Annotated in this window: 25 protein-coding genes and 1 pseudogene (1 of these 26 only partly in view); 18 read left to right on the top strand and 8 right to left on the bottom strand. The window is 71.2% G+C overall.

Translation table 11 applies throughout. The features are described 5' to 3' along the window. Positions 1–4 precede the first annotated feature (4 nt). Genes F4553_RS05975 through F4553_RS05960 form a run of 4 tightly spaced genes read left to right on the top strand, consistent with a single transcriptional unit; the run spans position 5 to position 7,186 of the window. A complete protein-coding gene (locus tag F4553_RS05975; RefSeq protein WP_376776191.1) occupies positions 5–178 on the top strand; it encodes an MbtH family protein in 174 nt (57 codons plus the stop codon). Further along, positions 175–1,449, top strand: coding sequence for an MFS transporter (locus F4553_RS05970; protein WP_184833050.1), 1,275 nt, complete (start codon positions 175–177; stop codon positions 1,447–1,449). Before F4553_RS05975 ends, F4553_RS05970 begins: the two co-directional genes overlap by 4 nt. Beyond that, entirely contained in the window at positions 1,446–6,419 is a 4,974-nt protein-coding gene (locus tag F4553_RS05965) for a non-ribosomal peptide synthetase (RefSeq protein WP_184833048.1), read from the top strand. Before F4553_RS05970 ends, F4553_RS05965 begins: the two co-directional genes overlap by 4 nt. Beyond that, a complete protein-coding gene (locus F4553_RS05960; protein WP_184833046.1) occupies positions 6,416–7,186 on the top strand; it encodes a thioesterase II family protein in 771 nt (256 codons plus the stop codon). The genes F4553_RS05965 and F4553_RS05960 overlap by 4 nt, the downstream gene beginning before the upstream one ends. Here F4553_RS05960 and F4553_RS05955 read toward each other — a convergent pair. The 4 genes and pseudogenes from F4553_RS05955 to F4553_RS05945 form a co-directional block, all read right to left on the bottom strand. Next, a complete protein-coding gene (locus F4553_RS05955; RefSeq protein WP_184833044.1) occupies positions 7,134–8,834 on the bottom strand; it encodes a condensation domain-containing protein in 1,701 nt (566 codons plus the stop codon). The genes F4553_RS05960 and F4553_RS05955 overlap by 53 nt on opposite strands. 18 nt (positions 8,835–8,852) lie before the next feature. Next, positions 8,853–10,433, bottom strand: a complete 1,581-nt coding sequence (locus tag F4553_RS05950; RefSeq protein ID WP_312875104.1) for a BTAD domain-containing putative transcriptional regulator — start codon at positions 10,431–10,433, stop codon at positions 8,853–8,855. A gap of 21 nt (positions 10,434–10,454) precedes the next feature. Next, positions 10,455–10,715: pseudogene (locus F4553_RS42870) on the bottom strand (AfsR/SARP family transcriptional regulator); the annotation flags it as partial. Between the two features lie 218 nt (positions 10,716–10,933). After that, on the bottom strand, positions 10,934–13,906 hold the full coding sequence (locus F4553_RS05945) for an alpha-L-rhamnosidase-related protein (RefSeq protein WP_221469706.1): 2,973 nt from the start codon (positions 13,904–13,906) through the stop codon (positions 10,934–10,936). 242 nt (positions 13,907–14,148) lie between these two features. Between F4553_RS05945 and F4553_RS05940 the strand changes: the two genes are divergently transcribed. From F4553_RS05940 to F4553_RS05925, 4 genes are all read left to right on the top strand, one after another. Further along, positions 14,149–16,503 carry a family 43 glycosylhydrolase gene (locus F4553_RS05940; protein ID WP_184833040.1) on the top strand — a complete coding sequence of 785 codons (2,355 nt, stop codon included), beginning with the start codon at positions 14,149–14,151 and terminating at the stop codon, positions 16,501–16,503. Between the two features lie 149 nt (positions 16,504–16,652). Further along, a complete protein-coding gene (locus F4553_RS05935) occupies positions 16,653–17,177 on the top strand; it encodes a PadR family transcriptional regulator (RefSeq protein ID WP_184833038.1) in 525 nt (174 codons plus the stop codon). Next, entirely contained in the window at positions 17,174–17,596 is a 423-nt protein-coding gene (locus F4553_RS05930) for an ATP-binding cassette domain-containing protein (protein WP_312875103.1), read from the top strand. Before F4553_RS05935 ends, F4553_RS05930 begins: the two co-directional genes overlap by 4 nt. Then, positions 17,593–19,839 (top strand): FtsX-like permease family protein, encoded by a 2,247-nt coding sequence (locus F4553_RS05925; protein ID WP_184833036.1) that lies wholly within the window; start codon positions 17,593–17,595, stop codon positions 19,837–19,839. Before F4553_RS05930 ends, F4553_RS05925 begins: the two co-directional genes overlap by 4 nt. Positions 19,840–19,953: 114 nt before the next feature. Here F4553_RS05925 and F4553_RS05920 read toward each other — a convergent pair whose 3' ends face one another. From F4553_RS05920 to F4553_RS05905, 4 genes are read right to left on the bottom strand one after another with little or no spacing between them, the layout of a single operon-like run. Next, positions 19,954–20,580: a LutC/YkgG family protein gene (locus F4553_RS05920; RefSeq protein ID WP_312875102.1), complete on the bottom strand. Its 627-nt coding sequence runs from the start codon at positions 20,578–20,580 to the stop codon at positions 19,954–19,956. Beyond that, entirely contained in the window at positions 20,577–22,052 is a 1,476-nt protein-coding gene (locus F4553_RS05915; RefSeq protein ID WP_184833032.1) for a LutB/LldF family L-lactate oxidation iron-sulfur protein, read from the bottom strand. The genes F4553_RS05920 and F4553_RS05915 overlap by 4 nt, the downstream gene beginning before the upstream one ends. Continuing rightward, a complete protein-coding gene (locus F4553_RS05910; protein WP_184833030.1) occupies positions 22,049–22,804 on the bottom strand; it encodes a (Fe-S)-binding protein in 756 nt (251 codons plus the stop codon). Before F4553_RS05910 ends, F4553_RS05915 begins: the two co-directional genes overlap by 4 nt. Positions 22,805–22,807: 3 nt before the next feature. After that, complete coding sequence (locus tag F4553_RS05905) at positions 22,808–23,857, bottom strand: LacI family DNA-binding transcriptional regulator (RefSeq protein ID WP_184833028.1); 1,050 nt, start codon at positions 23,855–23,857, stop codon at positions 22,808–22,810. Between the two features lie 264 nt (positions 23,858–24,121). Here F4553_RS05905 and F4553_RS05900 point away from each other — a divergent pair, with 264 nt between their 5' ends. The 10 genes from F4553_RS05900 to F4553_RS05855 all read left to right on the top strand — a co-directional run. Beyond that, positions 24,122–25,666, top strand: coding sequence for a sugar ABC transporter ATP-binding protein (locus tag F4553_RS05900; protein WP_184833026.1), 1,545 nt, complete (start codon positions 24,122–24,124; stop codon positions 25,664–25,666). Beyond that, on the top strand, positions 25,663–26,631 hold the full coding sequence (locus F4553_RS05895; protein ID WP_184833024.1) for an ABC transporter permease: 969 nt from the start codon (positions 25,663–25,665) through the stop codon (positions 26,629–26,631). Before F4553_RS05900 ends, F4553_RS05895 begins: the two co-directional genes overlap by 4 nt. Then, complete coding sequence (locus F4553_RS05890) at positions 26,628–27,713, top strand: ABC transporter permease (RefSeq protein WP_184833022.1); 1,086 nt, start codon at positions 26,628–26,630, stop codon at positions 27,711–27,713. Before F4553_RS05895 ends, F4553_RS05890 begins: the two co-directional genes overlap by 4 nt. Positions 27,714–27,814: 101 nt before the next feature. Then, positions 27,815–28,789, top strand: coding sequence for a substrate-binding domain-containing protein (locus F4553_RS05885; protein ID WP_184833020.1), 975 nt, complete (start codon positions 27,815–27,817; stop codon positions 28,787–28,789). Between the two features lie 118 nt (positions 28,790–28,907). Beyond that, positions 28,908–30,074, top strand: coding sequence for an L-rhamnose isomerase (rhaI, locus tag F4553_RS05880; protein ID WP_221469705.1), 1,167 nt, complete (start codon positions 28,908–28,910; stop codon positions 30,072–30,074). 6 nt (positions 30,075–30,080) lie between these two features. Next, positions 30,081–32,147, top strand: coding sequence for a bifunctional aldolase/short-chain dehydrogenase (locus tag F4553_RS05875; RefSeq protein ID WP_184833016.1), 2,067 nt, complete (start codon positions 30,081–30,083; stop codon positions 32,145–32,147). Positions 32,148–32,190: 43 nt separating this feature from the next. Further along, positions 32,191–33,636, top strand: coding sequence for an L-fucose/L-arabinose isomerase family protein (locus F4553_RS05870; protein WP_184833014.1), 1,446 nt, complete (start codon positions 32,191–32,193; stop codon positions 33,634–33,636). After that, a complete protein-coding gene (locus F4553_RS05865) occupies positions 33,633–35,132 on the top strand; it encodes a rhamnulokinase (RefSeq protein WP_184833012.1) in 1,500 nt (499 codons plus the stop codon). The genes F4553_RS05870 and F4553_RS05865 overlap by 4 nt, the downstream gene beginning before the upstream one ends. A gap of 88 nt (positions 35,133–35,220) precedes the next feature. Continuing rightward, complete coding sequence (locus F4553_RS05860) at positions 35,221–38,583, top strand: alpha-L-rhamnosidase-related protein (RefSeq protein WP_184833010.1); 3,363 nt, start codon at positions 35,221–35,223, stop codon at positions 38,581–38,583. A gap of 26 nt (positions 38,584–38,609) precedes the next feature. Then, positions 38,610–40,399, top strand: the 5' portion of a protein-coding gene (locus tag F4553_RS05855) for a family 43 glycosylhydrolase (RefSeq protein ID WP_184833008.1). It continues 214 nt past the right edge of the window; 1,790 of the gene's 2,004 nt are visible here — the first part of the coding sequence; the start codon lies at positions 38,610–38,612; its stop codon lies beyond the right edge, outside the window.

The raw sequence follows: 40,399 nt of genomic DNA, 5'->3' as shown, positions 1-40,399 counted from the left end.
ATATGTGGTGGTGCGCAACCACGAGGACCAGCACTCCATCTGGCCGGAGGACCACCCGGTCCCGCCGGGCTGGCAACCGGTCGGCGCCACCGGCACCAAGGCCGAGTGCCTGGCCCACATCACCGAGGTCTGGGTCGACCTGCGCCCCCGGAGCCTGCGCGAACGGATGGGACGATGACCGTGTCCACACCAGACAGCCTGTGGCGGCACGCCGACTTCCGGCGCCTGTGGGCCGCCGAGAGCGTCAGCCAGCTCGGCACCCAGGTCAGCCTCATCGCGCTGCCCCTGATGGCGATCATCGCGCTGCACGCGACGCCGTTCCAGGTCGGCCTGCTCACCGCGGTGGAGTTCCTGCCGTTCCTGCTCGTCGGCCTGCCGGCCGGGGCATGGGTGGACCGGATGCGCCGACGGCCGGTCCTGATCGCCGCCGACCTCGGCCGGGCCGCCGCGCTGCTGATCCTGCCCGCCGCCTACCTGCTCGACCTCCTGCAGCTGTGGATGCTCTTCCCGGTGGTCTTCCTCGTCGGGGTGCTGACGGTCTTCTTCGATGTCGCCTACGGCTCCTACCTGCCGTCGCTCGTCGACCGCGACCAGCTCGTCGACGGCAACGCCAAGCTGGAGCTGTCGCGGACCGGCGCGCAGATCGTCGGCCCGGGGCTCGGCGCGGGCCTCGTGCAGGTGCTCACCGCCCCGGTCGCGGTCCTGGCCGACGCGCTGAGCTTCCTCGGCTCCGCGCTGTTCCTGATCGCCGTCAAGCGCCGCGAGCAGCCGCCGGTCGTCCCGGAGGGCGGCCACCGGCTGCTCGCCGAGATCGGCGAAGGGCTGCGCTTCGTCATCTCGCACCCGCTGCTGCGGCCGATCGCCCTGACCACCGCGACCCTCAACCTCGCGCTCGGCGCGAACCAGGCGGTCCTACTCGTGTTCGCCGTCCGCGACCTCGGGCTGTCCCCGGTCTGGATCGGCGCGGTGGTCATCGCGGGCAACATCGGCGGGCTGCTGGGCGCGGTGCTCAGCGGCCGGCTGGCTCCGCGCCTCGGCTACGGGCCCACGATCGTGGTGTCGGTGACCGTCTTCGCCACCACCTCGGTGCTGTTCCCGCTCGCCTACGGCAGGGCCGGCGCTTTCCTCGTCGCCGCCGGGCTGTTCGCCGCCGGCGTCTCGGCGGTCGTCTACAACATCGCGCAGATCAGCCTGCGCCAGACCGTCACCCCGGACCGGCTGCTGGGCCGGATGAACTCCTCGATGCGGTTCGTGGTGTGGGGGATCATCCCGCTCGGCGCCGTCGCCGGCGGCGTGGCCGCGAGCCAGGTCGGGTCGCGGGCCGTGCTCTGGGCCGCCTTCGCCGTCGGGCTCGTCGCGATCGCGCCGCCCACCCTGTCGGCGCTGCGGTCGGTCCGGGACGTGTCGGCACCGGACGAGGAACTCGCCACCGTGGGCGGGCAGCCATGACCGGGGACCGCAACGTCACGCTGCCCACCTCCTACGCCCAGCAGCGGCTGTGGTTCCTGGACCAGCTGATGCCCGACTCGGCGGTCTACACCCTGCCCAGCTGCCTGCGGCTGCGCGGCGACCTCGACGTGCCCGCGCTGCGGGCGGCGCTGGACGACCTGGTGGCGCGGCACGAGGTGCTGCGCACCACCTTCCCGGCCGTGGCGGGGGAGCCGATGCAGCGCATCGCCGCGCAGGCCGTGCTGCCGATGGCGGTGGCCGACCTGTCGGCGCAGCCTCGTGAGGCGCTGGCGGAGCTGCTCACCGCCTGCACCGAGGAACCGTTCGACCTGGCCCGCGGGCCGCTGGTGCGGGTCACCCTGGCCCGACTCTCCACATCGGACCATGTCCTGATCCTGGTGCTGCACCACATCATCAGCGACGCCTGGTCCCTGGAGGTCCTGCACCGCGAACTCGCCACCTGCTACGCCGCCCGGCTGCGCTCGGAAGAGCCACCCCTCAACCCCCTTCCCATCCAGTACGCCGACTACGCGGTCTGGCAGCGCGGCCAGCTCACCGGCGCGCTCGGCGACCGGGAGCTGGACTGGTGGCGGGGCCAGCTCGCCGGGGCGCCGGACCGGCTGCCCCTGCCCACCGACCACCCCGCCCCGCCCGTCGCCGACCTCGTCGGCGCCACCCACGCCTTCGCCCTGCCGGATCCGACCTGGCGCCGGGTGCTGGCGCTGGCGCGGACCCGCCGCACCACGCCGTTCGTGGTGCTCCTCGCCGTCTACGCCGTGCTGCTGCAACGCCTCACCGGGCAGTCCGACCTGCTCATCGGTACCACGGTCGCCGGACGGGACCGCGCCGAACTCGAAGGGCTCGTCGGATTCTTCGTCAACACCGTGCCGATCCGGATCACCAACACCGCGACCTGCACCGCCGCGGACTGCCTCGACCAGGTCCGCCGCACCACACTGGAGGCGCTCGCCCGTCCGGAGCTGCCCTTCGACCGGCTGGTCGAGGCGGTCCGGCCCGAGCGGTCGGCGACGACCAGCCCGCTGATCCAGACGGTCTTCTCCGTGGAGTATGTGGCGGCCGACCCGACCGCCTTCCCCGGCCTCGCCGTCGAGGTCGTCGACCCCGTGTCCCGCTACACCAAGTTCGACCTCAGCCTCACCGTCGAGGCCGGCCGGGCCGGGCAACGCGGGCTGCTCACCTATCGCCGGGACCTCTTCGAGCCGGGCACGATCGAGCTGCTGGCGGAGCGCTACCTGCGCCTGCTCGACGCCTTCCTCACCGCACCGGACACGCCGCTGTGGCAGCTGCCGCTGCTCGACCCGGCGGAGCTGCGGCAACTGACGCGGCAATGGGGGGCGCCACCGGCCACCGCCGCCCCGGCGATGCTGCCCGCGCTGCTGGCACAGGCCGCCGCGGACAGCCCGGCCGCGCCCGCCATCGACACCGGCAAGGAGCAGGTCACCTTCGCCGAACTGCACCGCACCGCCGCCCGCCTCGCCCACCACCTGCGCCGCCTCGGGGCGGGGGCGGACGACGTGGTGGGCGTGTGCCTGCCCCGGGGCGTGGGGCTGCTCGGCAGCCTGCTCGCGGTGCTCACGGCCGACGCGGCCTACCTGCCGCTGGACCCGGCGCACCCGCCCGGGCGGCTCGCCACCCTGATCGAGCAGGCCGGTGCCCGGCTGGTCCTCACCACCCGGGAGCTCGCCCGATCACTGCCTCCCGGCGTCGAGCCGGTCCTCGTCGAGGAGCTCGACCTCAGCGGGCTGCCCGACACGCCGCCGGTGTCGCTCGGGCATCCGGACCAGCTCGCCTACGTCCTGAGCACCTCCGGCTCCACCGGGCTGCCGAAGCCGGTCGGGGTGACCCATCGCGCGCTCGCCAACCACGCCGCCGCGATCCGGGCCCGCTACGCGCTCACCGGCACCGACCGGGTCCTCCAGTTCGCCGGCATCGGCTTCGACGTGGCCGCCGAGGAGATCTTCGCGACGTGGCTCGCCACCGGCTGCGTCGTCCCGCTCGCCGACCCGTCGCTCGCCCCGGCCGCGTTCACGCGGCTGCTCGACGATCGCCGGGTGACCGTGGCCAACCTGCCCGCCAGCTACTGGCGCCAGTGGGCCCGGCAGGAGGCCGGACCGGCCGGTCACCTGCCCGACCTGCGCCTGATGGTGGTCGGCAGCGAATCCGTGGACATCGAGACCGTCACCCGGTGGCGGGAGCACACCACGGTCGGGCTGCGCAACGCCTACGGTGTCACCGAGGCGACCATCACCTCCACAGTGGACGATGTCGACGGTGTCGGGCCGACGATCCCCATCGGGCGGCCGATCGCCGGGGTGCAGACGCACGTGCTCGACGCCGAGCTGCAACCCGTACCCGTCGGAACCGTCGGTGAGCTCTACCTCGGCGGCGCGGGACTGGCGCGCGGCTACCTGCGGCAGGCCGGGATGACCGCGGAGCGCTTCGTGCCGCACCCGTTCGCCACCGAACCGGGATCCCGGCTCTACCGCACCGGCGACCGGGCCCGCTGGCGCCCCGACGGGCGGCTGGAGTTCCTCGACCGGGGCGACGAGCAGCTCAACATCCGCGGCCACCGGGTCGAGCCCGCCGAGGTGGAGGCCGCGCTGCGAGCACACCCTGGTGTCGCGGACGCGGTCGCGGCGGTCCGGCCCGCCCCGGACGGCGAACGCCGCCTCGTGGCCTACGTCGTGCCCCGAGGCTCCGCACCGGTCGGCAGTGCGCAGCTGCGGCCGTTCCTCGCCGAGCGGCTGCCCGCCTACCTCGTACCCAGCGCGTTCGTGCCGGTCGACAGCATCCCGCACACCGCCAACCACAAGGTCGACAGGGCGGCGCTCGCCGCGCTGGAACCCGCGTCCCGGCAACGGGCCGCCGAGCCCGCCCCGGCGACCGGCACCGAGCGGCTGCTGATCGGGCTGTGGCAGGAGCTGCTCGGCGTCGGCCGGGTGACGACCACGGACAACTTCTTCGACCTCGGCGGATACTCGCTGCTCATGGCTCGGCTGCGCGCCCGCCTGCAGGAGGAGCTCGGCCGGGAGATCCCGATGATCGCGCTCTACGAGCACCCCACCATCGCGGCGCTCGCCGGTCACCTCTCCATCGTGGAGGAGCGCCCACCGGCCGAACCGCCCCGCCCCGCCGCCCCCGCGCCGTCGCGGCTGCGCCGCCGCCGCGAGCTGGCCGAGAAGCCGAAGGAGAGGCCCGCCACCGTGCTTGAGGCGTGCATCCACACCCTGGTCGAGCGGCAGGCCGCCCAGCGGCCGCACGCCGTCGCGCTCGACGGGGACACCGCCCGGCTGACCTACCGGGAGCTCAACGAGCAGGCCAACCGGCTCGCCCGGCACCTGATCGAGCACGGGGTCGAGCCGGACCGGCCGGTCGCGGTGCTGCTGGAGCGCTCCGCCGAGTTCGTGGTGACCGCCCTGGCGATCCTCAAGGCCGGTGCGGCTTTCGTGCCGCTCGATCCGGCGTACCCCCGGAATCGGACGACGCAGCTGCTCGCCGACAGCGGAGCGGACGTGGTGGTGACCTCCGGCCGGTTCCGCGAGTCGATCGCGGGCCCGGCCACCGTGGTCCTCCTGGACGAGGTGAGCGGTGACCGGCCGACGGGCGACCTGGACCTGCCGGTCGCGCCGGACAACCTCGCCTACGTGATGTACACCTCCGGCTCCACCGGCGTGCCCAAGGGCGTGATGGTGCCGCACCGGGCCGTCGTCCGGCTGGTCCGGGACGCCGACTACGCCCGGCTCGGACCGTCCGAAACGCTCGCCCTGATCTCCTCGATCGCGTTCGACGCGTCCACCCTGGAGATCTGGGGCGCCCTGCTGACCGGCGGGCGGCTCGTCGTCGGCCCGGCCCACGCCCCGTCACCGGCGGAGCTCGGCCATCTGATCCGCGTCCACGGGGTCACGACGATGTGGCTCACCGCAGGCCAGTTCCACCTCATGGTCGACGAGAGCCTCGCCGACCTGCGCGGGCTGCGGCAGCTGCTGGCCGGCGGCGACGTGCTCGATCCGGCGCGGGTCCGGCGGGCGGTCCAGGAGCTGCCGGGCTGCCAGGTCGTCAACGGCTACGGCCCGACCGAGGGAACCACGTTCACCACCTGCCACCGGGTGCCGGACAGCCCGTCGCCGACCGACCCGGTCCCGATCGGCCGCCCGATCAACGGCACCACCGTCCGCATCCTCGACGACCACCTGCAGCTCGTCCCGGTCGGCGTGCCCGGCCAGCTCTACGCCGGGGGAGCGGGCCTGGCCCGCGGCTACCGGGGCGACGCGGCGCTGACCGCGAGCAGGTTCGTCCCCGACCCGTACGCCGACCAGCCCGGCGCCCGCCTCTACGCCACCGGCGACCGGGCCCGGTACCGCCCCGGCGGGGTCGTCGAGTTCCTCGGCCGCCTCGACCAGCAGGTCAAGATCCGCGGACACCGGGTGGAGCCCGGCGAGATCGAGGACGCCCTGCGCCGCCACCCGCTGATCCGGGACGTCGCCGTCGTCGCGCACGGCGCGGGCGCGGGCGAGCGGCGCCTCGTCGCCTATCCGGTGCTCGCGGACTCCTATGCGGACAGTGTCACCGGCCTGCGCGACTGGCTGCGGGAAAGGCTTCCGGCCCACCTCGTCCCCGACCTGTGGGTGCCGCTCGACGAGCTGCCCCTGACCGCCAACGGCAAGGTCGACCGGCGCGCCCTGCCCGAGCCGACCCTCGGGCTCACCACCACCGAGCCGGCCGTCGCCACCCCGCGACAGGCGTCGATCGCCGCAATCTGGACCGAGGTGCTGGAGGTGGCGGCCGTCGGCGTCCACGACGACTTCTTCGAGCTCGGCGGGCACTCCCTGCTCGCCGCGAAGGTCGTCGCCCGGCTCCGGCGCGACCACGGGGTCGAGGTCCCGCTCAGCATCGTCTTCGACCACCCGACCGTGGCTGAGCTCTGCGCGGCGATCTGGTCGGAGTCTTGACGACGGAGGCAGGCCGCTGGCTCCCCTCGGGCCGGCGGCCTGACCCCGACGCCGCAGTCCGGCTGCTCTGCCTCCCCCACGCCGGTGGCGGCGCCTCGTCCTATCGCGCCTGGCGGGCGGCGTTCCCGCCCGGCGTCGACGTGCTGCCGCTGCAGCTCACCGGCAGGGAGACCCGGCGGCGGGAACCGCACTCCATCGACATCGGCGAGATCGCCTCCGCCGTCGCCGCCTACGCCGACCGCCCCTACGCCCTCTTCGGGCTCAGCATGGGCGCCCGCATCGCCTTCGAGACGGCACGGGAGCTGCGGCACCGCCGATTCCCGCCGCCGATCGGGCTCTACGTCGCCGCCGCCCTGCCGCCCGACGCACCCGACCCCCTGGTGGGCCGGCTCGCCGTGCTGCCCGACGACGAGCTGCTGACCGAGCTCATCGGCTGGGGCGGCATGCCGGCGGCGATCCTCGCCGAAACAGAGCTGCTCGCGATGATCCTGCCGGTCCTGCGCGCCGATCTGCGCTGGCTGGCGGCCGCGGTGCACCGCCGGCAGGAGCCGCTGGAGATCCCGATCGTGGCGTTCGCGGGCGAGGACGACCCCAGCGTGCGGCCCGCCCAGCTGATCGGCTGGGCGGACCACACGCTGGGGACCTTCGACCTGCACACCCTGCCGGGCAGCCACTTCGCGGTGCACGAGGACCCCGCCGCGGTGGCCCGGGTGCTTACGCCGCGCCTCGGGCGTACTGGTCGAGCAGCTCCCGCTGGGCCGCGCTGACGATCGGCAGCCGCCACACCGGCGCGGCCGGGTCGGCCACGGCGGCGGTCAGGATCAGCCGGTACTGCTCCACCATCTGCTCGGCGGTCGCCGGGTCGAACAGGTCGGAGTTGTACTCCCAGAAGACCGTCACCTGGTCGGCGTGCTCGTCCCGGCCGCCGAGCAGCCGCTCCGCCCGCGGGATCACCACGATGTTCAGGTCCGTCTTCGCCGAGCCGTTGGCACGCTCCAGAATGGAGACCGGCGAGCCGTCGAAGTCGAGCTGCCGGGCCGGGGTGTCGTGGAAGCTGAACATCACCTGGAACAGCGGGTTGACCGACAGGTCGCGGCCCGGCCGCAGCTCCTGCACCAACCGCACGAAGGGGTACGCCTGATGCTCGCTCGCGCCGAGCACCGCCTGCCGCACCTCCCGCAGAACGTCCAGATAGGACGCCGATCCGGCGACCCGGCAGCGCAGCACCACCGAGTTGACGAACATCCCGATCAGGTCCTCGGTCTCCCGCTGCCGGTTGGCGAACCCGGAACCCACGCACAGGTCGCGTTCCCCGGTGTAGCGGTGCAGCCAGGTGACGAAGCCCGCCAGCATGCCCATGTAGAGAGTCGCGTTGGCGCCGCGGCAGAGGTCGCGCAGCGGGTTGGCGACGGCCGCCGGAAGGTCGAGCCGGATCTCCGCACCCCGGAACCGCTGGTGCTTCGGCCGGGGGCGATCGGCGGGCAGGGCGAGCACCGGGGGAGTCCCGGCCAGGGCCTCGTGCCAGTAGTGCCGGTGGTGCGCCATCTCGCCGGAGTCGAGGGCGGCGCGCTGCCAGCGGGCGAAGTCGGCGTACTGGACGGGTAGTTCCGGTAGGGCCGCCTCCCGCCCGGCGCGCAATGCGCCGTAGAGCTCGGCCAGCTCGCGGGTGTGCACCGTGAACGACCATCCATCGTGGACGAAATGGTGCTCCACGACGAGCAGGTCGTGCTCCTGCGGGGCGAGCTGGATCGCGATCCAGCGGAAGAGCGGCAGCCGGGCCAGGTCGAACGGCCGAGAGGTCTCGTCCCGGACGATCTGCTCGATCCGCTCCGCCTGCGCCGCCGGGGGCAGCCCGGCGAGGTCGTACCGTGCCACCCGCGCCGGGGCCGGATCGTGCACCTGCTGCCAGGCCTGGCCCTCCTCGTCCTCGCCGAAGGTCGTCCGCAGCATCTCGTGCCGCTCGGTCAGGGCCGAAATCGCCCGCTCGAAGACGTCCACCTCGAACGGCCCGGTCACCCGCAGCGACCACTGCGTGTTGTAGGCGACGTTCTCCGGTGCGAGCCGGTGGTGAAACCAGACCTCCTCCTGGATCAGCGATAGCGCGGTCCGGCCGGTCGACGCGGTCCGGGTGATCGCGCTCCGGGCGGCTGCCGGGGACTGGCGTGACTGGATCTCCCGGCTGAGCGCGGCGACGGTCGGATGGGCGAAGAGTACGGAGGCCGGCAGGTCCACCCCGAAGGCGTCCTGCACCCGCCCGGCGATCTTGCCCGCGATCAGCGAGTAGCCGCCGAGGTCGAAGAAGTCGTCGTCCGGTTCGACCCGGTCGAGGGAGAAGACCTCCGCCCAGATGGCGGCGAGCCGTTGCTGGACGGATGGGCACGGTGTACGGGGACACGACGGATCAATCCTTTCCACTGTGGAGGACGGACGGGCTCAGCCGCGGTCGCCCGCGGCGAGCAGCCGCCGGGGTGCGGAATCGATGACGGCCAGCCGCTCGCGGGCGTAGTCGCGCAGCAGGACCGGGAGGGTGAACCAGATCTGCCCGTCCTGGTCGTAACGGGTCACCTCGATGAGGTTCGCCTGCGCCAGCCGGTCCACCAGGCTCTCCGCCGCGGCTGCGTCGAGCTGCATGAACGCCCCGACCAGGGCGGATCCGATGGTGCGCTGGCGAAGGCGGCCGAGGAAACGGAACACCATCTGGCACTGGTGGTCCAGCGCCAGATAGCTGGGGTGGAAGGCGTCGGCGACCGACAGATCGCCGATGACCAGCTCGGCCACGCGCCGCTTGTCGTCGGCCAGCCGCGCCGCCAGCCGCGCCAGCGGCCAGCGGGGACGCGCGGCGAGGCTCGCCCCGGCGATGCGGATCGCCAGCGGCAGGTTGCCGGTCAGCCGCACGATCGTGGCCGCCGCCTCCGGCTCCGCGGCCACCCGGTCCGCCCCCACGATCTTGGTGAGCAGCTCGATCGACTCCTGGACCGACAGCGCGCCGAGATCGAGCCGTCGAGCGGACTCCAGCGCGGGGAGCATGCTCCTGCTCGTGATGATCGTGGCGCTGCCCGGGCCCGCGCACAGCAGGGGCCGGACCTGCGCCTCGTTGCGGGCGTCGTCGAGCACGACGAGGACCCGCCGCCCCGCGACATAGCTGCGGTAGAGCTGCTGCCGCTCGGCCAGATCGACCGGCAGCACCCGGCGGTCCAGCCCGAACGCGACCAGGATCCCGGCGAGCACCTCGCCCGGATCGGCCGGGGACGCCGTCGACCCGCGCAGCTCGGCGAAGATCTGCCCTTCGTAGTAGCGGTGCCGGGCACTCCAGGCCGCCCGGATGGCGAGCGTGGACTTCCCGACGCCCGGCATCCCCGCGATCAGCGCGACCGGTCCGTGGGCCGGATCGCCGTCGCCGTCGTTGCCGCCGTCGCTTTTGAGAAACGATTCCAGCCGGTCGAGCTCGCCCGTCCGCCCGGTGAAGTCGGCCACCACCCGGGGCAGCTGCGACGGGATCGGAGCGATCGCCTTGACGGTGACCTCCTGCCCGGCGGGTGCCAGGCGCAGCGAGGCGTCGTCGTCCAGCATCGCCCGCAGCAGGCCGCGCAGCTCCGGTCCGGGCTCCATGCCCAGCTCGGCCACGAGCACGTCCCGACATCTCTGGTACGCGTGCAGCGCCTCACCCCGTCGCCCGGACCGATACAGCGCGAGCATGAGCTGGCAGTAGAGCCGCTCCCGGAACGGATGGCTGCTGACCAGCCGCTCCAGGTCGCCGATGAGCTCGACATGCTTGCCCAGCGCCAGATCGGCCTCGATCCGGGCCTCGGTGGCGCTGAGCCGGGCCTCCTCCAACCGGGGCAGCTCGACCTCCCGGATCACCTCGGAGGCCACGTTGGACAGCGCCGGTCCCCGCCACAGCTGCAGCGCCTTGCCGAGCAGTTGGGAGGTACGCGCCACGTCCTGTCGCGCGGTCAGCCGGGCCTCGGCGACAAGGCGTTCGAATGCGCGCAGATCGACCACGTCGTCGGGCACCTGCAACAGATATCCCGGCGGTTGAGTGATGAGCATCTGCTCGGCGACGGATCCGCCGGCGGTCCGAATGGAACGGCGAATTTGATGAATATATACGCTTACCAGGTTCCGGGCGGTTATTGGCGGCGATTCGCCCCATAGCGCCCGGACAAGGTATTCGGTCGATTGAATCCGGTTGGCGCCGAGCAGGAGCGCAGCCAGTAAGGATCGTTGTTTCGGTGCTGCCGCCACGACCTGGTCGCCGAACCTGATCTCCAGCGGTCCAAGCAATTGGAACTCCATCCCTCCTCCACTCCTTGACCGCGGTCGGTTAATCCGAAATGCGCAGTCGAGACGTCATTCCGTGTTTTCGGTCTCGGCAGGTGGACGGCGTGGAACACAAACGCGTAGCCATGGGGATCCATGGATAAACCATGCCGGGAGGCAACGGTAGCTGCCGCGCTACGAAGTGTGCTCGATCATTGTTGAGTTTCGGTTAAGTTACAATTGAAGATCATCGATCACGAAAGGGCGGGGTGCCGGCGACTCCGGAGACTCGGAGCACGGCTTGACCGCCCGCGCGGCGGCGGAAGCCGGTCCGTGCTCGTTCCCGTCGCCGGGGTGTGACCCAGGCCGGTGCCTGGATCACACCCCCGGCGATGACGCTCAACCGACCAGGAAGCAGGACTTGGCGACCCCGAACATGGGATCGTTGCCCATCGCGGTGCTGGTGCAGGGCGCGCTACCGGTGAACGAGCGGTAGACGTAGCGGCCGTCGGCGCCGTATGCCACGGTCTGGAACCCGCTGAACGTGCAGGTGCCGTTCTCTGCGGCGCAGACGTTCGCATAGCCGGCGGGGCGGCCCCGACCGGGTGTAGCAGGACTTCACCGTCCCTGACAGCGGATCGCCGAACAGGGTGTTGCCGCAGGTCACCGAGCCGGTCGACGGGGTGTACGCGAACGCGCCGTTCGCTCCGTAGGCGACCGGCTGCCCGATCGCCGCCGCGCAGACGGCGTTCTCGGCGGCGCACGATGTCCAGCCCGTGCCCGGACCACCCGCCGGGGGCAGGTAGCACTGCTTGGCGGCGCCCGGCAGCGGATCGCCGAAGACCGCAGCGGTGCAGGCGGTGCCGCCGGAGCGCAGCGCGTAGGCGAAGGCTCCGTTCGCGCCGAACGCCACCCGGCGGGTGCCGGTGAAGGCGCACGTGCCCCCGTCGGCCGCGCAGGCGGTCCAGCCGCTCGGGCCGCCGACCGGGGCGACGAAGCACGACTTCAGCACCCCGAACACCGGGTCCGCGCCGATAGCCGTGCCCGTGCACGCCGTACCGTTGGTGATGGTCCTGTAGGTGTAGGAGCCCGCGCCGAACGCGACCACCCGCGTGCCGGTGAAGGAGCAGGTGGCGGACTCGACCGCGCAGTGGGTGAAACCCACCGGCAATTCGGCCGGGGAGCCGACCCCGGTCGCGACGAGGTCGTAGGTGCCGCCGCCGACCCCGGTGAGGTAGACGTAGTTGGCGTCCTGGCTGCCGCCGCTGACGCCCGGCCGGGCGGTGAAGGTGCCGTTGTTCCAGACCGTGGCCCCGTTGACGCTCACCACGACGTTGGCGCCGCCGAGTTTGGGCACCCCGATGACGCCGGTGGTGCCGGCCCGGGCTGACCAGGTGCGAGGTGAAGGTACCGGCGGCGATGCTGCGCGACCAGGACGCGTTGAGCGCTCCCTGCGGCAGGGTGATCCGGCCCTCCACACTGGTCAGGTCGCCGGGGTGCGGCACGAACCGGTAGACGCCGACCGTGGGCGCGGGGGACAGGCCCAGCACGTTGAAGGTCAGCGCCGAGGTCGGTCCGGTGGCCCAGCCGTGGGCGAGGCTGAGGTAGGAGCCGCCGTAGTCGAACGTGCCGTCGGCCTTGAAGCCCTCCCAGAAGGTGCTCTTCGTGCCGATCGGGCTGTCGAGCATGTAGCCCCACTCGCGGCGGATCAGGTCCAGGCCCTTCTGGTCGTTGCCCGCGGTGAAGTGCGCGTGCACCTCCATCGAGCCGGGGAAGGTGCCGATGTTGCCGCCCTTCTCCGGGGTCACCGCGCCGAAGGTGTTCCAGCGTGCGGTCAGGTTGCCGGTGATCGCGGTGGCCTTGGCGGGGGTGTCGGTCAGTCCGTACCAGACCGCCAGTGCGTTGCCGTCCTGCGGGTAGAGGGTGCTGCCGGGGTTGTCGCGGTAGAACTCCACGGCCGGGTTCCACAGCAGGGAGTTCACCGCCGCCTTCAGTGTCGCGGCCCTGCTGCTGTAGGTGCCGGCCAGGGCGGTGTCGCCCTCCACGGTGGCGAGTTCGGCACCGCCGAGCAGTGCGGCGTAGAGGATGGCGTTGGCGGCGATGTTGTTGCCGCCCTGGTTGCTGCGGGCCCAGTCGTTGGCGCCGGTGACGTTGAGCAGCCCGTTGCCGCTGATCTTGTTGGTGATGAAGGCCATGCCGAGCTTGTACCTGCCCCAGATGGAGTCCAGCCAGGACTTGTCGGCGGTGTAGGAGTAGTAGAGCGACGTGCCGAGCAGCGACCAGGTGTGATAGGTGTCGGAGCCGTAGAAGTTGACCTGCGGCCCGGCGTAGGGCAGCTCGCCCGATCCGGTCTGCGCGTTGAACATCGTCTGCAGCGAGTTGCGGGTGGAGAGCATGTCGTTGGTGGAGACGTAGGCGGTCGGCACCGAGATGCCCATGTCGCCGGGCCACACGGTCCGGTCGCGCTTGGCTCCGTCGGTGAGGATGCTGGCCCCGACACCGACGGTGGCGCCGTTGTTCCAGCCGGTGGCGGGTGGTCCCCACACCCGGCCCTGGTCGGGGGCGATGGTGTTGGTCTGCACGGTGTAGGCGCCCGCGTACCAGATGCGGTTGAGCAGGGTGTCGTTGGAGAGGAAGTAGTTCGGGTAGGCGCTGGGGTCGGCCATCGTCGGCACCGGGCTGAACTGCAGCGACACCCGGTAGAGGTCGACCCAGCCGGACGTGTTCAGGAAGACCGTCAGGTAGCGGAATCCGCCGCGCAGCTTCGCCGTCGGCATCGTGTAGGACCCGTTGGCCGGTGCAGATCCGACGATCGCGCCGTCGGCGCCACCGCCGCCGTTGCTGGCGTCGCTGCCCTGCCCGACGTAGAGCGAGGATTCGCTGAACGCCAGCCCCACCTGCTGGCTCGCGTCGCTGGTGCCGTGGAAGGAGAGGGTGGCGAGCCCGCCGACCTCCTTGCCGAAGTCGAGCACGATCGCCGAGCCGGTCCCGGACAGCCGGGTGTTCTGCTGGGACAGCACGTTCTGCGGGCTGGTCACGGTGCCTGCGGTGCTGTGCACGGCGACCGGGGCGAGGGTGCGGGAGGTGGGGGCGTAGTTGAGGACGGCCAGCTCCCCGGCGGGCGGGTCGGCGAGCGCGGGGGACTGCTGGCCCACCCCCGTGGTGAGCGCCGCGAGCAGCACGGCCGCCGCCCAGGCGCTCGTCGATCGGTGGATGGGTGTGCGCATCGATGACCTCCGCGATATGAAACGTTTCAATCACGCCGTGTCCGACACGGAACAGCCCGCTTCGGATGTGGCCGAATGTTGCAGGCAGATTTCCTATTTGTCAATGGGACCCCCTCCGCCGTCGGAACGGCCGTTGACAGAGGCGATCCCGTCCCGCAACATCTCTGGCACATCTCACGTCATGGACCGTCGTCCCGGTCCAGTGAATTGAATCGTTTCATAATTGCTAACGAAGGACAAGGATGTCCATACGCTTCCCCGGTCTGCGCAGGTGGGCCAGCCTGGCGCTCGCCGCGCTGCTCGCGACGACCTCAGCCGCCTGGCTTGCCCCGGCACCCGCCGCCGCGGCCGTGACCATCACCATCAGCAACTCCGACAGCGCCGGCCACCAGCTCAGCCGGTTCGATGTGGACGGCAACGCCCTCGACGCCCACGACGGCTCGCTGATCCAGTACGCCGGCACCTACTACCTCTACGGCACCAGCTACGCCTGCGGCTACAAGTACCAGATCAACTCGACGTTCTGCGGGTTCAAGGTCTACAGCTCGCCGGACCTGGTGCACTGGACCGACCGCGGCCACGCCGTCCCGGCCGGGACCTGCGGCTACTGCTTCCGGGCCCAGGTCAAGTACAACGCCGCCACCGGCACCTTCGTGCTGTGGTCCGACGCCGGGATCGGCAACAGCTACGCCGTCTACACCAGCCCCACCCCGACCGGCCCCTTCACCCGGCGCCCCAACCCGACGCTCGCCGTGGGCGGCGCCATCGACATGTCGCTCTTCGTCGACGACGACGGCACCGGCTACCTCATCCACAACACCGTGCAGGTCGCGGCCGGGCTCACCGCCGACATGGTCGTCGAGCAGCTCACCCCCGACTACCTCGGCACCACCGGCGCCAACGTCCGGCTCGGGCTCGGCGATGTCGAGGGCTTCGCCGTCTTCAAGCGCAACGGCGTCTACCACGCGCTGATGTCCGAACCCAGCTGCGCCTACTGCTCCGGCGGCACCGGCGAGATGACCGCCACCTCCATGCTCGGCCCCTGGTCCGGAGCCTGGTACGACCCGAACGGCGTGCACCAGAGCGGCCGGGCCGAACCCCGCTGGCGAGCCCGGCTCGTCAACGCCGACAACTGCGGCGGCCAGCCACTCGCCGTCCTGCCGGTCGCCCAGCAGAACGGCACCACCGGCTACTACTTCGTGTCGGACCGCTGGAACAACCGCGCTCCCAACGAGTCGCTCGCCAACTTCTTCATCGGCCCGATGAGCTTCACCGGCGACATTCTCAACACCATCGACTGCGTGAGCTCCTTCACCGCGTCGCTGGCGACCGGCACCGCGGGCACCTACAACAGCCTGCCGCAGCTCAACCAGGGCAGCGGCTTCGACGGCTTCCGCCACTACTGCGACATCACCTCCGCCGTCGAGCGGCAGCAGTCCTTCACCCCGTCGGCCTCCGGTGTCCTGACCGGCGCGTCGGTGACCACCTTCCAGTCCGGCGACCCCAACGCGCCGCTCTTCCTCGACATCGTCGACGCCGCGAACGGCACGGTGCTCGGCACGCAACCGGTGACGACCACCTGGGCTCCGAGCACGGCGAAAACCACTCCGGGGGTACGCGTCGACGCGGGCCACGCCTACCAGCTGCGCCTGCGGACGGCGGCCACGGTCGGCTGCTACGGGTTCGAGTACAACGACGGTGATCCGTACCCGGGTGGTGCGGAGAGCTACCGGGTCACCAGCGGTTCGACCTTCACCGCCGAACCGGCACGGGACCTCAAGTTCACCGTCGATGTCAGCCCGTTCGCGATCGGCGCCGAACTGCCGGGCGGCTACACCCGGTGCGCCGGCGAAGGGCAGGCGTGCACGTTCACCGGCACGCGGGTCGTCGCCTACGGCGCGGGCGGGTATGCGTACAAGCTGGTCAGCTCGCCGGTGACCTGCGGGGCGGCGGCGTTCGGCGGCGACCCGGCCTACGGGGTGACGAAGTCCTGCTACGTCGCCCCGGCGGGTGGACCCAGCGGCTACACCCTGTGCGCCGCCGAGAACGGGACCTGCAGCACCGGTGACATCCGGATGGTGGCCTACGGCGTGAACGGCGCGTTCGTGTACCGGCTCGCCAACGGGTCTGTCGCCTGCGGCAACGGAGCGTTCGGCGATCCCGCCTACGGTGTGGCCAAGTCCTGCTACAGCGCGCCCGTCGGCGGGCCGGGTAGTGGTTGGACATCGTGCGCGGGCGAGGGCGGCAACTGTTCCGCTGCCGCCGGGCAGGTCGTCGCCTACGGCGCGAACGGTGCGTTCACCGTCGCCACCACGACGGGCGGCAGCACCACCTGCGGTCCGGCCGCGTTCAGCGACCCGATCTACGGCGTCGCCAAGTCGTGCTACCTGCGAACGGGGGCTCCCTCGGGGTATGCGACCTCGTGCGCGGCGGCGGAATCGGGGACGTGTGCGTTCACCGGGGTCCGGACCGTCGCCTATGGTGCTGCGGGCCGGTTCGTGTACCGGTCCTTCACCGGCGGCACGCCGTGCGCGATCACCGTCTTCGGCACCGACCCGATCTACGGCGTCGCGAAGAACTGCTACCTCACGCCGTAAGCAATCGGTGGCGGGCGTGGCTCCCTGACCGTCATGGCGAGCTGGGAGTCACGCCCTGGTCTGAGTCCTCTGCTGGACAGCACTCTCGGCTTCACGGCATTCACCGGGTACATATACGCGGAGTATACTCCTAGTGTAGGTTCGCCGACGTGAGTGTTCCCTTGACTCTTCTCGGCCTGCTTGAGCGCGAGCCCAGCCACGGCTATGACCTCAAACGCGATTACGACGCATTCTTCGGACGCGGTCGGCCGCTCCCATTCGGACAGGTCTACGCCACCCTCGGTCGGCTTGCCCGGGACGGGAAGGTGGTGATGGACGAGGTGTCGCCCGGCGACGCGACGGAGCGCAAGCGGTATGTCATCACCGAAGCCGGCGCCACCGAGGTCGACGCTTGGCTCACCGAGCCGGTGGAGGCCGAGCCGCATCTGCAGACGATCCTGTTCGCCAAGGTCGTCCTCGCGCTGATGCTGGACCGGCCCGCTGAGCAGTATCTGGATGCCCAGCGGGGCAAGCACCTGGACCGGATGCGCGAGCTGACTGAGCTGAAGCGCACCGGCGGACTCGTCGACGGACTGCTCGCCGATCACGGCCTGTTCCATCTGGAGGCCGACCTGCGCTGGATCGACACCACCTCCGCGCGCCTCGACGCTCTGGCCAAGGCGGTGCGACCGTGACCACGGCTCTCGAGGCCCGGGACGTCGTGTCGTCCTTCGGCGAGACACCCGCCCTGCGAGGCGCCAGCATGACGCTTGCCCCTGGCGAGATCGTCGCTGTGATGGGTCCCAGCGGCTCCGGCAAGTCGACTCTGCTGCATTGCCTGGCCGGTATCCTCGTGCCGCAGCCGGGTCAGATCCGCTTCGGTAACCGCCGGGTCAGCCGTCCGAGCGTGTTGTTCGCCGATGAGCCGACCGGTTCGCTCGATCCGCTCACCGGGGAGCAGGTGATGGACCTGATGGTCGACTCGGCCCGCGCGGAAGGCGCGACCGTCGTCGTGGTCACCCACGAGGCCCGAGTCGGGGCGTACGCCGAACGGACCATCATCGTCCGCGACGGTGAGGTCACCTCGCTCGCGACCGGCTCGGTGCTGTCATGATCGGGCTCGGCCTGCGGCTGGTCCTCGCCAGCGGGCGGGAGGCTGCGGTTCGGCTGCTTGTCATCGCAGTCGCCGTCGGCGTCGGCACCGGCCTGCTGCTCGCCGTCCTGGCCTGCATCAACGCGACGCACGCGCAGAACGCCCGCTTCGGCTGGCTGAACACGGCCGTCGCACCGCCCGCCGCCTACGCCACAGCCGATCCGATGTGGTGGTCGCTCAGCCGGGACTATTTCGACGGCCAGACCATCGGCCGGGTCGATGTCGCCGCGATCGGTCCGCACGCCCCGGTGCCACCCGGCATTCCGCGGCTTCCCGGTCCGGGGGAGTATTACGCCTCACCAGCGCTGAGTGCCCTGCTGCATACGACCCCGGCTGCCCAGCTTGCTGACCGTTTCGCCGGCCACGAGATCGGCACGATGGGCGCCGCCGCTCTGCCCTCACCGGACTCGCTACTCGTCATCGTCGGCCGTACTCCCGCCGAGGCTTCCCGCCTGCCCTTCGCCAAGCAGGTCACACGCATCATGACAGCCGACCCGGGCAACTGCGCGGAGTGTTACGTCGGTACCCCGGCAGCCGGCATGGAGTTGGTCCTCGGCGTGGTGGCGGTCGCGCTGCTCTTCCCCGTCCTGATATTCATCGGCACCGCGACCCGGCTCGCCGCCACCCGTCGCGAGCAGCGCTTCGCGGCGATGCGCCTGGTCGGCGCCACTCCCGGACAGATCGCGGTACTGTCGGCGGTCGAGTCCGGACTGGCGGCAGTCGTCGGCACCGGGCTGGGCTTCGCGCTGTTCCTCACCTTCCGAGACCCGCTGGCTGAGATCCCGTTCACCGGAGTCCGGTTCTTCACCGACGACCTGAACCTGAACGTCATCGACGCGCTCGCAGTCGTCGTCGGCATCCCGCTCGGCACGGTGCTCGCCGCCAGGTTGGCCCTGCGCCGGGTGCAGATCTCCCCGCTCGGTGTGACCCGACAGATCACCCGGCGACCGCCTCGGCCCAGGCGGCTGATCCTGTTGGTGGTCGGCGTCGCGGAACTCGTCCTCATCCTCCTCGCCGGGCACCCGCGCACCACGACCGGCCAGCTCACGGCGTACCTGTCCGGTATTTTCCTGATCATGGTGGGACTGGTGGTCGCCGGTCCGTGGCTGACCCTGCTCGGCTCCCGAATGCTGGCCGGGCGGGCCAGCCGGGCGGCGACGCTGATCGCCGGGCGACGCCTCGCGGACAACCCGGCGGTCGCCTTCCGGGCGGTGAGCGGCCTGATGCTCGCGTTATTCGTGACGAGCGTCACCACCGGCGTTATCTCCACGTTCGTCGCCTACCGGGCCTCGTCGCCTGACAACGCGGTGGCCCACACCTCTATGCAGCTGGTCATCTGGCCGCGCGACCTCGCTCCTGGCCAAGCCGCACCGCAGGCCGCCCAGGTTCCGGCCGGGCTCGCCTCGATCCCCGGCGTGCGCAGCGTGAACGTCGTCTACCTCGCTCCGGACTACGGTAAACGGCCCGTGGGCCCCCCGAAGGTGCCCCGGATGCCAGCCCTGACCGCATGTGCCGGGCTGCCTCCGGAGTTCGGCAGCTGCCCGCCCGGGGCACAGGTGGCCGCGGTCCAGCCCAACCTGGTCGCCCCGGGCAGCAAATTCCTGTCCGCCGCCGAGCCCGCGGCCTGGGACGCCGCACCGTTCTCCGTGGATGACCTCCGGAAGCTTCCCCTGGTGTCCGTAGTGGTCGGCACGGACGGCTCGACGGCGGCGCTCGAGCAATCCCGGACCCTGCTGGAGATCGCGTTCCCAGGGACCGCCCGCCCGCCGGCGACCGAAACAGACGTCCAGAGCGACACCACCGGGTCGCTGGACCGGTACCAGCAGCTGGCCAACGTCGTGATCCTGGCCAGCCTGCCGATCGCCGGGTGCAGCCTGGCGGTCAGCGTGATCAGCGGCCTCACCGACCGCAGGCGCCCGTTCAGCTTGCTGCGGCTGGCTGGGATGCGCCTCGCCGAACTGCGCCGCGTGGTGCTGCTGGAGTGCGCAGTACCGCTGCTGACGGTCGCGATGCTCGCGATCGGCATGGGGTTCCTGACAGCCGAGCTGTTCCTGCGTACCCAATTCCGCTACACACTGGTGTCACCGGGCCCGACCTACCTCCTCCTCGTCGCAGCGGGGCTGGCCGGGTCGCTGGGCATCATCGCATCGACCATGCCGCTGCTGCGGCGAATCACCGGCCCGGAAACGGTCCGCAACGAGTGACCCGGTAGGGCGGTCGCGACTCAACCGAGCCGCAGCCGCGTATCCCCGGTTGCATGCAGCAACCGGGTATACGCTGACGGCTGCCTCGATCCGCTCGGCGTTGATACGGGTGAGTCAGTCGCTGACCAGGACCACGATGAGCTTTCGCGGACCGTGAACCCCCTCGACCCGCTGCAGTTCGATGTCGCTGGTCGCCGAGGGCCCGCTGATGAAGGTCAGCGGCCGACGCGGGTCGAGCCGCCCCAGCAGTTCCGGCACCCCGCGCACCACCTGGTCGGCCCGCACCACGCAGATGTGCCGATCCGGGATGAGCGTGACGGCCCGCCGCCCCTGATCGGGCGACCCGTCGAGCACGATCGTCCCGGTCTCGGCGGCCGCGGCGGTGCACGAGGTCAGCACGGTGTCGACCGCGTCCAGCTCGGCCCAGCTCAGCGACCCGTCGTCAACGACGGCAGCCGGCGGCGCCCACCCGTCAGGCAGCCCCGCCGGCACCACCACCCGCCCGGCGCTCTCGAGTACGGAGGCGAGCACGGCGGCGAAGTCAGCAGGAGTGGCGCGATGCACCGTGGCCTTGTAGTCGACGAGCCGGTCGGTCAGCAGCTCCAGCAGCTCGGGCGACCCAACCGGGGAACCGCCTGTCCGGTGGTAGTCCCGTGGGATCTCCACAGTCGAGGTTCGATCTCCCAGCGATGTCCGGATGCGCGCCAGGATCTCGTCGCGGGCAGACGGTGGAGTGCTCACGATTCTCCTCGGGTGCGCAGCCACCACTCGCGGAAGGTCTCCGTCGGCGGCAGCGGAACGTCACGGGTGGCGGTCCAGGCCGACGCGGGTGGCGGCAGCGACCGGATCCGGCCTCGTCGGCGCCCCAGCACCCGCCCGAGCCGCGCCGTGCGAGTGACGAAACCGAACCGGCGAGCGGAGGACATCACCCAGGCCGCCGCCCCCATGGCCAGCGATTCCGCCGACGGCAGCCGGTGCTCGGCGGCGTACTCCTCGACATGCCGCGCCCGCAGATGGACCAGGATGGACGGGATGTCGATCCGGACGGGGCACGCGTCGAAGCAGGCCCCGCAGAGTGTCGACGCGTAGGGCAGCGACGCGTTCTGCTCGACCCCGGTGAGCTGCGGGGTGAGGACCGCGCCGATCGGCCCGGGGTAGACCGAGCCGTAGGCGTGCCCGCCCGCGCGTTCGTAGACCGGGCACACGTTCAAACACGCGCTGCACCGGATGCAGTGCAGTGCCTCGCGGCCCACCTCGTCGGCGAGCACCGCCGTGCGCCCGTTGTCCAGGAGCACCAGGTGGAAGTCCTGCGGGCCGTCACCGGGGCTGACCCCGGTCCACATGGAGGTGTAGGGGTTCATCCGCTCGCCGGTGGAGGAGCGCGGCAGCAGCTGGAGGAAGACCTCCAGGTCGGTCCAGGTCGGCACCAGCTTCTCGATGCCCATGACGGTGATCAGGGTGTCGGGCAGGGTCAGGCACATCCGGCCGTTGCCCTCGGACTCGACGACGACCAGGGTGCCGGTCTCCGCGACGGCGAAGTTGGCGCCGGAGACCGCGACCTTCGCCGACAGGAACTTGCGGCGCAGGTGGCTGCGGGCGGCCATGGCGAGGCGGCGTGGTTCGTCGGTGAGGTCGGGATCGACGCCGGGCATCTCGCGCAGGAAGATCTCGCGGATCTCCGAGCGGTTGCGGTGGATCGCCGGCACCAGGATGTGCGAGGGGGTGTCGTGTCCGAGTTGGACGATCAGCTCGGCGAGGTCGGTCTCCCAGGCGGCGATGCCGGCCTGCTCCAGCGCTTCGTTGAGCCCGATCTCCTGGGTCACCATCGACTTGACCTTGACCACCTCGTCGGCCCCGGTCGCCTGCACGAGTTCGGTGATGATGCGGTTGGCCTCGACGGCGTCGCGGGCCCAGTGCACGGTGCCGCCGCGCGCGGTGACCTCCTGCTCCAGCCGGGCCAGGTGGTCGTCGAGCCGAGCCATGGTGGCGGCCTTGATCGCCTGCCCGGCGAGCCGCAGCTGCTCCCAGTCGTCGAGTTCGGAGACGACGGCGAGCCGTTTGGCCCGGATGGTGCCGGTGGCGTGCCCGAGGTTGCGGCGCAGCTGCGGGTCGGCGAGCGCCGTGCGGGCCGCCTGCGGGAAGGTCTGATCGCCGCGCAGCGCGCCGACACCGGGGGAGGAGTGGGCGGGCATGCCGAGGAAGACCTGGCTCATGACGCTCCTGCGGGTGCGTGCAGCGTCTCGACGGACGCGAGGATCTCGGCGAGGTGCAGGGTGCGTACGCCGGTCTGCAGCCGGGACAGCCCGCCGCCGATGTGCATCAGGCAGGACGAGTCGCCCGCGGTGACCGTCTCGGCCTTCGTGGCGAGCACGTGGCGCATCTTGTCGGCGAGCATGGCGGTGGAGGTGTCGGCGTTCTTCAGCGCGAAGGTGCCGCCGAAGCCGCAGCACTGGTCGGCGTCGGGCAGCTCGACCAGGGTCATCCCGCGGACCGCGCGCAGCAGCCGCAGCGGTTTGTCGTCCACCCGCAGCATGCGCAGCGAGTGGCAGGTCGGATGATAGGTGACCCGGTGCGGGAAGTAGGCCCCGACGTCGGTGGTCCCGAGCACGTCCACGAGGAACTCCGACAGCTCGAAGGTCTTCGCGGCCAGCGCGTGGGAGCGGTCGGCCAGGTCGGCGCGGCCGTGCCGCCGGGCGATGGCGGCGTGCTGGTGGCGCACCGAGCCCACGCACGAGCCGGACGGGGCGACGACGGCGTCGTACCCCTCGAAGGTCTCGGTGAAGTGCTCGACCAGCGGCAGCGCCTGGCGCTGGTAGCCGGTGTTGATGTGCATCTGGCCGCAGCAGGTCTGCGCGGCGGGGAAGTCGACCTGATGGCCCAGGCGTTCCAGCAGAGCGACCATGGCCTGCCCGACCTGGGGGAAGAGCGTGTCGGCCAGGCACGTGACGAACAGGGCGACGCGCACCGGTCAGCCCTTCCGTGGAACGGGTGTGGCCCGCGCCCGCTTGCGGGTGGTCGGGGCGCTCGACTCGCGGACGATCAGCTCCGGGCGGAAGACCACGTGCCGGTGCTCGTGCAGCTGCGGTTCGTTCGCCTCCTCCAGCAGCAGTTGGGTGGCGGCGCGGCCGAGCTGCTCGCGCGGCTGGCGCACCGAGGAGAGCGGCACGGCCGCGGCGGCGGCGAAGTCGATGTCGTCGTAGCCCACGATGGCCACGTCGTGCGGCACCTGCACCCCGCGCATCGTCATCTCCTGCAGCACGCCGAGCGCGAGCAGGTCGTTGGCGCAGAAGACCGCGGTGGGCCGGGTCTCCACGGGCAGGTCGGCGATCTCCTTGCCCGCGCGGCGCCCGGCCGCGACGGTCAAATTCGAGGTGGGTACGACCTGGAGCTCCTCCCCGCCGACGAGCGCCGAGACCAGCCCGGTGTGCCGGTCGGTGACCTGGGGCAGCGAGAACGGACCGCCGATGAAGGCGATCCGCCGGTGCCCCTGCTCGACCAGGTGCGCACCGGCGAGCTGGCCGCCGAGCACGTCGTCGACCGCCACCGAGCAGCGGTTGTGGCGACCGGAGCCCCGGTCGACCAGCACCACCGGGATGCCGCGCTCGATGAGCTGGTCCAGCCGCGCGTCGACGGAGTTGTCGACGGGGGTGATGAGCACGCCCAGCACCCGCTGCTCCTCGAGCACGTCGAGGTGGCGGCGTTCGCGGGCGGCGTCCTCACCGCTGTTGAAGATCATGATGTTGACCCCGCGGTCCTCGCCCGCCGTCTCGGCGCCGCGCAGCACGTCGGTGAAGAAGGGGTTGGCCAGGTCCAGCGCCACCACGGCGATGGTCTTGCTGCGGCCGGCGCGCAGCTGCCGCGCGGAGTCGTTGCGCACGTAGCCCAGCTCCGCGATCGCCGCCAGCACTCGCTGCCGGGTCGTGGCGGCCACCATGGCGGGATGGTTGAGCACGTTGCTCACCGTCCCGATGGAGACGCCGGCCCGCTGGGCGACCTCCTTGATATTGCTGGTGGCCATGGCTCCTCGAAGTGTTCGGTGCTGCGCTCGCCACTGTCCGGAGTGTCCGGACGGGCTGTCGCGCTCATTGTCGCTGGCGGCTTCACCCTACGCAGGAAATGAAACGTGTCAACTGTCGTTCAACGGCGAAGGTCTCAATTTAGCGCTGGCCGGAGCATTCCCGAAACAAGTGATTGACAGTCGCGCAACGGGATCGTAGCGTTCGAGCCCGGCAAGCTAGAAACGATTCAATCAAGGTTTCAGTCCAGCGAGGGGAGGTAGGCAGTGGGCACCGACGACGACCAGACAGCGGTTCTGCTCCAGGTCGACCGGCTGACCGTGGAGTTCCCCGGCGTCCGCGCCCTGGACGACGTGCACTTCGACGTCCGGCCCGGCGAGGTGCACGCCCTGGTGGGCGAGAATGGCGCGGGCAAGTCCACGCTGCTCAAGGTGCTCGGCGGCCTGCACCGGCCCAGCGCCGGTGAGATCCGGCTGAGCGGGAGCACCTACCGGCCGCGCCGGCCCGCCGACGCCCTGCACGCCGGCATCGCGGTGATCTACCAGGAGTTCAACCTCTACCCCGACCTCACCGTCGCGGAGAACGTGTTCTCCGGCCGCGAGCCCTACCACCCGCTCACCCGCGGCATCGACTACGCGCAGATCAACCGCCGGGCCGCCGAGCTCTTCGAGGTGCTGGGCGTGAGCATCGACCCGACCGCCACCGTCGGCACGCTGACCGTTTCCGAGCAGCAGCTCGTCGAGATCGCGAAGGCGCTGTCGGTGGACGGCCGCATCATCGTGATGGACGAGCCCACCGCGGCGCTCTCCGCCGACGAGGTGACCCGCCTGCTCGACGTGGTCCGCCGACTCCGGTCCGAGGGCCGCAGTGTGGTCTACGTCAGCCACCGCCTCGACGAGGTCTTCGCCGTGGCGGACCGGGTCACCGTGCTGCGCGACGGCCGCCACGTGCGCACCGCCGAGATCACCGCGACCGACCAGGAAGAGCTGGTGCGGCTGATGGTCGGCCGCGACATCTCCTCGGTCTTCCACCGCGAGGAGGTCCAGGAGGGCGCGCTGGTGCTGGAGCTCGACGGCGTCAGCGCCGGCCGCCAGCTGCGCGGCATCTCGCTGAAGGTGCGGGCGGGGGAGATCGTCGGCATCGGCGGCGTCGCCGGTGCGGGCCAGCCGGAGCTGTCGCAGGTCATCTTCGGCGCGCTGGCGGTCTCCGCGGGCGCGATGACGATGGACGGCAGGGCGTACAAGCCGAAGAGCCCGGCCGACGCGATGGCCGCCGGTGTCGGTTTCCTGCACGAGGACCGCAAGGCCGCCGGCATCCTGCCCGACCTGTCGGTGCGCGACAACCTGACCATCTCGGTGCTGCACCGGGTGCGCGCCGCCGCCACCCGGCTGCTGTCCCCGGCGGCGCAGACCGCCGTCTTCGCCGACTACCGCAAGCGGCTGGCGATCCGGACCACCGGTCCCGACCAGCTCATCGGCCAGCTCTCCGGCGGCAACCAGCAGAAGGTCCTCTTCGGGCGGGCGCTCGCACCGGGCGGGCGGCTGCTCATCCTCAACGAGCCCACCCGCGGCGTCGACATCGGCGCCAAGGTGGAGATCCACCACCTGATCAACGAGGTCACCGCCGACGGCACCGCCGTACTGATGATCTCCAGCGACCTGCCCGAGCTGCTGGGCGTCAGCGACCGTGTCTACGTGCTCGCCGCCGGCGAGATCGTCGGGCACCTGGAAGGCCAGGACCGCACCGAGGAGAACGTCATCGCCTGCGCCACCACCGGGCGCCGAATCTTCTCGGAGGTGAGCGCGGCATGACCGACGCGCTGCGCAAGGCCCCGCTCGCGCTGCCGCTGCTCGCCGTGGCGCTGGTGCTCGCCGTCACCACCAACAGCTTCCTCACCGTCGGCAACCTGGAGAACGTGCTCGTCGCGGCGGCGATCGTGGCCATCCCCGGACTCGCCATGACGTTCTGCCTGGCGATGGGCGAATTCGACCTCTCCATCGGCTCGACCGTCTCGCTCGCCGGGGTGGTGTGCTGCTCCTCGATCATCGACGGGATGCCGGCGCTGCTCGCCATGGCGCTGGCGCTCGTCGTCGGCGCGGTGATCGGGCTCGCCAACGGACTGGTCGTCACCAAGCTCGGCGTCACACCGTTCATCGCCACGCTCGCCACCCTCGTCATCGTGCGCGGCCTGTCCCTGGCCTACACCGACGGGCACGACCAGATCGTCAGCTCGGCGGCGCTGAAATACCTGGTGGGCGGGCGTCCGCTGGGCGTACCCATGCCGATCCTGCTGGCCGTGCTCTGCACGGCGCTGGCCTGGTGGACGGTGAACCGCACCCGCTTCGGCCGCTGGGTCTGCGCCGTCGGCTCCAACCGCGAGGCGGCCCGGGTTTCCGGCCTGCCGGTGGACCGGATCCGGATCGCGGTCTACATGCTCGTCGGCGTGGCCGGCGGCTTCTGGGGCCTGCTCATCTCCAGCCAGTTGCAGAAGGGCAACGGGCAGCTGGGCATGGGCTTCGAGCTCGACGCGATCACCGTGGTCGTGCTCGGCGGCACCGCGCTGCTGGGCGGCCGAGCCTCGGTGATCGGCACCCTGCTCGGCGCGGTGCTGATCGAGACGATCCGCAACGGGCTGAACCTGCTCAACACCCCGCCGGCCTTCCAGCGCATCAGCGTCGGGCTGCTGCTCATCGCCGCGCTCGCGCTGCTGGGGCTGCGCCGCCGGACCGTCAAGGCCGCACCGGTCCCCGTCACCGTCAGGGAGGCTGCCGCATGAGCACCACGACCGAGACCAGCACGCCGGTGGAGCCGCCCCGACAGCCGGGCCAGGACCGGGCACCCATGGCGCGCCCGTCCCTGGGCCGGCTCTGGGACACCTGGGGCGTCACCGCGATCCTGCTGATCCTGCTCGCGCTGACCCCGCTGTTCGCCCCGGACTTCATGGAGCTCGAGAACCTGCAGTCGGTGCTGCGGGAGAGCGCCTACCTGGGCATCGTCGCGGCGGGGATGACCTTCGCCATCGCCAGCGGCGCGTTCGACCTGTCGGTCGGCGGGCAGCTGGCCCTGGTCAGCGTCGTCACCCTGATGGCCTACTCGGCCGGCGGCACCGCCGCCGCGATCGGTGCGGCGGTCGCGACCGGGCTCGCCTGCGGGCTGGTCAACGCCGGGCTGATCACCAGGCTGCGGGTGCCCCCCTTCGTGGCGACGCTGGGCACGCTCTTCGTCTTCCGCGGGGTGGCCTACATCCTGACCCAGGACGGGCCCAAGACCCTGCCCTACGACCAGATCGACTCGCCGTTCGTGAAGATCGGCGGGCTCAACGTGGCGGGCCTGCCGCTGCCGTTCGTCATCATGCTCGCGGTGTACGGCGCGGCCTGGATCATCCTGCGCCGCACCGCCACCGGCCGCCGGATCCTGTCCTACGGGTCGTCCCCGGCGGCGGCACGGTTCTGTGGCATCTCGGAGAACCGCATCCGAGTCATCGTCTTCGCCCTGGTGGGAGTGAGCGTCGGCATCGCCGCGCTGACATACATCACCCGGGTGTGGACCGCCGACGGTTCGGCCCAGGACGGGTTCGAACTCAAGGTGATCGCCGCGGTCGTCCTCGGAGGCACCAGCCTCAAGGGCGGCAAGGGCACTCTGATCGGCACCTTCTCCGCGGTGCTGCTGGTCAGCGTGCTCAACGATGTCCTCGTCAGTCAAGGGGTGCCGTCGGCATACCAGCGCATCGTGCTGGGCTGCGTGCTGATCGTCGCCCTGACCATCGACGGGTTGCGGACCCGCTTCGCCGTACCGGGCTCCTTCCGGCGCGCGGTGGCGGGCCTGGCCGCGCGACCGTCCGCGTCGGGCGGGGCGTGACAGCACACCGGAGCCGGGTGCCCACCTGCGTTCCAGCTATCGCAATCGCAATTTGAAACGAATCAACCACCTCCCGATCCATACCGAAAGGAACCTCCGCGATGTTGAAGAAGGGTCTTCTCCCGCTCGCCCTCGTCGGCGCGCTGGCCCTCGCAGGCTGCTCGGACTCCAACAAGACGGGCTCTGACGCCCCCAAGGACGACAAGGTCGTGGTGGGCTTCTCGGTCTACGACATGCAGTACGAGTTCTTCCAGAAGATGGAGGCCGGCACCAAGGCCGCCGTGCTCGCCAAGGGCTGGGAGTACAAGCTGCACGACGAGAAGAGCGACGAGAACGAGATGGTCACCGGCGCCCAGGCGCTCATCGACCAGGGCGTCGACGTGCTGATCATCAGCCCGTTCAAGCCCAGCGCGCTCGGCCCGATCATCGCCAAGGCTAAGGCGAAGAACGTCCCGGTCATCGTGGACGACATCGGCGGCGGCGGCGCGCCCTACGATGCGATCGTCATCTCCGACAACGCCGGCGGCGGCAAGCTCGCGGCCGAGTTCATGGCGAAGCAGATCGCGGCGAACGGCAAGACCAGCAAGAACGTCGCCTCGATCACCTGCGAGCCGTCGGCCGTCTACGCCGCCCGCCGTAACGCCGGCTTCAAGGAGGCGATCGAGGGCCTGGGCTTCAAGGTCGTCGCCGAGCTCTCCGGCAACTCGAAGGCCGAAGAGGGCTACAAGGTCATGAAGGACATCCTGGCCAAGAACCCCGACGTCGCGGGCGTCTTCTCCTGCAACGACCCGATGGGTGTCGCCGCCGCCAACGCGGTCAAGGACGCCGGTAAGAACCCGGTCACCGACATCGTCACCGTCGGCTTCAACGCCGACCCCGAGGCGCTCACCGCCATCAAGGCCGGCGGCCTCGCCGCGACCGTCGCGCAGGACCCCACGGCGATGGGCGCGCTCACCGTGAAGCTCGCCGAGCAGGCGCTCGCCAAGACGGCGATCACCTTCGGCAACGCCGCCGAGCGCGAGGTCTTCAACCCGGTGAAGCTCGTCAACAAGGAGAACGTCGACTCCGTCAAGTAATCCACCCCTCGCTGGGCGCGGGTGGGCGGCACCTGCCACCCGCGCCCGGCGTCGGCGGCCGGGCGCGGCGCGCTCTGCACGCCAGCGACATCCGCCGCAGCAGCACAGGAGATAGATGATGAACGACCACGCCGCTGTCAAAGCCGCCCTGCGCGCCATGCGTATCGAGACGCCATCGTGGGCGTACGGCAACTCGGGCACGAGATTCAAGGTCTTCGCGCAGGCGGGGGTTCCCCGCAACGCGTACGAGAAGGTCGCCGACGCGGCGATGGTGCACCGCCTGACCGGCGTGGCGCCCAGCGTGGCGCTGCACATCCCCTGGGACCGGGTCGACGACTTCGCCGACCTGACCCGGTTCGCCGCCGACCAGGGCATCGCGCTCGGTGCGATCAACCCCAACGTCTTCCAGGAGAACGACTACAAGCTCGGCAGCGTCTGCAATCCCGACGCGCGCGTCCGCCGCAAGGCGATCGACCACCTGCTGGAGTGCGTGGACATCATGGACGTCACCGGTTCGTCGGTGCTGTCGCTGTGGTTCGCCGACGGCACCAACTACGCCGGGCAGGACTCCATCGCCGTCCGGCAGGACCGGCTCGCCGACGCCCTGCGCGAGGTCTACGACCGGCTCGGCGCCGACCAGCGGATGCTGGTCGAGTACAAGTTCTTCGAACCGCACTTCTACACCATGGACGTGCCCGACTGGGGCACCTCGTTCGCGCACTGCATGGCACTGGGCGACAAGGCCCAGGTGCTGGTCGACACCGGCCACCACGCGCCGGGCACCAACATCGAGTTCCTGGTGACCGTGCTGCTGCGCTTCGGCAAGCTCGGCGGCTTCCACTTCAACAGCCGCAACTACGCCGACGACGACCTGATGGTCGGCGCGGCGGACCCGTTCCAGCTCTTCCGCATCGCCCACGAGCTGGTGCGCGCCGACGTGATCCGGCCCGACTCCGGGGTGGAGTACATGCTCGACCAGTGCCACAACCTCGAGGCGAAGGTGCCGGCGCTGGTCCGCTCGGTCCTCAACGTCCAGGAGGCCGTCGCGAAGGCCCTGCTCGTCGACGCCGACGCGCTCGCCACCGCGCAGCAGGCCGGTGACGTGCTCGCCGCGCACGGCGTCCTGATGGACGCGTTCGCCACCGACGTCCGCCCGCTGCTGGCGGAGCTGCGCGAGGAGATGGGCATCGACCCGGACCCGATCGCCGCCTACCACGCCTCCGGCTACCAGCGCAAGATCGAATCCGAACGAGCCGACGGCCAGCAGGCCGGATGGGGAGCCTGACCAGCGATGAGCACAGCAGACAGCGACACCTCGACCGCTGACCTCTCCACCCCCGCCGAGCTGGTCGCCCGGTCGCGCCGCCTCGGCGCCGACCCGCGCAACACCAACTTCGCCGGGGGCAACACCTCCGCCAAGGGCACCGGCATCGACCCGGTGACCACGGACCCGGTGGAGCTGCTGTGGGTGAAGGGTTCCGGCGGCGACCTGGGCACGCTGACCGAGTCCGGGCTCGCGGTGCTGCGGCTGGACCGGCTGCGCGCGTTGGCCGGGTCCTACCCCGGGGTGGAGCGCGAGGACGAGATGGTCGCCGCGTTCGACCACTGCCTGCACGGCCGCGGCGGGGCCGCCCCGTCGATCGACACCGCGATGCACGGACTGGTCGACTCCGCGCACGTGGACCACCTGCACCCGGACTCGGGCATCGCGTTCGCGACCGCCGCCGACGGTCCGAAGCTGACCGAGGAGTGCTTCGGCGACCGCGTGGTCTGGGTGCCCTGGCGGCGACCGGGCTTTCAGCTGGGCCTCGACATCGCCGAGATCAAGCGGGCGAACCCGCAGGCGATCGGCGTGATCCTCGGTGGACACGGCATCACCGCGTGGGGCGACACCAGCGACGGGTGCGAGGCGAACGCGCTGGAGATCATCCGCACCGCGCAGGCCTTCATCGACGAGCGAGGCCGGCCGGAGCCCTTCGGTCCGGTGCTCGCGGAGTTCTCGGCACTGCCCGAGGCGGAGCGCCGGGAGCGGGCCGCCGCACTCGCCCCGGTGCTGCGCGGGCTCACCTCCACCGACCGCGCCCAGGTCGGCCACTTCACCGACAGCGACGTGGTGCTGGACTTCCTGTCCCGGCAGCGCCTCGGCGAGCTGGCGGCGCTGGGCACCTCGTGCCCGGACCACTTCCTGCGTACCAAGGTGCGCCCGATGGTCCTCGACCTTCCGCCCACGGCGCCGCTCGCGGACACCATCGCCCGGCTGAGCGAGCTGCACGCCGCCTACCGGGAGGACTACGCCCGCTACTACACCGACCACGCCGAGCCCGACTCGCCGCCGATGCGCGGTGCGGACCCGGCCATCGTGCTGGTGCCGGGCGTCGGCATGTTCTCCTTCGGCGCGACCAAGCAGACCGCGCGGGTGGCCGGGGAGTTCTACACCAACGCGATCAACGTGATGCGCGGCGCGGAGGCGATCTCCACCTACGCCCCGATCGACGAGCGGGAGAAGTTCCGCATCGAGTACTGGGCCCTGGAGGAGGCGAAGCTCGCCCGGCTGCCCAAGCCGAAGCCGCTCGCCGCGCGGATCGCGCTCGTCACCGGCGGCGGATCCGGCATCGGCCGGGCCATCGCGCACCGGCTCGCCGCCGAGGGCGCCTGCGTCGTCGTCGCCGACCGCGACGGCGAGGCCGCCACCCGGGTCGCCGCCGAACTCGGCAGCGAGGACACCGCGATCGGCGTCGTCGCCGACGTCACCGACGCCGCCGCGCTCGCCGTGCTCGTCCGGGCCGCCTGCCTCGCCTTCGGCGGGCTCGACCTCGTCGTCAACAACGCCGGGCTGTCGGTCTCCAAGCCGCTGCTGGAGACGACCGAGGCCGACTGGGACCTGCAGCACGACGTGATGGCCAAGGGCTCGTTCCTCGTCTCCCGGGAGACCGCACGGGTCATGATCGCGCAGGGGATGGGCGGCGACATCGTCTACATCTCCAGCAAGAACAGCGTCTTCGCCGGTCCGAACAACATCGCCTACAGCGCGGCCAAGGCCGACCAGGCCCACCAGGTCCGGCTGCTCGCGGCTGAACTCGGCGAGCACGGCATCCGGGTCAACGGCGTGAACCCCGACGGCGTCGTCCGCGGGTCGGGGATCTTCGCCGGTGGCTGGGGCGCGAAGCGGGCGGCCGTCTACGGGGTTCCCGAGTCCGAGCTGGGCGCCTACTATGCCCAGCGCACCCTGCTCAAGCGCGAGGTGCTGCCCGAACATGTGGCGAACGCCGTGTTCGTGCTGACCGCGGGCGAGCTGTCGCACACCACCGGTCTGCACGTGCCGGTCGACGCCGGGGTCGCCGCGGCGTTCCTGCGCTGACCCGGCGCCCGTCCCACCCGACCAGTCTCGAAGGAGAGATCAGATGACAAGCACGGACGCCCCTTCGATCCCGCTGACGCGGGTGCCCGCCCGGCCGGTCCGGGTCGGCCTGGTCGCGGGTGGGCTGGGTGCCTACTGGCCGCAGTTCCCCGAGCTGCTGCCGCAGCTGGAGGCGAGCGCCCGCGAGGTGAGCCGACGGCTGGGCGGGATCGGCGCGCACGTCACCGACGTCGGGTTCATCTCCGACGCGCAGGAGGCGGCGAAGGCGGGGGAGCGGCTGCGGGTGGCGGGCTGCGACATCGTCGTGGTCTTCATGACGACCTACATGACCGCCACGATGGTGCTGCCGATCGCCCAGCGGACCGGCGTGCCGGTGCTCTTCATCAACCTGCAGCCGACCGAGGCGATGGACCACCCGGCCATGACGACCGGGACGTGGCTCGCCTACTGCGGGGCGTGCCCGCTGCCGGAGGTCGCCAACGCGCTGCACCGGTCGGGGATCGAGTTCCGGTCGGTCTCGGGCTACCTCGCCGACGAGCGGGCCTGGGGCAAGATCACCGGCTGGGTCAAGGCGGCGGGCGTACGCGCATCGCTGCGCGAGTCCCGGCACGGGCTGATGGGCCACCTCTACCCCGGCATGCTCGACGTGTCGACCGACCTCACCATGGTCAGCGCCCACTTCGGTGGGCACATGGAGGTCGTGGAACTCGACGACCTGCGGGTCCGGGTCGCCGCCGTGACCGACCGGCAGCGCGCGGACAAGCTGGCTCAGGCACACGAGATCTTCGAGATCGCCGACTCCGTCGTCACCGAGGACCTGGAGTGGGCCGCCACCGTCGCGTGTGGACTCGACGCGATGGTGGCCGACTTCGACCTGCACTCGCTCGCCTACTACCACCGGGGTCTCGACGGCGAGCTGCACGAGCGCCTCGGTGCCGGGCTGATCCTCGGTGCGTCGCTGCTCACGGCCCGGGGCATTCCGGCGGTGGGCGAGTACGAGCTGCGTACCAGCCTCGCCATGCTCATCATGGACCGGCTCGGCGGCGGCGGCTCCTTCACCGAGCTGCAGGCGCTCAACTTCCGCGACAACGTCGTGGAGATGGGCCACGACGGCCCGGGCCACCTCGCGATCAGCGACCGCCGCCCGCTGCTGCGCGGGCTCGGCGTCTATCACGGCAAGCGCGGCTGGGGGGTGTCGGTGGAGTTCACCGTCGCGACCGGCCCGGTGACGCTGCTCGGCGTGGGGCAGCGCCGCGACGGCAAGTACGTGCTGGTCGCCTCCGAGGGCACCGTCGTCGACGGCCCCGTGCTTGCCATCGGCAACACCACCTCGCGGGTCGACTTCGGCTGCCACCCCGGCGACTGGACCGACACCTGGAGCGCGAGCGGAGTCGGCCACCACTGGGCGCTGGGCACCGGCCACCGGGTGGCGGAGCTGCGCTGCCTCGCGGAGCTGCTGGAGATGGAATTGGTGGTCGTCCAGCCATGACGACCTCCCGCGCGGTGACGGTGGCCGCAGCGGACCTCGGCGCGTCCAGCGGCCGGGTGATGCTCGCCCGGGTCGGCCCGGACCTGCTCGACCTGACCGAGGTACACCGGTTCGGCAACCAGTCGGTCCAGCTCGGCGGCACGCTGCACTGGGACGTGCTGGGGCTCTACCGGGGCGTCCTCGACGGGTTGCGCGCGGCGGGCATCGCCGCGCGGAGCAGCGGCGGGCTCGACGGCATCGGCATCGACTCGTGGGCGGTCGATTACGGGCTGCTCGACGGCACCGGCGCACTGGTCGGCAACCCGGTGTCCTATCGGGACCGGCGCACCGAGGGCGTGATGGGCAAAGTGCTCGCCCAGGTCGGCGCCGAGCACCTCTACGCGGTGACCGGGCTGCAGAACCTCCCTTTCAACACCATCTACCAGCTCGTCGCCGCGCGGGAAACACCCGCCGCGCAGGCGGCCCGCCGAATGCTGCTCCTGCCGGACCTGCTCGCCTACTGGCTGACCGGCGAGGAAGGCGCGGAGATCACCAACGCCTCCACCACGGGGCTGCTCGACGCCCGCTCCGGCGGCTGGGCGACCGACCTGATCACCGGTCTGGGCTTGCCTCCAAAGATCTTCCCGCCGCTACGTCGTCCCGGCGACTGGGTCGGTCTGCTCCGGCCCGATGTGGCGGTCGAGACCGGCTTGGACGAGGACGTCCCGGTGCTCGCGGTCGGCTCGCACGACACGGCTTCGGCGGTGGTCGGCGTTCCGGCGGAGGGCGACCGCTTCGCCTACATCTCCTGCGGCACCTGGTCGCTGGTCGGGGTGGAGCTCGATGCCCCGGTGCTCACCGACGCCAGCCGTCAGGCCAACTTCACCAACGAGGCCGGCGTCGACGGCACGGTGCGCTACCTGCGCAACGTCATGGGCCTGTGGCTGCTGCAGGAGTGCCTGCGCACCTGGCAGGCGCAGGGCTCGCCGGCCGACCTGGAGACGCTGCTGCGCGAGGCCGCCGCCCAGCCGCCCTTCGCCAGCGTGGTCGACCCCGACGACCCGGTGTTCCTGCCGCCGGGGGACATGCCCGCGCGGATCGCGGACTACTGCTCGCGCACCGGTCAGCCGGTGCCGTCGTCGCGGGCGGCGATGGCCCGGGCCATCCTGGAGAGCCTGGCGATCGCGCACGCCCGTGCGGTTCGGCAGGCGCAGGAGCTGTCCGGACGCTCGGTCGAGGTGGTCCACATGGTCGGCGGGGGATCGCGCAACGAGCTGCTCTGCCAGCTCACCGCGGACGCGTGCGGGCTGCCGGTCACCGCCGGGCCGGTGGAGGCGACGGCGCTGGGCAACGCGCTGGTCCAGGCGCGGGCGCTGGGCGCGGTCTCCGGCGGGCTGAGCGACCTGCGGTCGCTGCTGCGCAAGCACAACCCTCTGCGGGGGTACGCGCCTCAGTCCACCCGGGGGCGCGACGGTAGTACCGCATGGGCGCGGGCGGAGGCGCGGGTCCACGGCTGAGGCCGCAGTTCGACCGCACTTTTGAAACGATTCACCACTGTTCTACAGCGTTCCCTGCACCGTCCTTCCGTCCCTGGAGGTCGTCTCGATGGTCCGCACGCCAGCACGTCTCCTCTCCCTTCTCGTCAGTACCCTCCTTCTCGGCGGCACGGTGCTGTCCGGCACCACCACCGCCCAGGCCCACTCCGCCCTGTCGGCCGACCCGCAGCCGGCGGGCTTCGCCGTCGGTGCGCGCTGGATCTGGACCGCGTCCAGCAGCGCCGACCAGTGGGTCGCCTTCCGCAAGACCGTCGACCTGACCGCCGCTCCCAGCTCGGCGCTGACCAGCATCGCGGTCGACTCGAAATACTGGCTGTGGGTCAACGGCACCCTGGTCACCTTCGAAGGCGGCCTCAAACGCGGGCCCAACCCCACCGACACCTACTACGACGAGAAGGACCTCGCGCCCTACCTGACGGCCGGGCGCAACACGATCGCGATCCTGGCCTGGAACTTCGGCAAGGACGGCTTCTCGCACAAGAGCAGCGGCCAGGGCGGCCTGCTCGTGCAGTCCGACATCGTCGTCGGCGGCACGACCGCCCGGGTGGTCAGCGACAGCTCCTGGCGGGCGGTCAACCACCCCGGCTACCAGCACGAGACGACCGGCACCCAACCCAACTACCGGCTGTCGGAGTCCAATGTCTACTACGACGCCCGCACCGCCGGGCCGATGGCCAACTGGCAGTCAGGCTCCTTCACCGACACCTCCTGGGCCACCGCGACCGATAAGGGCGCCGCCGGAGCCGCGCCGTGGAACGCGCTGGTCAAGCGGCCCATCCCGGCGTTGCGGTTCAGCGCGCTGCGCGACTACGCCAACGCCGCCTCGCTGCCGACACAGGGCAACGGCGGCGTGATCAGCGCCAAGCTGCCCTCCAACATCCAGGTCACGCCCTACCTCAAGGTGAACGCCCCGGCGGGCCTGACCATCGGGGTGCGCACCGACCACTACAACGACGGCGGCGAGGCCAACGTCCGGGCCACCTACGTCACCACCGGCGGCGTCCAGGAGTTCGAGGCGCTCGGCTGGATGAGCGGCACCGCCGTGGAGTACACCGTCCCCGCCGGGGTCACGATCACGGCGCTGCAGTACCGGGAGAGCGGCTACGACACCGACATGGCCGGCTCCTTCACCAGCAACGACGCGTTCTTCAACACGCTGTGGACCAAGGCCGCGCGCACCATGTACCTGAACATGCGCGACAACTACTTCGACTGCCCGACCCGCGAGCGCGCCCAGTGGTGGGGCGACGTGGTCAACCAGCTCAAAGAGGGCTTCTACACCTTCGACATCCGCTCCCAGGACCTGGGCCGCAAGGCGATCAACGAGCTGACCGCCTGGCAGAAGACCGGCGGCGAGCTCTACTCCCCGGTCCCGGCCGGCAGCTGGAGCAGCGAGCTGCCCACGCAGATGCTCGCCTCGGTCTGGTCGCTGTGGACGTTCTACACCTACACCGGGGACTCCGTCACGGTCGGCAACGCCTACCCGGAGGTCAAGAAGTACCTGAACCTGTGGACGCTCGACGCCGACGGGCTCGTCAACCACCGGGCCGGGAACTGGGACTGGGAGGACTGGGGCGCCAACATCGACGCCCGGGTGCTCGACAACGCCTGGTACTACCTGGCATTGGACACCGCGATCAAGATGGCGCAGCTGACCGGCAACACCGGTGACGTCGCCGGGCTGCAGGCGAAGCGGACCAGCATCGCCAACAACTTCAACCGGGTGCTGTGGCGTCCGGCGCAGGGGGAGTACCGCTCGCCCGGCTACGGCGGCGACACCGACGACCGCGGCAACGCCCTCGCCGTGGTGGCCGGACTGGCCGCGCCGTCGACCTACCCGGCGATCGTCAACGTGCTGGGCGCCCACCAGAACGCCAGCCCGTACCTGGAGTTCTACGTGCTGGAGGCGCTCTACCTGATGGGAAACCCGGCCGCGGCCGAGGCCCGGATGCGCTCGCGTTACGCCTCCCAGGTCAGCGACCCGGGCTACACGCTGTGGGAGCTGTGGAGCAAGGGCGGCGGCGGGACCGACAACCACGCCTGGAACGGCGGCCCGCTCTACGTGCTCTCCGCCTACGCCGCGGGGGTCCGACCGACGCAGCCCGGGTACGCGGCCTACCAGGTCACGCCGCAGGTCGGCGGGTTCAGCTCGCTCGACGTGGCGGTGCCGACGGTGAAGGGGACGATCGACGTCGAGCTGAGCCGTCCGTCGGGCACCCAGGCGAGCCTGAAGGTGGTCTCCCCGGCGGGCACCACGGCGTCGATCGGCGTACCGAAGCTCGGCATGAGCGCGGTGACGATCACCGCCAACGGCACCACCGTCTACACCGGCGGCGCGCCCACCGGCAGCGTGGCCGGGCTGGCCTACCAGAGCAGCGACGCGAACTTCGTCTACTTCACCGCCGCGCCGGGCACCTGGATTTTCGGCGAGACCGGCACCGGCGGCACCGTCCCCGGCGCGGGCAACATCGCCCAGGGCAAGCCGGTGACGAGCAACAACTCGCTGGAGAACAGCGACTGGGGTCGGGCGAGGCTGACCGACGGCACCCTGAACAGCGTCGCCGGCTCGCGCGGCTACACCAGCGACTACACGCTGAACCCCGATGTCAGCGGCGCACCGGTCTGGGTCGAGGTCGACCTCGGCGCCGACACCGACCTGGACGCGCTGCGGCTCTTCCCGCGTACCGACACCACCGCCACCGGCGGGGGAACCCCGGGCTTCCCGGTGGACTTCACGATCCAGGCAAGAGCCAACGGCGCCGGCTCCTACACGACGGTCCGCACGGTGACCGGGCAGGCCAATCCGAACGGGGTGCCGCAGACCTACGGCTTCACCCCGACCCGGGCCCGCTACCTGCGCGTGCAGGCCACCAGGCTGGGCGCGCCCGCGCACGACGAGGCGGGCGTCTACTACCGGCTGCAGTTGGCCGAACTCGCCGTGCCGCCCGCGCACACCGTGGTCACCGCGAGCGACACGCTGGAGAACGGCGACTGGAACCGGGCCTTCGCCTTCGACGGCACCACCACCAGCGTCGGCGGGGCGAAGGGCTACACCAGCAACGAGTTCCCCGGGCCGGCCGTCGGCGGGGTATGGGTCGAGCTGGACCTCGGCGTCGACCGTCCGATCTCGACGCTGACGCTCTTCCCGCGGACCGACACGGCCGCGTCCGGAGGCGGCACCGCGGGCTTCCCGGTCGACTTCACCATCGCCACCAGGGCTTCGGGCAGCGGGACCTACACCACCGTCCGCACCGTCACCGGGCAGGCCAACCCCAACGGGACGGCGCAGTCCTACGTGCTGACCGCCACCACCGCCCGCTACGTACGGGTCCTCGTCACCCGGCTGGGTACCCCCGCCGCCGATGAGCCGACCCGGTTCCGTTTTCAGCTGGCCGAGCTCCGGGTCGGCTGATGCGCAGATCAGAGAGGAAGTCATCGATGCGTCGTCCCGCGTTCATCGTCACGCTCCTGCTGTTCGTGGCAGGCCTCACCGGGCTCGCCGCCGCCCCGGCGTCGGCCGCCTACACCACCACCATCGTCAACTTCGACTCCGCCGGCAACCAGGTCACCCGCTACGACGTCGCGGGCAACGCCGTCGACGCGCACGACGGCGACCTGGCCCTGTTCGGCGGCCGCTACTACCTCTACGGCACCAGCTACGACTGCGGCTACGCGCTGTCGACCACCGGCACCCCGTTCTGCGGGTTCAAGGTCTACAGCTCCAGCGACCTTCAGGGCTGGACCGACGAGGGCTTCCTCTTCGACGCCGCGAACGCGCTATGGCAGGGCCGATGCGCTCCGCCGCGCTACGGCTGCTACCGCCCGCACGTGGTCTTCAACGCGGGGACCGGACAGTACGTCCTGTGGATCAACAGCTACGACAACGCCAGCGGCTACCACGTCTTCACCTCGGCCACCCCGGCCGGCCCGTTCACCGAGGTGGCCGAGCCGACGATCGCGCTGATGGGCACGCCCGGCAGCTTCGTCAACGGCGACCACGACCTGTTCGTGGACGACGACGGCACGGCGTACCTCGCCTACACCGACATCCGCAGCGGCCACGACCAGGTCATCGAGCGGCTCAACGCGGCATACACCAGCGGCACCGGCAGCTACATCCGGCTGAACTCGCTGCACACCGAGGCACCGTCGATGTTCAAGCGCGACGGCGTCTACTACTACGTCTACGGGCCGACCTGCGCCTACTGCGGCGGCACCCAGACCTGGGTGAAGCGGGCCGCCTCGCCGCTGGGCAGCTGGTCGGCACCGGTCAGCATCAACGCCAACTCGTGCGGGGGTCAGCCGTCGCTGGTCGCCGCGATCCCGACCACCACCGGTACGGCCTGGCTCTACGGCAGCGACCTGTGGAACGGGCAGAACAACGAGGCGCTGGCGAATTTCCACTGGGCGCCGCTGACCTTCGCCGCCAACGGCGACGTGCAGCCCTTCAGCTGCCAGAACACCGTGACACTGGCCCTGTCGACCGGGTCCGCGTCCAGCGCGGCGCCCGCCGCCGACCGGGACCAGTCCGGCGGGTCGGACCGCTACCGCACCTGGTGCGACATCCGTTCGGGCGGCCTGCGGCGGTTGCAGACCTTCGTCGCCTCGCGCAGCGGAACGCTGACCGGTGCCTCCTACACCACGTTCCAGATGGGCGGTGCCAACGCGGGACTCCAGGTGAGCATCGTGGCGGTCAACGCCGGACTGCAGCCCGGCGCGACGCTCGCCACCACCACGGTGCCCGCGTCGTCGGTCGGCTGGGCGCCCCGCAACATCACCGTCGCCCCCAACATCGCGGTCACGGCGGGCGTCCGATACGGCATCCTGGTGCAGTCGGCGACCACCTCGGGCTGCTACGGGCTGACCTACAACGACGCCGCGCCCTACCCGGGCGGCGGTGAGGCGTACAGCAACGACAACGGCGTGACCTGGAACGCCGAGGCGAACCGGACCTCGAAGTTCGAGACCACCATCGGCGCCACGAATACGGCGTCCGGCGGGGCGCGGACCGCGAGCAGTTCGGCGGAGTTCGCGGGCTGGGGCGTGGCGGCGGTCAACGACGGCGCCACCACCTCGACGCCGACCGCGATGGGCTGGTCGTCGAATAACGCGCTGGGAGCGAACCACACCGAGTGGGTCCAGGTGGACCTGGGCGCGCTCCGCTCGGTCAACCGGGTGCTGCTCTACCCGCGCTCCGACGCGGGCAACGCCGGCCAGGGATTCCCGGT

The organism is Allocatelliglobosispora scoriae (genome assembly GCF_014204945.1).
GTDB lineage: Bacteria > Actinomycetota > Actinomycetes > Mycobacteriales > Micromonosporaceae > Allocatelliglobosispora > Allocatelliglobosispora scoriae.
This window is presented reverse-complemented; position numbering and strand designations above follow the sequence as displayed.

What these genes read in the sequence shown, in the direction of transcription:
- F4553_RS05970 (WP_184833050.1), top strand. Translation starts at nt 175, where the DNA reads ATGACCGTGTCCACACCAGACAGCCTGTGGCGGCACGCCGACTTCCGG.
- F4553_RS05870 (WP_184833014.1), top strand. Translation starts at nt 32,191, where the DNA reads ATGACAAGCACGGACGCCCCTTCGATCCCGCTGACGCGGGTGCCCGCC.
- F4553_RS05905 (WP_184833028.1), bottom strand. Translation starts at nt 23,857, where the DNA reads ATGGCCACCAGCAATATCAAGGAGGTCGCCCAGCGGGCCGGCGTCTCC.
- F4553_RS05895 (WP_184833024.1), top strand. Translation starts at nt 25,663, where the DNA reads ATGACCGACGCGCTGCGCAAGGCCCCGCTCGCGCTGCCGCTGCTCGCC.
- F4553_RS05865 (WP_184833012.1), top strand. Translation starts at nt 33,633, where the DNA reads ATGACGACCTCCCGCGCGGTGACGGTGGCCGCAGCGGACCTCGGCGCG.
- F4553_RS05965 (WP_184833048.1), top strand. Translation starts at nt 1,446, where the DNA reads ATGACCGGGGACCGCAACGTCACGCTGCCCACCTCCTACGCCCAGCAG.
- F4553_RS05945 (WP_221469706.1), bottom strand. Translation starts at nt 13,906, where the DNA reads ATGCGCACACCCATCCACCGATCGACGAGCGCCTGGGCGGCGGCCGTG.
- F4553_RS05885 (WP_184833020.1), top strand. Translation starts at nt 27,815, where the DNA reads ATGTTGAAGAAGGGTCTTCTCCCGCTCGCCCTCGTCGGCGCGCTGGCC.
- rhaI (WP_221469705.1), top strand. Translation starts at nt 28,908, where the DNA reads ATGAACGACCACGCCGCTGTCAAAGCCGCCCTGCGCGCCATGCGTATC.
- F4553_RS05860 (WP_184833010.1), top strand. Translation starts at nt 35,221, where the DNA reads ATGGTCCGCACGCCAGCACGTCTCCTCTCCCTTCTCGTCAGTACCCTC.
- F4553_RS05915 (WP_184833032.1), bottom strand. Translation starts at nt 22,052, where the DNA reads ATGAGCCAGGTCTTCCTCGGCATGCCCGCCCACTCCTCCCCCGGTGTC.
- F4553_RS05925 (WP_184833036.1), top strand. Translation starts at nt 17,593, where the DNA reads ATGATCGGGCTCGGCCTGCGGCTGGTCCTCGCCAGCGGGCGGGAGGCT.
- F4553_RS05875 (WP_184833016.1), top strand. Translation starts at nt 30,081, where the DNA reads ATGAGCACAGCAGACAGCGACACCTCGACCGCTGACCTCTCCACCCCC.
- F4553_RS05890 (WP_184833022.1), top strand. Translation starts at nt 26,628, where the DNA reads ATGAGCACCACGACCGAGACCAGCACGCCGGTGGAGCCGCCCCGACAG.
- F4553_RS05940 (WP_184833040.1), top strand. Translation starts at nt 14,149, where the DNA reads ATGTCCATACGCTTCCCCGGTCTGCGCAGGTGGGCCAGCCTGGCGCTC.